Source organism: Amycolatopsis sp. NPDC031561 (assembly GCF_055580625.1).
This window is the reverse complement of record NZ_JBVILA010000001.1, coordinates 772,136-828,685: the sequence shown is the minus strand read 5'-3', so window position 1 is coordinate 828,685 and position 56,550 is coordinate 772,136. Positions and strand designations below refer to the sequence as shown.

Annotated in this window: 56 protein-coding genes, 1 tRNA gene and 1 pseudogene (2 of these 58 only partly in view); 13 read left to right on the top strand and 45 right to left on the bottom strand. The window is 68.1% G+C overall.

Features of this window, described 5'->3' with window-relative positions; translation table 11 throughout:
• Positions 1 to 120: the 3' end of a cell division protein DivIVA gene (locus ACZ5IK_RS04045; RefSeq protein WP_465486457.1), read on the top strand. 981 nt of this gene lie to the left of the window's left edge; the window shows 120 of its 1,101 coding nt (coding positions 982-1,101); its start codon lies beyond the left edge, outside the window; its stop codon occupies positions 118 to 120.
• 81 nt (positions 121 to 201) lie between these two features.
• Here ACZ5IK_RS04045 and ACZ5IK_RS04040 read toward each other — a convergent pair whose 3' ends face one another.
• Positions 202 to 1,527 carry an amidase gene (locus ACZ5IK_RS04040; protein WP_465486456.1) on the bottom strand — a complete coding sequence of 442 codons (1,326 nt, stop codon included), beginning with the start codon at positions 1,525 to 1,527 and terminating at the stop codon, positions 202 to 204.
• Positions 1,528 to 1,555: 28 nt separating this feature from the next.
• A complete protein-coding gene (locus tag ACZ5IK_RS04035) occupies positions 1,556 to 2,650 on the bottom strand; it encodes an alkene reductase (protein WP_465486455.1) in 1,095 nt (364 codons plus the stop codon).
• On the opposite strand from ACZ5IK_RS04035, the gene ACZ5IK_RS04030 reads away from it, so the two are divergent.
• A complete protein-coding gene (locus ACZ5IK_RS04030; protein ID WP_465486454.1) occupies positions 2,649 to 3,131 on the top strand; it encodes a MerR family transcriptional regulator in 483 nt (160 codons plus the stop codon). The genes ACZ5IK_RS04035 and ACZ5IK_RS04030 overlap by 2 nt on opposite strands.
• Before the next feature lie 6 nt (positions 3,132 to 3,137).
• Here the strand turns inward: ACZ5IK_RS04030 and ACZ5IK_RS04025 are convergent, their stop codons facing one another.
• The 3 genes from ACZ5IK_RS04025 to ACZ5IK_RS04015 are packed head-to-tail and all read right to left on the bottom strand — an operon-like array spanning position 3,138 to position 4,584.
• A complete protein-coding gene (locus ACZ5IK_RS04025; protein ID WP_465486453.1) occupies positions 3,138 to 3,713 on the bottom strand; it encodes a TIGR03086 family metal-binding protein in 576 nt (191 codons plus the stop codon).
• 5 nt (positions 3,714 to 3,718) lie between these two features.
• Positions 3,719 to 4,204, bottom strand: coding sequence for an SRPBCC family protein (locus tag ACZ5IK_RS04020; protein ID WP_465486452.1), 486 nt, complete (start codon positions 4,202 to 4,204; stop codon positions 3,719 to 3,721).
• A 29-nt stretch (positions 4,205 to 4,233) separates the two neighbouring features.
• Positions 4,234 to 4,584, bottom strand: a complete 351-nt coding sequence (locus tag ACZ5IK_RS04015) for an ArsR/SmtB family transcription factor (protein WP_101610550.1) — start codon at positions 4,582 to 4,584, stop codon at positions 4,234 to 4,236.
• A gap of 291 nt (positions 4,585 to 4,875) precedes the next feature.
• Between ACZ5IK_RS04015 and ACZ5IK_RS04010 the strand changes: the two genes are divergently transcribed.
• The 4 genes from ACZ5IK_RS04010 to ACZ5IK_RS03995 all read left to right on the top strand — a co-directional run bounded on the left by ACZ5IK_RS04010 (position 4,876) and on the right by ACZ5IK_RS03995 (position 9,245).
• Positions 4,876 to 6,114, top strand: a complete 1,239-nt coding sequence (locus ACZ5IK_RS04010; RefSeq protein ID WP_465486451.1) for a glycoside hydrolase family 3 N-terminal domain-containing protein — start codon at positions 4,876 to 4,878, stop codon at positions 6,112 to 6,114.
• A 138-nt stretch (positions 6,115 to 6,252) separates the two neighbouring features.
• On the top strand, positions 6,253 to 7,191 hold the full coding sequence (locus ACZ5IK_RS04005; RefSeq protein ID WP_465486450.1) for a CE1 family esterase: 939 nt from the start codon (positions 6,253 to 6,255) through the stop codon (positions 7,189 to 7,191).
• Between the two features lie 106 nt (positions 7,192 to 7,297).
• A complete protein-coding gene (locus ACZ5IK_RS04000; RefSeq protein WP_465486449.1) occupies positions 7,298 to 8,002 on the top strand; it encodes a TetR/AcrR family transcriptional regulator in 705 nt (234 codons plus the stop codon).
• Positions 8,003 to 8,039: 37 nt separating this feature from the next.
• Positions 8,040 to 9,245: a cytochrome P450 gene (locus ACZ5IK_RS03995; protein WP_465486448.1), complete on the top strand. Its 1,206-nt coding sequence runs from the start codon at positions 8,040 to 8,042 to the stop codon at positions 9,243 to 9,245.
• On the opposite strand, the gene ACZ5IK_RS03990 is transcribed toward ACZ5IK_RS03995, so the two are convergent.
• Complete coding sequence (locus ACZ5IK_RS03990) at positions 9,242 to 9,883, bottom strand: histidine phosphatase family protein (protein ID WP_465486447.1); 642 nt, start codon at positions 9,881 to 9,883, stop codon at positions 9,242 to 9,244. The genes ACZ5IK_RS03995 and ACZ5IK_RS03990 overlap by 4 nt on opposite strands.
• A gap of 98 nt (positions 9,884 to 9,981) precedes the next feature.
• The gene (locus ACZ5IK_RS03985) at positions 9,982 to 10,779 is read right to left on the bottom strand and encodes a TIGR03084 family metal-binding protein (RefSeq protein WP_465486446.1); all 798 of its coding nucleotides are present in this window, start codon (positions 10,777 to 10,779) and stop codon (positions 9,982 to 9,984) included.
• 129 nt (positions 10,780 to 10,908) lie between these two features.
• On the opposite strand from ACZ5IK_RS03985, the gene ACZ5IK_RS03980 reads away from it, so the two are divergent.
• Positions 10,909 to 11,355 (top strand): MerR family DNA-binding protein, encoded by a 447-nt coding sequence (locus ACZ5IK_RS03980; protein WP_465486445.1) that lies wholly within the window; start codon positions 10,909 to 10,911, stop codon positions 11,353 to 11,355.
• Positions 11,356 to 11,466: 111 nt separating this feature from the next.
• Here the strand turns inward: ACZ5IK_RS03980 and ACZ5IK_RS03975 are convergent, their stop codons facing one another.
• Entirely contained in the window at positions 11,467 to 12,594 is a 1,128-nt protein-coding gene (locus tag ACZ5IK_RS03975) for an acyl-CoA dehydrogenase family protein (protein WP_465486444.1), read from the bottom strand.
• A 5-nt stretch (positions 12,595 to 12,599) separates the two neighbouring features.
• Between ACZ5IK_RS03975 and ACZ5IK_RS03970 the strand changes: the two are divergent.
• Positions 12,600 to 12,689, top strand: a pseudogene (locus ACZ5IK_RS03970) (DNA-binding response regulator); the annotation flags it as partial.
• Here the strand turns inward: ACZ5IK_RS03970 and ACZ5IK_RS03965 are convergent.
• The 20 genes from ACZ5IK_RS03965 to ACZ5IK_RS03870 all read right to left on the bottom strand — a co-directional run bounded on the left by ACZ5IK_RS03965 (position 12,662) and on the right by ACZ5IK_RS03870 (position 35,787).
• A complete protein-coding gene (locus tag ACZ5IK_RS03965; protein ID WP_465486443.1) occupies positions 12,662 to 13,246 on the bottom strand; it encodes a DUF7010 family protein in 585 nt (194 codons plus the stop codon). The pseudogene ACZ5IK_RS03970 and the gene ACZ5IK_RS03965 overlap by 28 nt on opposite strands.
• Positions 13,247 to 13,291: 45 nt before the next feature.
• A complete protein-coding gene (locus ACZ5IK_RS03960; RefSeq protein ID WP_465486442.1) occupies positions 13,292 to 14,128 on the bottom strand; it encodes an alpha/beta fold hydrolase in 837 nt (278 codons plus the stop codon).
• Between the two features lie 28 nt (positions 14,129 to 14,156).
• Positions 14,157 to 14,681 carry a winged helix-turn-helix domain-containing protein gene (locus ACZ5IK_RS03955; protein ID WP_410600494.1) on the bottom strand — a complete coding sequence of 175 codons (525 nt, stop codon included), beginning with the start codon at positions 14,679 to 14,681 and terminating at the stop codon, positions 14,157 to 14,159.
• A 1-nt stretch (position 14,682) separates the two neighbouring features.
• Entirely contained in the window at positions 14,683 to 15,945 is a 1,263-nt protein-coding gene (locus ACZ5IK_RS03950) for a sulfite oxidase (RefSeq protein WP_465486441.1), read from the bottom strand.
• A gap of 68 nt (positions 15,946 to 16,013) precedes the next feature.
• Positions 16,014 to 16,772 carry a 4'-phosphopantetheinyl transferase family protein gene (locus ACZ5IK_RS03945; RefSeq protein ID WP_465486440.1) on the bottom strand — a complete coding sequence of 253 codons (759 nt, stop codon included), beginning with the start codon at positions 16,770 to 16,772 and terminating at the stop codon, positions 16,014 to 16,016.
• Complete coding sequence (locus tag ACZ5IK_RS03940) at positions 16,769 to 17,041, bottom strand: acyl carrier protein (protein WP_199192894.1); 273 nt, start codon at positions 17,039 to 17,041, stop codon at positions 16,769 to 16,771. Before ACZ5IK_RS03940 ends, ACZ5IK_RS03945 begins: the two co-directional genes overlap by 4 nt.
• Entirely contained in the window at positions 17,038 to 17,937 is a 900-nt protein-coding gene (locus ACZ5IK_RS03935; protein WP_465486439.1) for a 3-hydroxyacyl-CoA dehydrogenase family protein, read from the bottom strand. Before ACZ5IK_RS03935 ends, ACZ5IK_RS03940 begins: the two co-directional genes overlap by 4 nt.
• Entirely contained in the window at positions 17,934 to 19,151 is a 1,218-nt protein-coding gene (locus tag ACZ5IK_RS03930; RefSeq protein ID WP_465486438.1) for a class-II aminoacyl-tRNA synthetase family protein, read from the bottom strand. Before ACZ5IK_RS03930 ends, ACZ5IK_RS03935 begins: the two co-directional genes overlap by 4 nt.
• 9 nt (positions 19,152 to 19,160) lie before the next feature.
• Entirely contained in the window at positions 19,161 to 20,318 is a 1,158-nt protein-coding gene (locus tag ACZ5IK_RS03925) for an acyl-CoA dehydrogenase family protein (protein WP_465486437.1), read from the bottom strand.
• 78 nt (positions 20,319 to 20,396) lie between these two features.
• Entirely contained in the window at positions 20,397 to 21,251 is an 855-nt protein-coding gene (locus ACZ5IK_RS03920) for an O-methyltransferase (protein ID WP_465486436.1), read from the bottom strand.
• Positions 21,248 to 21,814, bottom strand: a complete 567-nt coding sequence (locus ACZ5IK_RS03915; protein WP_465486435.1) for a flavin reductase family protein — start codon at positions 21,812 to 21,814, stop codon at positions 21,248 to 21,250. The genes ACZ5IK_RS03920 and ACZ5IK_RS03915 overlap by 4 nt, the downstream gene beginning before the upstream one ends.
• Positions 21,811 to 22,872 carry a MupA/Atu3671 family FMN-dependent luciferase-like monooxygenase gene (locus ACZ5IK_RS03910; protein WP_465486434.1) on the bottom strand — a complete coding sequence of 354 codons (1,062 nt, stop codon included), beginning with the start codon at positions 22,870 to 22,872 and terminating at the stop codon, positions 21,811 to 21,813. The genes ACZ5IK_RS03915 and ACZ5IK_RS03910 overlap by 4 nt, the downstream gene beginning before the upstream one ends.
• A gap of 1 nt (position 22,873) precedes the next feature.
• Entirely contained in the window at positions 22,874 to 24,115 is a 1,242-nt protein-coding gene (locus ACZ5IK_RS03905) for an MFS transporter (RefSeq protein ID WP_101610568.1), read from the bottom strand.
• A 43-nt stretch (positions 24,116 to 24,158) separates the two neighbouring features.
• Positions 24,159 to 25,727: an amino acid adenylation domain-containing protein gene (locus ACZ5IK_RS03900; RefSeq protein WP_465486433.1), complete on the bottom strand. Its 1,569-nt coding sequence runs from the start codon at positions 25,725 to 25,727 to the stop codon at positions 24,159 to 24,161.
• Entirely contained in the window at positions 25,715 to 26,698 is a 984-nt protein-coding gene (locus tag ACZ5IK_RS03895; protein WP_465486432.1) for a 3-oxoacyl-[acyl-carrier-protein] synthase III C-terminal domain-containing protein, read from the bottom strand. Before ACZ5IK_RS03895 ends, ACZ5IK_RS03900 begins: the two co-directional genes overlap by 13 nt.
• Positions 26,695 to 30,147 (bottom strand): thioester reductase domain-containing protein, encoded by a 3,453-nt coding sequence (locus ACZ5IK_RS03890; RefSeq protein ID WP_465486431.1) that lies wholly within the window; start codon positions 30,145 to 30,147, stop codon positions 26,695 to 26,697. Before ACZ5IK_RS03890 ends, ACZ5IK_RS03895 begins: the two co-directional genes overlap by 4 nt.
• Before the next feature lie 3 nt (positions 30,148 to 30,150).
• Entirely contained in the window at positions 30,151 to 30,489 is a 339-nt protein-coding gene (locus tag ACZ5IK_RS03885) for an acyl carrier protein (RefSeq protein ID WP_465486430.1), read from the bottom strand.
• A 1-nt stretch (position 30,490) separates the two neighbouring features.
• Positions 30,491 to 33,529 (bottom strand): condensation domain-containing protein, encoded by a 3,039-nt coding sequence (locus ACZ5IK_RS03880; protein WP_465486429.1) that lies wholly within the window; start codon positions 33,527 to 33,529, stop codon positions 30,491 to 30,493.
• 47 nt (positions 33,530 to 33,576) lie between these two features.
• Entirely contained in the window at positions 33,577 to 35,373 is a 1,797-nt protein-coding gene (locus ACZ5IK_RS03875) for a non-ribosomal peptide synthetase (protein ID WP_465486428.1), read from the bottom strand.
• 138 nt (positions 35,374 to 35,511) lie between these two features.
• Positions 35,512 to 35,787 carry a hypothetical protein gene (locus ACZ5IK_RS03870; protein WP_465486719.1) on the bottom strand — a complete coding sequence of 92 codons (276 nt, stop codon included), beginning with the start codon at positions 35,785 to 35,787 and terminating at the stop codon, positions 35,512 to 35,514.
• On the opposite strand from ACZ5IK_RS03870, the gene ACZ5IK_RS03865 reads away from it, so the two are divergent.
• The gene (locus tag ACZ5IK_RS03865; RefSeq protein ID WP_465486697.1) at positions 35,695 to 36,072 is read left to right on the top strand and encodes a cupin domain-containing protein; all 378 of its coding nucleotides are present in this window, start codon (positions 35,695 to 35,697) and stop codon (positions 36,070 to 36,072) included. The two genes, ACZ5IK_RS03870 and ACZ5IK_RS03865, sit on opposite strands and share 93 nt — an antisense overlap.
• A 130-nt stretch (positions 36,073 to 36,202) precedes the next feature.
• Entirely contained in the window at positions 36,203 to 36,769 is a 567-nt protein-coding gene (locus ACZ5IK_RS03860; RefSeq protein WP_465486427.1) for a GNAT family N-acetyltransferase, read from the top strand.
• Positions 36,770 to 36,802: 33 nt separating this feature from the next.
• Here the strand turns inward: ACZ5IK_RS03860 and ACZ5IK_RS03855 are convergent, their stop codons facing one another.
• Positions 36,803 to 37,759, bottom strand: a complete 957-nt coding sequence (locus tag ACZ5IK_RS03855) for a streptomycin biosynthesis protein (protein ID WP_465486426.1) — start codon at positions 37,757 to 37,759, stop codon at positions 36,803 to 36,805.
• A 344-nt stretch (positions 37,760 to 38,103) separates the two neighbouring features.
• Here ACZ5IK_RS03855 and ACZ5IK_RS03850 point away from each other — a divergent pair, with 344 nt between their 5' ends.
• Positions 38,104 to 39,072, top strand: a complete 969-nt coding sequence (locus tag ACZ5IK_RS03850) for a LysR family transcriptional regulator (RefSeq protein ID WP_465486425.1) — start codon at positions 38,104 to 38,106, stop codon at positions 39,070 to 39,072.
• On the opposite strand, the gene ACZ5IK_RS03845 is transcribed toward ACZ5IK_RS03850, so the two are convergent.
• The 6 genes from ACZ5IK_RS03845 to nfi form a co-directional block, all read right to left on the bottom strand.
• Complete coding sequence (locus ACZ5IK_RS03845) at positions 39,020 to 39,352, bottom strand: RidA family protein (protein ID WP_465486424.1); 333 nt, start codon at positions 39,350 to 39,352, stop codon at positions 39,020 to 39,022. The two genes, ACZ5IK_RS03850 and ACZ5IK_RS03845, sit on opposite strands and share 53 nt — an antisense overlap.
• 337 nt (positions 39,353 to 39,689) lie before the next feature.
• Positions 39,690 to 39,763 (bottom strand) — tRNA-Leu (locus ACZ5IK_RS03840).
• A 50-nt stretch (positions 39,764 to 39,813) separates the two neighbouring features.
• A complete protein-coding gene (locus ACZ5IK_RS03835; RefSeq protein WP_465486423.1) occupies positions 39,814 to 40,314 on the bottom strand; it encodes a DUF4231 domain-containing protein in 501 nt (166 codons plus the stop codon).
• 77 nt (positions 40,315 to 40,391) lie between these two features.
• Complete coding sequence (locus ACZ5IK_RS03830; protein WP_409490579.1) at positions 40,392 to 41,720, bottom strand: NAD(P)/FAD-dependent oxidoreductase; 1,329 nt, start codon at positions 41,718 to 41,720, stop codon at positions 40,392 to 40,394.
• Positions 41,721 to 41,804: 84 nt separating this feature from the next.
• A complete protein-coding gene (locus ACZ5IK_RS03825; protein WP_465486422.1) occupies positions 41,805 to 42,497 on the bottom strand; it encodes a uracil-DNA glycosylase in 693 nt (230 codons plus the stop codon).
• Positions 42,494 to 43,174, bottom strand: coding sequence for a deoxyribonuclease V (gene nfi, locus ACZ5IK_RS03820; RefSeq protein ID WP_465486421.1), 681 nt, complete (start codon positions 43,172 to 43,174; stop codon positions 42,494 to 42,496). The genes ACZ5IK_RS03825 and nfi overlap by 4 nt, the downstream gene beginning before the upstream one ends.
• Before the next feature lie 28 nt (positions 43,175 to 43,202).
• Between nfi and ACZ5IK_RS03815 the strand changes: the two genes are divergently transcribed.
• Both ACZ5IK_RS03815 and ACZ5IK_RS03810 read left to right on the top strand, forming a co-directional pair.
• Entirely contained in the window at positions 43,203 to 44,699 is a 1,497-nt protein-coding gene (locus tag ACZ5IK_RS03815; RefSeq protein WP_465486420.1) for a S10 family peptidase, read from the top strand.
• 134 nt (positions 44,700 to 44,833) lie between these two features.
• Positions 44,834 to 45,805, top strand: coding sequence for a hypothetical protein (locus ACZ5IK_RS03810; RefSeq protein WP_465486419.1), 972 nt, complete (start codon positions 44,834 to 44,836; stop codon positions 45,803 to 45,805).
• 114 nt (positions 45,806 to 45,919) lie between these two features.
• Here the strand turns inward: ACZ5IK_RS03810 and ACZ5IK_RS03805 are convergent, their stop codons facing one another.
• The 10 genes from ACZ5IK_RS03805 to ACZ5IK_RS03760 form a co-directional block, all read right to left on the bottom strand.
• Positions 45,920 to 47,641, bottom strand: coding sequence for a S8 family serine peptidase (locus tag ACZ5IK_RS03805; RefSeq protein WP_465486418.1), 1,722 nt, complete (start codon positions 47,639 to 47,641; stop codon positions 45,920 to 45,922).
• A gap of 76 nt (positions 47,642 to 47,717) precedes the next feature.
• Complete coding sequence (locus ACZ5IK_RS03800) at positions 47,718 to 48,716, bottom strand: ABC transporter ATP-binding protein (RefSeq protein WP_410600451.1); 999 nt, start codon at positions 48,714 to 48,716, stop codon at positions 47,718 to 47,720.
• Positions 48,709 to 49,701 carry an ABC transporter ATP-binding protein gene (locus ACZ5IK_RS03795; RefSeq protein WP_465486696.1) on the bottom strand — a complete coding sequence of 331 codons (993 nt, stop codon included), beginning with the start codon at positions 49,699 to 49,701 and terminating at the stop codon, positions 48,709 to 48,711. Before ACZ5IK_RS03795 ends, ACZ5IK_RS03800 begins: the two co-directional genes overlap by 8 nt.
• 14 nt (positions 49,702 to 49,715) lie before the next feature.
• Entirely contained in the window at positions 49,716 to 50,669 is a 954-nt protein-coding gene (locus tag ACZ5IK_RS03790) for an ABC transporter permease (protein ID WP_101610586.1), read from the bottom strand.
• Entirely contained in the window at positions 50,662 to 51,588 is a 927-nt protein-coding gene (locus ACZ5IK_RS03785) for an ABC transporter permease (protein ID WP_101610587.1), read from the bottom strand. Before ACZ5IK_RS03785 ends, ACZ5IK_RS03790 begins: the two co-directional genes overlap by 8 nt.
• A 93-nt stretch (positions 51,589 to 51,681) precedes the next feature.
• Positions 51,682 to 53,298, bottom strand: a complete 1,617-nt coding sequence (locus ACZ5IK_RS03780; RefSeq protein WP_465486417.1) for a peptide ABC transporter substrate-binding protein — start codon at positions 53,296 to 53,298, stop codon at positions 51,682 to 51,684.
• Between the two features lie 257 nt (positions 53,299 to 53,555).
• A complete protein-coding gene (locus ACZ5IK_RS03775; protein ID WP_465486416.1) occupies positions 53,556 to 54,509 on the bottom strand; it encodes a Ppx/GppA phosphatase family protein in 954 nt (317 codons plus the stop codon).
• A 28-nt stretch (positions 54,510 to 54,537) separates the two neighbouring features.
• The gene (locus ACZ5IK_RS03770) at positions 54,538 to 55,698 is read right to left on the bottom strand and encodes a lytic transglycosylase domain-containing protein (protein ID WP_465486415.1); all 1,161 of its coding nucleotides are present in this window, start codon (positions 55,696 to 55,698) and stop codon (positions 54,538 to 54,540) included.
• 184 nt (positions 55,699 to 55,882) lie between these two features.
• Positions 55,883 to 56,398: a DUF501 domain-containing protein gene (locus ACZ5IK_RS03765; protein ID WP_369862179.1), complete on the bottom strand. Its 516-nt coding sequence runs from the start codon at positions 56,396 to 56,398 to the stop codon at positions 55,883 to 55,885.
• 18 nt (positions 56,399 to 56,416) lie between these two features.
• Positions 56,417 to 56,550: the final stretch of an FtsB family cell division protein gene (locus ACZ5IK_RS03760; protein WP_101610591.1), read on the bottom strand. Its footprint extends 229 nt past the window's final position; only the last 134 of its 363 coding nucleotides appear in the window; its start codon lies beyond the right edge, outside the window — the gene reads right to left on this strand; it ends in the stop codon at positions 56,417 to 56,419.

Genomic DNA, 56,550 nt, shown 5'->3' with positions numbered 1-56,550 from the left:
GCCCCGGCCAAACCCGCTTCTTCGGCGCCTGCCGCCGCTGCGCCGAAGAACGGACAGGGCGAGCAGAACGGCCCGAAGGCGAACGGCCAGAAGCCGTCGCCCGCCAAAACCGGCTCCTGACCAGCGCGAAGTAGCAAGGGACCTTTGCTATCGCTCTCTTTCGGAGAGTGATAGCAAAGGTCCCTTGCTCTCTTTCCGGGGTCAGGAGGTGGTGGTGCGGGGCCAGGGATTGGCCGCTTCGAGCTGGGCCGCGAGGCCCAGGAGGAGTGCTTCCCCGCCAGGCGCGGCGACGAGCTGAACGCAGGCCGGGATACCCGAGGAATGCACGCCGACCGGCACCGAAATGGCCGGATAGCCCGCGAGATTCCACAGGCCGGCGAAGCCCGCGACGCGCACGGATGGCAGCACGTTGGCGATCCATCGGCTTTCGTGCCACCTGCGGGCCTTGAGCGGGAGGCTCGCGAGCATGGGCGTGACCAGGACATCGTGGTCGGCGAAGAATTCTTCGGCACGCTCCAGCCAGCGCTCGCGAGTGGTCTCGCGGACCCGTTTCGCCATCAGATGCCCGAGCCGCACGTGCGTGCGCGTCCGGGGCTGGAGTGCGCCGAGATCGAACCCGGCCGCTTGTTCGGCCGGGCCCGCGACCCAACGCGCGAGGAGGCCGCCGATGGCTCCGGCGCTGTAGCGGGGCGTTCCGGGCGCGACGGTGTGCCCTGCCGCGCGGAAAAGCTCTCCGGCCTGGGCGACGGCCCGGCTGAACGCGCGCGGCAACGGCGCCCTCGTCAACGGGACCTGAGTCGACAGGGCGATGCGAGACCGCTTCGGGTCGGCGAGGTCGGCCAGGCCGGGCTGTTCCGCGAGGACCGACATCAGCACGGCCGCGTCGGCCACGGTGGTCGTCATCGGACCGTGCGTGGACAGGCCGAACCAGCCGTCCTCATTCGGTACCCGGACCACCCCCTTGCCCGGCTTGAGGCCGACGATGCCGCACATCGCGGACGGCAGCCGGATCGAGCCCAGGCCGTCGGTGCCGTGCGCGATGGGCACCAACCCGGCCGCGACGGCCGCGGCACTCCCGCCCGACGAACCGCCCGCGGCGTAGGACGGATTGCGCGGATTGCGCGCCGTCCCGTCCGGATCGTCGCTCGACGGCCAGATGCACAGCTCCGGCACCCGGGTCAGGCCGACGATCACGGCCCCGGCCGCGCGGAGGCGTCGCGCGATCTCACCGTCCTCTGTGGACGCCACAGACGAGCCCGCACGCGATCCCCACGAGGCATACTCGCCCTCGACCGGCGCGACGTCCTTGACCGCGACCGGCACTCCGGCCAAGGGCAGGTCGGCCAGGTCCGCGCGTTCGGCGACGGCCGCGGCCTCGGCGAGCGCCTCCTCGGCCCGAACCCGGCGGAACGCACCGATCACCCCGTCTGCCGCCGCGATCCTGGCCAGCGCCTCACGGGTCACCTGGACCGGGTCGAGTTCCTTGGCACGCACAGCCGCCGCGATTTCCACTGCCGTCTTGACCATCCCCGCACTGTAGAACGGGCCGCGAAGATCAGCTGCGCGCCGAACAGGCGAACTTCGCCGAGTCCGGTTCGAAAGCCGGGAAATCGGTGTAGCCGTCGAGCCGGGCGCCGTAGTAGACGTCGTGGTCCGCTCGGGCGAGCGGGGCGTTGAGCGCGAATCGGGCGGGCAGGTCCGGGTTCGCGATGAACAGCCTGCCGAAGGCGACCACATCGGCCAGCCCGGCTTCGAGCAAGGACTCACCCTCGGCCCGGGACGTCGGCTCCTGAGAGCGAAGGTTCGCGACGAGCGCCCCCGGCCACAACGGCCGCAGGTAGGACAGCGCTTCGGCCTGCGGAGTGTCGATGACGTGCAGGTACGCGAGCTCGTACCGGCGTAGTTCCGTGAGCAGTCGTGAATACACCTCCTTCCAGTCGTCTTCCACGATGTCGTTCTCCGGGTTGCCCGGGGAAATCCGCAGCGCGACCCTGGCCGCGCCGATCTGTTCGGCCACGGCCGCCACCACCTCGAGCGGGAAACCGACCCGGGCGGCGGCCGAACCGCCGTAACGGTCTTCCCGGCGATTGGTGTTGCGCGCGAGGAACTCCTGGATGAGGTATCCGTTGGCACCGTGGAGTTCCACACCGTCGAACCCGGCGTCGACGGCCCGGCGTGCCGCCGCGGCGAAGTCCTGGACGACCTCGCCGATCTCGTCCTCGCCGAGCGCGCGGGGCTCGACCGTCTCCGTCCAGCCGCCTGCCACGAAGATCCGCCCGGCCTGCCGGACCGCCGACGGCGCCACCGGGGTCCGGCCCATCACACCGGGGTGCGAGACCCGGCCTGCGTGCCAGAGCTGCGCGAAGATGCGGCCGCCTTCCTCGTGCACGGCCTCCGTCACCTCACGCCAGGCCTCGGCCTGGCGGTCTGTCGCCAGTCCGGGGATACCCGGACCGCTCTTGCCCGTCTCGGTGACCCAGACACCTTCACTCACGATCAAGCCGGCGCTCGCACGTTGCGCGTAGTACTCGGCTGTCAGCGGATGTGGCGCGCCTGTCTTGTCGTCGGCACGCCCCCGGGTCATCGGGGCCATCGCGACGCGGTTCGGCAACCGCATCGCGGTACCGCGGAATTCTTCGAGCAGCCTCATGAACGCGAAGCTAAACCCTGACACCGGCGTCACGGTCAACCTCGGTTTCCCCGGTTACTGTGGCCTCATGCGGATCGGCGAACTGGCGGAGCGGACCGGCGTGAGCGTCCGCTCGTTGCGGTACTACGAAACGGAAGGCCTGCTGCGTCCCGACCGGAGCGGCAACGGCTACCGGACCTTCACCGAAGACGACATCGCCCGGGTTCTGCAGATCCAGCTCTTCTATTCGGCCGGGTTGTGCAGCGGCAAGATCGCGGAACTCCTTCCCTGTGTTTCCGGCGACGACACACATTTGGTGCCTTCACCGGAGATGACCGGCGAACTGGAGATCGCCAAGATCCGGATTCAGAACCAGATCTCTTTGCTCACCTCCTCTCTGTCGGTTCTGGAGCGTGTCTTGGCCGCGGCCAAGGGGACCGACGCCGCCGAGGTACCGGTTCCTTCCCGGCCCGCCCGGCGACACCGGGGCATTCACGTCTGACCGCCGTCAGGCGTTCGGGTCGCGGCCCAGCAGCCCGAGCAGCCTGTCCTGCAAAGGCGCGTCCTCGGGCACCTTCACTTCGGGACCGAAAACGACGATTCCCGGCCCGAAGGCACCGGGGATCCTCATCTGGTCGGGGATCTCCTGCACTCCGGGCCACATCCGGGCGACCTCCGCCGGGTCGATCGTGTCGTCCTGCCCGGTGGCACGGGCCAGATCCCAGCCGTGGACCACCATGTCGGCGCTGACGACCTGGTCGATGTGCTGTCCGGCGGTCATCTTCCCCGCCGGTGTCTCGTGCTCCGTGGCCTCGAGCACAGGATCGGTGAGGACGGCCTCGACATCGGCGCGGGCCGCCCGGAAGGCGCCGAGCGGGTCTTCCAGGAGTGACGGCGCCGGCCCGAGCTCACGTCCGAAGGGGCGCAGCATCGCGCCGTGCATGTCGACGATGTGCCCGACGACATCCCTGGCGTTCCACTCCGCGCACGGAGACCTGTTCTCCCACTGCCCGGCTCCGACGGCGGCGACCTTGCTCTCGAAGGCGTCGGCCCGGACGCGATAGCGCTCCGCGATGGCGTTCATCGTGTTCACGCCCTCGCCGGGACGGCCACGGCCTCGGCCAGCTTGTCGAAGCCTTGACCGACGCCCCGCTCCATCCCGGATTCGAGCACGGCGTCCCGGATCCGCTCCGAGCCGTACCGCAGCACCTGGGTCAGAGTGGTCACGCCGCCGTGTTCGACCAACGTCAGCGTCGCCAGCGCCTGCCCTTCCGAGGCGTCGCAGTCCTCGTTCGTCTCCAGGGATACGAGCCTTTCCGGACGGCTGATCTCCTGGTAGACGCCCTGCAGCAGCATCTCCATCCCATCGTCGTGACGCAGCCGGTAGCGCCATCTGCCGCCGACGCGCAGGTCGATCTCGCATTCGACGACCTCGCAGCCGTGCGGGCCGAACCAGCGGCGGACCAGCTCCGGTTTGGTCCACGCGTCGAACACCAGCGCCCTCGGCGCGTCGAACGACCTCGTCATGATGATCTCGAGATCGCCGGATTTCACCACGCTGAGAGTGCGTCCCATCGTGTCGTCCCTTTCCGCTCGTGCGATGGTCAGTCGGTCTCGTCCCGGCGCTCCGGGTGCCGCAACTCGTCTTCGAGGACGAGGTCCAGTTGCGAGAAGGCCTCGTCCCAGTAGCGGCGGTAGCCACCGAGCCATTCGTTCGCGTTCTTCAGCGGCTCGGCCACCAGGCGACAGGGGCGACGCTGTGCGTCACGCCCCCGTGCCACCAGCCCCGCCCGCTCCAGCACTTTCAGGTGCTTGGAGATGGCAGGCTGGCTCATCGCGAACGGCTCGGCCAGCTCCGTCACAGTGGCCTCGCCGCGCGCGAGCCGCGCGAGGATCGCGCGGCGGGTGGGGTCGGCGAGTGCCGCGAAGGTGGCATCGAGCAGATCCTGGGCCACGGTCGCCCGCCTTTCAGTTCTCACAAGCTCGAGCCGTTTCACAGGTTCGAGCAGTTCTCACGATCGGGCTCTCATGCCGCGGGGACGAGAGCCCCTAGATAACCTTGCGGTTCCATAACCATGTGGTAATCTACGGCGGAGCAGATCGAACTGTCAAGTCCCAACAGCGGTTTGACGAGGGAGAACACGAAAGAGGAGGGAGTGGAGCCGAGGCCCGAGGCCGCACGACCACGAACAAAAGGACACGCGAGCGCGTACTAAAGGGCAACTGGGGTTACCGTCGGTACCGGCATGGACGACGAACGAAACGAGCTGATGAACTCCGGGCGCCCGAAGACGACGAAGCGATGGACGGCCGTCATTCTGGGAGCCGCCACCGTTCTGGCCACCAGCGTGCAGTGCGGTACGGCGAACGAACAGGCCGGATCGGCACAACCGGCCGGGACGGTACCGCCGCGCAGCAGCACTGTTTCGAGTCCGTCCAGCGTCATCCCTCCCTCTTCCTCGCCGTCACCGAGGGCGGAGCAGGTGCCTGATCCGGGCTGCGAAGCCGTCATCGCCGGGATGAGCCCCCGGCAGCGGCTGGCGCAGCTGATGGTGGTCGGCGTGAACGCCGGCGATCCCCAGGCGGCGGTGAAGCTGGTGCGCGATCAGCAGGTCGGCGGGATCTTCCTCGGCGGCAACGAGACCGCCCTGCTGCAGAACCGCGCGCTGGACGAGGTGCAGCGGGCGGCGAAGGTCCCGGTGTCGGTGGCGATCGACGAGGAAGGCGGCCGCGTTCAGCGGATCGACGCCCTCGACGGCACCATGCCGAGTGCCCGGAAGATGGCCGCGACCCTGACGCCGGCACAGGTGCGGACGAAGGCGGCCGAGCGGGGCAAGCAGATGCGGGCCCGAGGCGTCACCGTCGACTACGCGCCCGACGCCGACATCACGGACCAGCCGGACCGCGACATCGTCGGCGACCGTTCGTTCGGCTCGGATCCCGAAGTCGCGCGTAAGTACGTCCTGGCGTTCGCGCAGGGCTTGCGGGACGCCGGGGTGCAACCGGTGCTGAAGCACTTCCCCGGGCACGGGCACGCCACCGGGGACTCCCACAAGGGACTGGTGCGGACGCCGCCGCTGGCCTCGCTGCGGAAGGTCGACCTGGTGCCGTACCGCGATATCGGTGAGTACGGCGAGGTCGGCGTCATGGTCGGGCATCTGGACGTGCCCGATCTGACCGGCGGCACCCCGTCGACCCTCTCGGCGCCGGCGTACCGGCTGCTGCGGAAGGACTACGCGTTCGACGGCCCGGTGATCACGGACGATCTCGGGGCGATGAAGGCGATCACGGCGCAGTACCCGTTGCCGACGGCGGTCCTCAAGGCCTTGCAGGCGGGGGCGGATCAGGCGTTGTGGTCCTCCGGCGGCAACGTCGGCACGGTGCTGACCACGCTGGAGCAAGCGCTTGCGTCCGGCGACCTCCCTGCCGCCCGGGTCGACGAGGCGCTGACCCGGGTGCTCGAGGCGAAAAAGGCCTGCGGCTGACCTGCCGTGGCCCCGGCATCGCGGCCATGACGGAGTGACAGGAAAAGCAGTCCGAAAACTCAATGAACACAATGCTGACCAGGCCGGTGCCGGGAGTGACCCTGATCACCGCCCCGCCGCCCGATCAAGGAGGATCGCGTGCCTGGTCCCACGAAGTATCTACGCCGTCTCGCGCTGACGGCGGCCGCCGCCGCCGGACTGAGCCTGCTCGCCGCACCGGTGGCGTCGGCCGCGCCGTCGCCGATCGATCGTCCGGTGCCGACCACCGGCTGCCACCGTCCGTCCCCGATGCCCGCGGGAGCGACGACGCTGCGGACTTTGACGTCCGGCGGTCTGGTCCGCGAGTACACGGTGCACGTGCCCGAGCGGTACCGGCCGTCGCGGTCGTACCCGCTGGTGTTGTCGTTCCACGGCCACAAGCGGACCTCGAAGTACCAGGAGGAACTCTCCGGTTTCTCCGCGTATGACGCGATTTCCGTCTACCCGCAAGGACTTCCGGGCACTGACGGCGAATCGGCCTGGACAGGCGCGCCGTATTCCGCGGCCGCCGACGACGTGCTCTTCACCAGCGACCTGCTGACCACACTCCAGCGGGAACTGTGCGTCGACTCCCGCCGGATCTACGCGACGGGCAAATCGAACGGCGGCGGTTTCGTCGGCGTGCTCGCCTGCCGGATGCCGGGCCGGATCGCGGCGTTCGCCCCCGTCGCCGGCGCGTTCTATCCGCAGGGCGGCGAATGCCACCCGTCGCGCCCGGCGCCGATCCTCGACTTCCACGGCACGGCCGACACGACGATCCCGTACACCGGGAATCCCGCCAAGGGCCTGCCGACGCTGCCGGACTGGCTCGCCGGATGGGCGGACCGGAACGGCTGCTTCCCCCGCCCGATCCAGTACTCGCCGAAGACCGACGTCACCGTCCAGCGCTGGCTCGGTTGCTCGCTCCAGCACTACCGCGTCGAAGGCGCGGGGCATGTTTGGCCGAGTACGGCGCCCAACAACGACTCCGCCACCCCGACCGTCATCAACGCGACCCCGGTCATCTGGAAGTTCCTGCTCGCCCACCGTCTGCGGTAAAAACCGCCGTTCTCCTTGCCGGACCCGTCCCCTCGGCGCTACCGTCTTACTGACCGGATGACCAGATAAGCAAATCTGGTCACGAAGTCAGAGATTGGGAGCGCACGTGGCAGAACGTCCGGACCGCACCGCCGGCCGCGCCGATCGCATCCTCGACGCGGCCGGCGTCCTGCTGATCCGGCTGGGCTATCGCAAGGTGACCATCGAGGACATCGCGAAGCAGGCCGACGTCGGGAAGGGCACGGTCTACCTGCACTGGCGCACCAAGGAAAACCTCTTCCACGCGTTGCTCCTGCGTGAATCGCTCCGGGCGGCCGAGAGTCTCCTCGGCCGGCTGGACGAAGATCCGGCGGAAGTCATCCCGCATCGGTTCCAGCGGACGGTCTTCCTTTACACCCAGCGGAGTCCGTTGCTCGGCGCGCTCATCACCGGCAACACCGAACTGCTGGGCCGGTTGAAGAAACATCCCTTGCAGGATCAGGACGCCGTCGTCACCGAGCGGTACCTGAAGACGATGACCGACCGCGGGCTGCTGCGCGACGACATCCCGGACCTGCTCTTCACCTTGCGCGCCTCTGCGCTGGGGTTCTACCTGATGGACAGCTTCACCACCGAGGGCACCGGCCTCACCGCCGAGGAAAAGGCCGATGCCCTCGCGCACGTCATCCGGAGGGCGTTCGAGCCGCCGGAGCCGCCGTCACCGGCGAACGTGGCCGCTACCGCGGCCGAAGTGATCCAAGCGTTCCGGGAGCTGATCTCGTCCTATCGCGCCTGGATCTACCGGCAGGACGGCACCGAGGAGCCCGCCTGATCCGAGCTCTTCCACCACGAGAAGAAGGGGGCAAGCCATGACCACCATCGCCGAAACCTGGGGTGTCCACGAAAGCCAGTTCTGGCTTCGGGACGAATTCCCGGCCGACCCGGTCCGTTTCGATCCCGACGCGGGCATGTGGCACGTCTACGGCCACGCCGAGGCACTGAAGACCCTGAGTGATCCCAAGGTGTTCTCCTCCGACACCGCCCGCCTGATCCCCGCGGAGATATCGCCGGAGAAGGACCAGTTCGTCGAAGGCAACCTGCTCCAGATGGACCCGCCGGACCACAAGAAGCTGCGCACGCTGGTGAGTCACGCCTTCACCCCGAAGGTCGTCGCCGATCTCGAACCGCGGATCGCCGAGTTGACGAACGAACTCCTCGACACCGTCGATGGCGCGGACTCGATGGAACTGGTGACCCACCTGGCTTATCCGCTACCGGTGATCGTCATCGCCGAACTGCTCGGTATCCCGGCCGGCGATCGCGACCTGTTCAAAAAATGGGTCGACAAGTTGCTGAACAACAGCCAGCAGCGGTCGCTGCTCAAGCAGACCGAGGAGGACAAGAAGGCCGCCGAGGAAACGCGCGAGCAAGTGAACAACCTGGTGAACTACCTCTCCGAGCACGTCGACGACAGGCGGCGGAACCCGCGCGAGGACCTGCTGACCAAACTCGTCGAAGCCGAGGTCGACGGCGAGAAACTGACTCAGAACGAAGTCGTCAACTTCGCGAACGTGCTGCTGCTCGCCGGGCACATCACCACCACGATGCTGCTCGGGAACACCGTGCTGTGCCTGGATTCCCATCCGGACGAGTACCGGCGTGTCCGAGAGGACCGTTCGCTGCTGCCCGCCACCATCGAGGAATCGCTGCGTTTCCTCAGCCCGTTCGCGCTCGTCGCGCGCGCCACCACAACCGAGGTCGAACTGGGCGGCCGGACCATCCCGGCGGACAGCATGCTCTTCGTCTGGGTCGCGGCGGCGAACCGGGATCCGCGCACGTTCACGGATCCGGGGACCTTCGATCCGGCCAGGGCGCACAACCCGCACCTGGCCTTCGGCCGCGGGATCCACTTCTGTATCGGCGCTCCGCTCGCCAGGCTGGAAGGCAAGACCGCGCTGAACATCCTGCTGGACCGGTTCCCTGATCTGCGCACCGATCCGGCCGCTCCGCCCGCGTTCATCCCCAGCCCGCACATGACCGGGGTGAACAAGCTCCAGCTGCTGCTGAAGCCCTAGCGGGCGGCGAACCGGGAGGCGAGCGGGACCACCACTCGCGGAGTCCGCTTCCCTGGTGTGTACCGCAGTTCGGTGATGTCGCCGTTCGGCACGAGATAGGTGTCGGCGAACGTGCGGAATCCGCGCATGGCCTCACTGTCCTGGGTGGTGGTCCCGGTAAGCAGCGACCACATGACGGCGCGGATGAAGAGCCCGTGCGTGAAGACGGCGATCGGCCCGGGTTCCCGCTCGCCCAGCCGCGCCAGGAACTCTTGGGTCCGGGTGAAGAGTGCGGCGAAGGACTCCGCGCCGTTCACCGCGTGGTGCGGATCGGCCCGGTTCCAGTACGCCTCCGTGTACGGCTTCCGGGTGGCCGTGGTGGTGACCTGTCCATGGAGTTCGCCGAGAAAGGTGAACTCCTGGACAGGCCACTCCTCGCACTCCACGCCGGGGAACCGTTCGATCGTCGGTTCCGCGGTCTGCCGCGCCCGCACGAACGGCGACGTCACGATCAACCGAGGCGGCTCGGCCAGCGATTTCGCGATTTCGCGGGCTTGCCGTCTGCCCAGTTCGGTCAGCACCGAAGCACCCGGCTCGCCGCCGGGAAGCCCCGCGTTCGTCTCGCTTTCCCCGTGCCTGATCAACCACACCCGTGCCACGATCGCCTCCTAGACCCCGTGTGCCTCGACGATCGCACCGAGTGGAGTTGATCGCGACTTCCAGGATGCCGTAAATCACCGTGGCCGTGGTGCGGTTCTCAGCGGTCGAACTGCCCCGACGCGCGTCCCTCGCCCGCGGGCCCGCGGTACGCCTGCGCGATGTCCAGCCAGTGGTCCGCCAGCGCGCCTTCGGCACGGACGTCGAGGTCGTCGCGGTGACGGCGCCGCGTGACCAGCAGGCAGAAGTCCTCCGCGCTGCCGGTGATCCGCTGCCGCGAGTCCTCGGGTCCGAACGTCCACAACTGGCCGGACGGCGAGGTGATCTCGAAGCGGAACTCCTGCTCCGGCGGTGTCAGGCCCCGTGCCTCGTAGCCGAAGTCCCGCACACGGACGGCGAAGCCGACGAGGTACGCGAGCCGGTCGGTCCGCTCCGGACGCACCCCTAACGCGTCCGCGACGTCCTGGCCGTGCGCGAACAGTTCCATCATCCCCGCGCAGGCGAGGATGGCCGGCGGCAGCGGGTTGACCAGCCACGGCACGACCTGGTCCGCAGGGACCGCGGCGAGCGCCTTGATACCGGCGTCGCGTTCGGCGCGCCAACGGCTCAGCAGGACCTCGTTGGGGTCACCGAGGTAGTCGTCGAGGGCCGCGTTGACGGCGGCGTCGAATCCGCGCGCCATCGAGCTCTTCATGAGTTCGCCGAACTTCCGCGGCTCGGCCGCGGCCAGTCCGGCGATCCTGAAGATGAAGGAGAGATGGGCGATCTGGTGCCTGACCGACCAGCCGCCCGCGGGGGTGGGCAGATCCCATCCCGCGTCGTCCAGATCGGACACCAGGGCGTCGACCTGTTCACCCTCCGTGGTGAGGTCCCTGATCACGTACCGGAAGTCAGTCACCGTGCCGTCCTCTCGCCGTTTCCACCCTTTCGAATGATGCGGACACGTCGCGCCGTCGTCTTCTCCTCGCGAGCCCGGTCGAATTCCGGACTTGATTCTGGAGCCGGGTCCAAGTTCTACCCTCGGGACATGCGAACCGAAGCGACGACGGCGCTGACGGCGTTGACCATGTCCCAGGTGACCTCCCGGGCCGGGGTGCGACCGGACACCGTGCGCTACTACGAGCGCATCGGCCTTCTGCCCGCACCGGCGCGGACCACCGGGGCACACCGGCGCTACGACGAGGGCGTCATCGACAGGCTGCGGTTCATCCGGGGCACCCAGCGGCTCGGGCTCACGCTGACGGAGATCGGCGACCTGCTGAGCGTGCGCGACACCGGGGTGTGCCCGTGCGAACCCGCCGAAACCATGCTCGAACGCCATCTCGCCGAAATCGACGCGGAGATGACCCGGCTCGGCGCGCTGCGCGCCGAACTCACTTCCATGCTGTCCGGGATGTCCGGTGAGAACTGCGCCGATCCCCTTCCCGGCGCGTGGTGCCCGCCTGACCGCGAACCCGGAAGAGGAGGTGGATGATCATGCGGAACGACGACTGGTGCGACTGTGACTGCGGCGGCACCGGCTGCTGCTGACCCGCTTCGGCGGGACCGGCCGGGCGTGACGTCACCCGGCCGGGTCCATCCGCGGTCAGTCCTGCGGCAGGAGCACCGTCTTCCCGATCAGGTCCTTGCAGACTTCGGCCGAATAGGCCATCAGCCCGCCCGCCTGCGCGTCCCGGAACAGCCGTTGGATCGGCGAAGTGCGCAGGAAACCCGAACCGCCGCCCGCCTTCAGCGCCAGCTGGGCGACATCGCGGGCGATGTCGTTCGCGAGCACCTTCGCCGTCATGGTCGCGGGCAGGAACTCCGGCGAGTTCTGATCCGCCAGCCACGCCATGTTCCGGGCGTACACGCGCGCGGCTTCGAGGCGGGTGTGGACATCCGCGACTTCGAACCGCAGCCACTGCATCTCGGCGAGCGGCTGTCCGGTCGCGGGAATGACGCGGCTTCGGGAGTGCGAGACGAGCGCGTCCTCCGCCGCGTCGGCTATCCCGAGTGACAGGAAGGCGAGTCCGGCCGAGATGTGGTTCGGGCGCCGTTCGGTCGAAGGCGGGCACCTGCGGTCTTCCCGCAGGACGGTCCCTTCGAAGGAGACGAGCTGGCTGCGGCTGGCGCGCAGTCCCATCGTGTCCCAGATGGGCACGAAGGTCATCGTGTCGTCCGGCGCTACGCCGAAGAAGGTGGGCACGCCGCCGACGAGCGCGTTGACCAGGAAGTGGTCGGCGGCCTCACAGCCGGAGACGAACCGCTTGGCGCCGGTGAGCCGGAACCCGCCGTCGACGGGCTCGGCGAGCTGCTGCGGCATCAGGAACATGTTGCCGCTGCTCGGTTCCGACAGCGCGTTGGCGAACCGCTTGCCGCCGATGAGTTCCCCGGCGTAGAAGCGGCCCGTCGCGGGATCGGACAGCTGGACCAGGCCGACCGCGGCGCCGATGTGCATCACCCAGATACACGCCGTCGAGGAACAGGCGGCGCTGAGGATCCGGACGATCTCGCCGTAGGCCCGATAGCTGAGGTCCTCGCCACCGAACTCCGCGGGCAACGCCGCCCTGTCGAGTCCTGTCCCGTGCAACGCGCGAAGGTTGGCGATGGGCAGTTCGGCCGTTTCGTCGAACTCGGCGGCCGTCGCGGCGAAGTCCTTCGCCAGTTCGGTGACGGTTTCGATCCAGTGGCGTTCGTGGGCGGGCGGGGCGAACGGATGGGCGGGCTCGGTCATGACCGCATCATGCCGGGATCTTCGCGAAACTCGACGCGACCAACCGGGTCCAGCTGACGATCTTCGCCTACGAAGCCGGGCTTGTCGCTCGCTGACGAGCCGTATCGAGCAGCCCGGCGACGACGGTCGCCCAGAGGATCACTGCCCCGCCGAAGCCCGGCACGAGCTGCCAGGCCGCCGTCCAGCCCGCGATCGCGAGCGCGGCCGCGAGCACGGCGACGACGCACAACAACACGCTCAGCACGAGGAAACGCCGCGACCCGAACAGTTTCGCGAACGGCAGGAAGTGCAAGCCGACCACGAAAAGCACCCACGCGGGCACGGCTTCGGGAACTTCGAAGACCGCCGAGAGCACCCTCGCCCCGGCGAAAATCCCCACCAGCATGAGCAGCACGGCGATCCCATACCGCTTGCCGAACGGGCTCTCCTCCCGGCCGCCGCCCGCGGGCAGCCCGGCACCGCGGCGGGCGGTCAGGACGAGCCAGCCCGCCAGGCCCAGTACCGCGAGGACACCCAGGACGACCAGCGGCGTCGATCCGCCGGAGACGGAAGCGGCACCGAAGAACCACCACCCGGCCCCGAATCCCACCCCGATCGCGGAACTGATCAGCAACGTGGTCAGGTGCCCCTTGGTGAATGGTCCGTCCGTCATCGTTCTCGGGTCTCCTCCTCCCCCCGGCGGCACAGTACCCCGGGCTCAGGCGAGCCCGGCGAGGATGGCGGCCGCCTCCTTCGGGTGGATGAGGAAGCGGACGTGGCTGCTTTCGAGCGAACGCACGTCGGTCGGGTTGTCCGGGGTGAGCGCGTCCGCCTCCTTGATGAAGCGGTCCTGCAGCGCGAGCGGGATCGACAGGTCTCCGGTGAGCCTGATGTAGGTGCGCGGGATCCGGCCCCAGGTGGCGGCGTCGGCCCTCTCGGTACCGGCGTCGAGGCTCTCGTCCGGCTCGAGAGTGTTGAGGTAGGCGAAGAACTCCTGCTCGGTGCCGTCTTCGAGCATCGCCGTCTTCAACGCGGCCAGCAGTGCGGGATCGGCGGTGCGCCAGTTCATCCGGAGCGCGCCGAGCGCGGCGGGGTCGGCGACGACGACACCGCCGACAGTGTTCAGCGCGCTGGTCGCGTACTCGGGCTCCTGCATGTACTCGCCCAGCGTCAGGTCGACGGCGCACCACGCGGAGACGTAGACGATCCGCTCGATCAGCTCCGGGACGGCGTTGCCCACCCCGGTGAGCACGACCCCGCCGCGACTGTGGCCGACCAGGATGACCGGCCCGTGCACGGCGACCTCGCGCACGACGTCCACCACGTGCTCGACGGCTTCGGCGGCGGTGGCGCCTGCCTGGTTCGACGGCGCCGTGGCCAGCGCTTCGAGGTCTTGCGGCGCCTGGTAGGCCGACTGGAAACCGGCGCTGAAGCCGTGCCCCGGCAGGTCGACGGCCAGCGTGCGGTGGCCGAGAAGGGCGAGCTCGCGCTGCAGCGGGCCCCAGGTGAACGAGGCGCTGTTGGAGCCGTGGACGAGAACGTAGGTCGGAGTCACGGTTCGTATCCTGACATTCCGGCTTTGCTCAGTCCGCGATGAGTACCTGGCCCGCGCCGTCGAACCGGTAGCCGACCCCGCGCACCGTGGTGATCGGCGTCAGCACGGGTTCCAGCTTCCCGCGGATCTTGCGGACGTGGACGTCCACGGTCCGCCCGTTGCCGCCGCTCAGTTCCCACACCCGTGCCATCAGGGTGCCGCGGTCGAAGACGCGGTCCGGGTTCCGGCTCAGGAACAGCAGGAGATCGAACTCCAGCCTGGTGAAGTCCAGGACCTCGCCGCACAGCAGCACTCGCCGCGAATCCGGCTCGATGCGCAGCGGTGGCGTGGAATCGCTGAGCCGCCGCCGCCGTCCGGCGAGTTCGACGACCTGACCGGAGTTCGTTTCGCCTTCGTGGAACGTCCGTGCCGTCAGCGTCACGCCGACAGTGTCCTCAAAGGACCGGAGCAGGCGCGCGGCGATCGCGGCCGCGTGCTCGGAGTCGGTGCTCACCCGCAACGCCAGGGTCAGCTCGACGGTCGGTTCCCCGTTCACCGCGACCGACTGCGTCATCTCACACCACCCGGACCGGATGGCGGACGACGGCGTCGAACAGGTAGCCCTGGGTGTTGTGCGGGGTGACGTCCGGCTGGGCGGCGCCGGTGATGTCCGTGGCCCGCGCCCGCAGGGTGTGCGTGCCGGAAGTCTTGGGGCGCCACGGGATCTCCCAGCGTTGCCAGCCGCGGTCCGCCGAGGTGCCCACGAACTTCGCCTGCCGCCAGCCGGTGCCGGCGTCGACTTCGACGCGCCGGATCCGGCCGTTGCCCGACCACGACCGGCCGCGCAGCACATGCCTGCCGTCCGCCGCGAATTCGGCGTTCCACGGCAGTTCGAACGCGCTCTTGACGACCTGCCGGGTCACCACCGTGCCCTCCGCCGGATAGCCCGGCCCGAGCAGCCGGTAGTACTGGGTGTTCCAAGGCGACACCAGTGGCGTTTCCGAGACTTCGACGCGCCCCAGCCATTTGATCGACGAAATGCCCACCCAGGACGGCACGACGAGCCGCACCGGGTGGCCGTGGTCCGGCGGGAGCGGCTGCCCGTTCATCTCGTAGGCCAGCAAGACGTCCTGCAACGCTTTCGCGATCGGCAAGGGACGCCGGACCTTCCCCAGGTTGACTCCGCCCGTCACGTAGTCGGCGTCCAGTCCTTCCGGGAGGACGTCCACCGCGTGCCGCGTCAGTCCCGCCTTGGCCAGCACGGTGGAAAGCCGGACGCCGCGCCAGCGCGCGACCCCGATCGCGCCGAGCTTCCACGCCGTGCCGGACACCGCCTGCCCTTGCTGGCTGCTGAAGAAGCTCCGGCCGTTGCCCGCGCATTCGATGGCGGAGGTGATCGTCTCCGAAGGCAACCGGAGCAGGTCTCGGTAGGTGAACTCGACGGGCCTGTCCGCCGTCGGCGCACCGCGCAGTCCCGTTCCGAACAGCTTCAGGCGCCAGTCACCGACGTCGATCGACGGGGTGGCGGTGTGGTTCCGCACGAAGAACCGGTCGATCGGCGTCAGGTAACCCTGACCGCTCAGAGCCTCCCAGCGCGTTTCCGCGTTGGTGCCGTAGACCTCGAAGAACTCCGGTGGCAACGGTTTCACGATCGGCGAGGCGGCCGACGCCATCCCCACCGGCAGCGTCCCGAACGCCGTCAGCGCGAGGGTGCCACCAGCCGCCAGGCGAAGCAGCCCGCGCCGGGACATCCCGTCACCTCGCGCTTGCCCGGCACGCCACTGCGCGAGCCGTGTGCGGTCGTAGGTGGCTTCGTCGGTCAGGCCGGTTCCGGTCATGCGGGTCATTGTCGGCAGCGACCGTCCGTGCGGACCAGCACGTCCACAGAGCGGAACCGGTTGCGCCTTCACGTCAAGAGCGTGCTCCCGTCCAGTTCGCGAACCTCGAGGAGCCGGGGCCCGAGCACCGCGACGGACGCGACATACCCGTGGCACGCCGTGAGATCTCTGATCGTGACCAGGTCGGCCAGATCGTCCCGGCCCTCCGCCGCCACCAGCCTCACCCTTTCTCCCGGCGGGGAAAGGGTGAGACCGGCCAACGGCATCCGCAAGCCGTCACCCGTCGCTTTGACGATGGCTTCCTTCCTGGTCCAGGACGTGTAGAAAGCCGCGAACTCGTCGACGCCGGGGGTGGCGGGCCGGGCCGATTCGGCGGGGGACAGCAGGTACGCGGCCATCCCCCGGACGTCGGCGTCGGCGCGGACCTCTTCGACGTCGACGCCGACGGCACCGGCACGCGACACCGCGACCGCGATCCGCCTGCCCGAATGCGACACCGAGACCTCGATGTCCCCGTCGAGGACGACAGGCTTGCCGTGCGGGAGGGCGCAGTCCGGACAGGACCGGGTGATCCGGACCCGCTCCGGCGCCACGCCGGTGTAGCCGCCCGCCGTCAGGCGAAGCAGCGCGCAGCCCACGGTGAACCGGTCCCGGTCCGCCTGTCCCGCGATCCCGGCACGGCGCGCCCGTTCGACCGGGTCCAGCAGTGCCAGGTGCCGATCGGACGCCTGCGCGGTACTCGCCCACCACACGTGGCAGGTCCCCGGTGGCAGCGCGCCGGGCAGGGGCGCCGCCACCGGGGAGACGGCCGAGGACGTCGTGGTCACGACGCCGTGGCGCCTTCCTTCTCGGCGACGGCGCCGAGCCTGGACTCGACGAACTTGGCCACGTGGTTGACCGTCCGGAAGTTGGCGATGTCGAGGTCGGCGGGGACCACGGCGACGCCGAACGTCCGCTCGACCCACATCACCAGCTGGACGGCGAACATCGAGCTGACACTGCTGGTGGCGAAGATGTCGTGATCGTCGGTGAGTTCGGTGTCACGGACGTTCTGCGCGATGAAAGCGCGGATGATCGAAATACGGTCCTCAGTCATTCGGCACCTGCCATCGTCCCGGCGTTGACCGGCTCGTAGGGGAAGAAACCATGGCCGCTCTTGCGGCCAAGCCGGCCTGCCGCGACCAGTTTGCGGAGCAGTGGGGCCGGCCGGAATTTGGGATCGTTGAAATTGTCGAGCAGCACTTCGAGGGAATAGAGAACGGTGTCCAGCCCGATGAGGTCCGCGGTCTCCAGCGGTCCCATCTGGTGCCCGAGGCACTGCCGGAAAAGCCGGTCGATGTCGCCTGCCGAGGCGATGTTGTCCTGGAGCAGGAGAATCGCCTCGTTGACCGAAAGCATCGCGACCCGGTTGGTCACGAAACCCGAGGAGTCCTCGACCACGACGCAGTCCTTGCCGATGCGGCGGAAGACCTCGCGGGTGAGTTCGATGGTCTCGGGCGAGGTGTGGAAACCGCGGATCACCTCGACCAGCGGCTTGAGCGGTACCGGGTTCATCAGATGGGTTCCGACGACCCTGTCCGGGCGTTCGGTCACCGAGGCCATCTTGGTGATGGGGATGGCCGAGGTGTTCACCCCGAAAACACACCGCGGCGAGCAGATCCGGTCGATCTCGCGGTATAGGCCCTGCTTCACCTCCCAGTTCTCGGTGACGTTCTCCACCACGAAATCGACGTCGGCGAGTTCGTCCGCCTCGGTGGTGAAAGTGATACGCGAGAGCACGTCCGCGGGCGTGCTTGCCGCGAGCGCGCGGTTGAGCATCCCGTAAAGCCTGGCGTTGTTGGCGATCTCGTCGCGTGCGCGGTCGAGGGCCGCACGGGAGGTGTCCACCAGCACCACGGGCAATCCGCCCGCGGCGAACGCGTGCGCGCCGCCGATGCCCATCGTGCCGGCGCCGAGTACGCCGACGCGCCTGACTGCAGTGGTGTCCGTCATCGATCTCCCCTGGTCGCTCGAAGAAGCCGCTCGGCCCGCTCCCGTAGCGGTTCCGGCCAGCCGGCCATGTCCCATCCGTACTGACACAGCACCGCGTAGGTCAGGCGCTCCAGCCCGAAGCCGACGCAGGCCGAATAGACCACCTCGTCGTCCGGGCCCTTGATGCCGAAGGCTTCTCCGAAATGTTGTTCATGAAGGTTGAACGAGCCGACCGCGATGCTCTCCCCCTGCGGGCCGACATCCAGGTGCAGCTCGTGCTTGAGTTCGAGCAGCCGTTGCGACGACGCTCGCGCCGCTCCTTCGACACTGGCGAAGAACGGGTCGTTGGCGACCTCGCACCGCCCGGCGAGCCCGAGTTCGGCGACCAGTTCGATCGCCCGGTCCCGGAACCGGTCCCTGGCGCTCCGGACGAACTCGGCCGAGCCGAGGAAGACCGTTTCCCTGATGGTGAAGTCCGCCAGCCGTTCCAGCGTCCGGTGGTATCGGGCCTCGTGCCGGAACGATCCGCCTTTCGCCGTCACCACCATGTTCGCCTTGTCCAATGTGGACCCGGAGAACTGGTCGAAGGTGTGGTAGCACATCGTCGGCGGCAGGCACCGGTCCACCGGACCGCATTTCCCGAGGATGTGTTCACCGATCTGGGCGCGCTCGGTGACTTCCTTCGCGAAGGCGCGATAGGTGTCGACGTCGCCGTCCAGCCGGGCGGCGAACATCATGTGCTGCGGGAACGACGACAGGTAGCCACTGCGATGCAGCGCGGTGACCGGCAGCAGCGTGGGATACCGGTACTCGCGTGCGTCGAACTCGTCGTCGATGATGCGGCGCAGCAATCCGTCCAGCGTGTTCAGCGCGGTGATCGCCGGTTCGCCGAGCGCCACCTGACCCGGGCCGATCTCGTGCACCACGCCATCGGCCAGCATTCCCTCGAAGACGTCGGACAGCGGCACCCGGGTGGAGTCGGATCGCCACACCACCTTCGGCGGCGTCGGCAGCTGGGTCCGCACGTCGTTCTCGACGACGAACTCCAGCTTCCTGGAGAGCTCGGCGGCATCCGCGGGCTCGTCGGTCGTCACCACCACGGCGACCACCTCGTCGCCGGAGAAGACCAGCTGGAAGTCGACGATGTCCTCCGACACGAAATAGACGCGGCGGCGCAACTCGTCGAGATGAGCGTCGATCAGCGGTTTTTCCAGATCGAGCCGATAGTCGTGCATTCGTCCTCCTCAGACCGACGTGGGAACACCGAGCAGGCCGGCGATGATGGACCGTTGGATCTCCGAGGTACCGCCGTAGATCGTGCCCGCCAGCACATCCCGCAGTTCCCGTTCGATGCCCAGTTCTTCGGTGTAGCCACGGGCACCGTGGATCTGCATCGCGTCCAGCGCGCTGACGCTCAGGCTTTCGCTGACGTACAACTTCAACATCGACGCCTCGTGCAGGGCGAGCCTGCCGCGCGAGCGCAGCCAGCCGACCTTGTAGAGCAACAGGCGCGCCAGCTCCAGCCGGACCCGCATGTCGGCGATCTTGTGCGAAACCGCCTGGAAAGCGCCGATCGCCCGGCCGAACTGCTGGCGGGTGCTCGCGTATTCGACACAGCGGTCGAGCAGCCGCGCCAGCACACCGACCCCGCTGGCGAACATGAACCCGCGTTCCCACTCCATGGTGGAGGTGAACAGCTGATATCCGGCACCTTCGGCGCCGAGCCGCTGATCCTCGCGGAGCGCGCAGCCGTCGAAGACGATCTCGCCCATCGGCGTGCCCCGCAACCCGGCCTTGGGGATCAATTCCGTGGAGAGACCGGGAGTGTCCCGCTCCACCACGAAGGCCGAGATCGACCGTTGCGGTGCTTCCGTTTCACTCGTCCTGGCGAACACGATGAACAGATCGGCGCGCGGACCGTTGCTGATGAACTTCTTGGTGCCGGTCAGGACATAGCCGTCCCCGGTCCGGACGGCCTTGGTGGTCAGGGAAAGCATGTCCGACCCGGTCTCCGGTTCGGACAGCGCGTGCGCCCCGACCATCGAGCCGTCGCACAGCGGCGGCAGCCACCGCCGCCGCTGCTCTTCCGTCCCGTGATCGGCGATGTAGACCGCGCACGCGAACACGTGGTTGTTGATCGCGAACACCAGGCCGTTGTCGGCACATCCGTAGCCGAGACCTTCGTAGGCCATGATCGCGGTGAGCGGATCGTAGCCGGAACCGCCGTACTCGCTCGCGATCGGCCACCCGAGCACGCCGAAGTCCGCGCACAGCTTCCAGCCGTCCTCGTCGAACGTGCCTTCCCGGTCGTGTTCCGCCGCCCGTGTACCGATCGTGGTCTTGGCGAACCGGATCACCCGGTCACGAAGTTCTTGTTGTTCCGCGGTAGGCGCGAAGTCCATTCCGTTCCCCTCCCCAGTGAATACCGGCCGTCCCCTGTCGGTACAAGCTTCCTCCCAGGTGAATCCCTTGCGTGGTCATCATTTCGCCAGCGGGGCCTTGTCCTGCCCGGCCTGTGCCGCGTGCTCGATCGCGCTCGACCGCAGTTCGTCGCTGAAATCGACGACCTGGGTGCCCGCCCGCGCGTATCGCCGCTTCACCGCGCCGCCGGTGCGACGGAGCACGGTCAGGCTGTTCTGCGCGAGTTTGTGCGGTTCGAGCAGGTTCACGATCTCCATCTCGCCGGGCCGCGACCGCTGGATTCCCGCCAGATAACGGAGAATCGCGTCCCCCTCGGGGTAGGTCATCAGGTAGTGCAGGATCACCAAGCCGCCGTCCGGGTTGATCAGCTCCCAGAAGTTGTCCACGAAGTACAGGCACTCCCACGCGTCGACCCACGCCAGGTCGATCGGCGTCAGCTCCGCGGGCAGGAGGTCCGCGCACTCGCGCAGGTCGGCGTTCACGACCGTCACCCGGTCTTCGAGGTCCAGTTCCCGCAGCACCGTCCGCACCCTGCCCGCGGACGATTCCTCGATGGACAGATCGTCCACCGCGACGAGGGTGGGCCGATACGGCTCTAGGTAGTAGTCGGGGCGCGCCAGCGGAGGCTCCTCGTTGAGCCAGGTTTCGTCCAGCTCGGCTTCTCCGTCGAGGTACGGCCGGGACTTCACCCCCAGCGCCTCCGACTCGGCGCGCACCAGCTCCTCGACTTCGGCGAGCGCGCCGGCCAGGAACGGCGTGGTGTAGCCCATTCCCACTTCGAGGACCCGGCGCGGACGGACCAGGTGGACGAGCGATTTCAGCAGCGGCCCGACGGATTCCGTGCCCATTCCTGGCACCCGCAGCCGCTCGACCGCGGCGCGGAACTCCGCACTGTCGGTCCTTTGTGGACTCATCGCTGTTTCCCTTTCGGACTCGGTCGGCCGGGTTCGGTGAACTCGCTGTGCAGGAACAGCAACGGAGGGCGTCCGGTCAGCACGTCGAACGCGCGTACCGCGCCGATCAGGACGGCGTGGTCGCCGACGGGATGGATCCGGTCCAGCACGCAGTCGAAGTAGCCGACCCCTTCGGGCAGGATCGGGCAGCCTGTGTACGGCGCGGCTCGCCATGGTATGTCCACAAAGGAGCGCGCACCGGACGGGCGTTTCGGGTCGGCGAAGGCACGGGCGACGCTCTCTTGGCCGGCACTGAGCATGGTCACCGCGAACACCGCCGAGGAGCTGATGTGCCGGTACGTCCGCGAATCGTGGTTCACCGACACCAGGATCATCAAGGGGTCGACCGAAACCGAGGTGAAGGCGTTCACGGTCATCCCGTGCGGCTGCCCGTCCACGACGGTGCTCAGGACCGTGACCCCGGTCGGGAACCGGCTCGCCGTGCGGCGGAACCGTTCCCCGGTCCGGTCCAGCCCGGATGCGGGCGGGGCCGCCTCCCGCGTGCCGCCGTCGCGAGGGTTCACGAGCCGGAGGGCGCGGTCGACAGCTCCCGCACCTGGTTGAGGTGTTCGAAACCGGCCAGCACGGTCTCGGCGGGTACCCCGAAGTCGATCAGGCAGGCGACCTCGTCGACCCCGGCGTCACGGAATCGCTCCACCATCTTCTGCGCTTTGCCGACCGTGCCGAGGAGCGCGCCGTCGTCGTAGTACCGGTCGAACGAGCGCCCCACCAGGAAGTCCACGTCCTCCTTGTGCAGCTTGGCCGGATCGAGCTTGCGCGCGCCGTTGAGCTGGGAACCCAGCAGCAGGCCGAGCGAGCTGCGCAGGTAGTCGTGCAGCGGCTCGCGGACCTGTTCGCGCACTTCGTCCTCGTCGTCGCCGAGGCAGGTGTGCACCATCAGCGCGACCCGCCCCGGCCAGCCGTCGGCGTCTTCGCGTTCGGCGACCGCGCGGCGGTATTCGGCGATCTTCTCGGCGAGCTCGTCGAGGTCCTGACCCAGCAGGTGGGTGAGCAGGCCCGCACCGGCCCGCCCGGCGGCGCGGAAGGTCTCGGCGTTGCCCGCGCTGGTGACCCAGACCGGCAGCTCCGGCTGGACCGGCGGCGGGAAGACCCGCACCTGCTGCTCGGTGCCGACACCGTCGACGACGGACATGGTCTCGCCACGCCACAGCCTGCGCACCTGGTCCACGTATTCCACCAGGATCTGCTTGCGGTCCCGATAGTTCTCCGGGCGCAGCGCGAAATCCACGGCGTGCCAACCGGACGCGAAGGAGAGGCCGACACGTCCTCCGGAGAGGTTGTCCACCACCGACCACTCTTCGGCGATCCGGATCGGATGGTGCAGCGGCGCGACCACGCTGCCGGCGCGGATCTGCACCCGCTCGGTGATCGCGGCCACCGCCGCGCCGGTCACCGACGGGTTGGGGTAGAGACCGCCGAAGGAATGGAAGTGCCGCTCCGGCGTCCACACGGCGGTGAAGCCGTTGGCGTCCGCGAACCGTGCCCCGTCCAGCAGAAGCTGATAGCGGTTGCGGTCACGTTCGTTGCTGTCGTTGGCGAAGTAGAACAGGCTGAAGTCCATGTCACGCCCCTGTCACGGATTCGGTCGCGGATGCGGACGGCTGTCGAGTGCGCAGGGCCCATCTGGTCGCCGACGGCGCGGCCACGCCCGCGGCGATCATCGCCACCCCGAAGATCAGCCAGCCGAGCTGGCCGACGCCGACGATCAACCCGGTCACCAGCACCGGGGTGACCATCGTGCCGAACTGCGTCGACATGCCGAAGAACCCTTGGTACTGGCCCTGTGCGTGTTCGGGCGCGAGGCCGAAGGACAGCGACCACGAACCCGCGCTCCACAGCATCTCGCCGAAGACGTGCGCCAGTGCGCCGGCGACGAGGATGAGCACCGCCAGCCACGTCGGCTGCCCGGCCGCGAGCGCGAACAGCGCGCAGCAGGCCGCCAGCAGGAAACCGGACCGGCGCAGGGCTTTCGCCCCGCCGGGGGGCAGGTCGCTCCCCTTGCTGGTCCGCACCTGGAGAAGCACGACGGTGACCGTGTTGAGCAACAGCAGCGCGGAGTACAGCCAGGCCGGCGCCTTCGTCTGCTGGATGATCCACAGCGGCAGCGCGACGGTGAGGATGACCGTGTTCATGGTGAGCACGGCGTTGAGCAAGGAAATCGTCGCGTACGGCTTGTCGCGCAGCACGACGAGCCGCGCGCCCTCGGACTGCGCGGGTACCGGGGGCACGGTCGGCAGCCTGAAGTACGCCAGACCCGCCGAGATGACCAGCAGACCGCCGCCGATCAACACCGAGATGTAGGCCGTGCGGGTGTCGAAGTGCAGTCCGATGCCGCCCGCCACCGCGCCGAGGGAGACCCCGAGATTGCTGATGGAACGCAGATAGGACCAGGCTCGCACCCGTTCCTCCGGTCGCGTGATCCCGGCGATGAGCGCGCCGCGCGCCGCGTCCGTCGCGGATTCCGCGATCAGCACCAGACTGGTCGCCACCAGAAGGGTGACGAACCCGCCGACGAAGGCGTAGCAGCACATCAGCGCGCCTTGCAGGCACATGAACACGATCGTGGTGTTGCGCGGACCGAGGAGGTCGGCCGCCTGCCCGGCGGGCACGCTCGCCGCCATCCCGAGGATCCCGCCGATCGTGAGCGCGAGCCCCACCTCACCGGCCGGGATCCCCGCCGTGCGGGTGAAGAACAGGATGCTCACCGCCATGAACACGCCGTTGCCCACGGTCTTCGCCAGGTTGCTCAGGCACAGCACGCGGACCGGCCCCGGCGGGGGGATCAGTTCTCGGAGGTAGGACATCAGCGAGCGATTCCTTTCTCTGCGCGGTTTCGGATGTCCATCGCTACGCCTTGACCGGACGGCGGGCGGGCAGCAGGTCTCGCAGCCCGTTCCGGTCGATCTTGCCGTTGGCGTTGAGGGGCAAGGAATCGAACTGTTCGAAGCGCCGCGGAACCATGTGGATGGGCACCTGGTCGCACAGCCAGTGCAGGAAACGCAGGGGTGCCTGCGGCTCGCCCGTGTAGCAGCCGACGAGTTCGGTTTCGTCCCCGTTCTTGATCGCGAGCACGACCGCGTCCCGGATTTCGGGGTGCCGCCGCATGGCCGCCTCGATCTCGCCGAGTTCGATCCGGTAGCCGCGGACCTTGACCTGGTTGTCCAACCGTCCTAAATGGACCAGGTTGCCGGACTCCCACCGCACCCTGTCCCCCGTGCGGTAGTAGTGCGCCTCGGTCAGCGGCCCCTTCCCGTCGTACACCGTCGTTCCGGCGTCGTCGTGGGTGAGGAACCGGCCGACGTCGTCCCGCGGGTCCAGGTAGCCGTCGAAACGCTGGGAGCCGCGGACGCAGAGTTCGCCCTCCTCCGCGGGAAGTCCGGCCTCGTCCAGGATCACGTGGTCGAGGAAGTCGTAGACCGGACCGATCGGCACCGTGTCGTTCGTGGTGACGGGCCAGTGCTCCGGCTCGTCCGGCAACCGGAATTCGGTGCAGGCGACGGTCAGCTCGGTCGGGCCGTAGACGTTTTCCAGTACCGCGTCCGGCGCGACGGCCCGCCACTCCCGCGCCTGCCTTCCCGTGAGCTGTTCGCCGATGAACAGGCTGTAGCGCAGCTCGCTCACCCGTCCCGTCGGCAGGTTGCCGAGGTCCGCGCTGACCGAAACCACCGAGGGCACCGAGAACCAGTGCGTGATCCGGCGCTCCGCCAGATAGTCCACCGGGGTCAGCAGTTCGGTGCGCCGCGGGACGACCAGGGTCGCGCCGCCGCCCCAGGTGACGAAGAGATCGAACACCGACGGATCGAAGGTCAGATCGAAGGCGTGCGACATCCGGCAGCCGGGCTTCACCTGGTAGCGCTCGATGTTGTGCGCCAGGTAGGGCGACAGATTGCGGTGCCGGATCGGCACGCCTTTGGGGCGGCCGGTGGAGCCCGACGTGAACAGGACGTACGCGACGTCGTCACCGGTCGTCTCGCGCGGCCGTGCTTCGCCGGTGGGGCTGGCCGCGAGCACGTCTTCGTCGGTGGGCGCGAGCACGGTGGCGGCGAGGTCGTCGCCGAGCTGCGCGGAGCCCGCTTCGTCGGCCAGCACCAGATCCACGTTCGCCAGCTCGCAGACCGTGCGGTTGCGGGCCGCCGGATACTCCGGATTGAGCGGGGTGAGGACAGAGCCGAGGTACAGACCGGCGAGATATCCGGCGTACGCGACCACGCTGCGGGAAGCGAGCAGCGCGATTCGCTCCGGCGCGCGGCCGTGCTCGGCGACGATCCGGCCGGCGAGCGCCAGCGCGCATTCGTGGAGGCGCGCGTAGGTCAGGCCGACCTCCCGCACCTCGACCGCGGTCTCGTCCGGCCACCTGGCCGCCGACGCGGCGAACCAGTCGTACAGCGTTTCCGGTGTGCCGTTCAGACTTCCCACAACGTCACCGCCCAGGCCGCCACCGGGCTGTTGTTCAGCACCAGCACGAGATCGCCCTCGGACAGCTCGCCGGTGGCGAGGAGCCGGTCGAGGTTGAGCACGACGTCCATCGCGCCGAGGTGCCCGTACTCGGTCAGCTGCGCCAGGCACACGTCGTGGATCGGCAGTTCGAGCAGCGACGTGTAGAAGCCGAACGCGCTCGCCGCGACGTTCTGCATCAGGGTGGTGGCGACGGCGTCCTTGCCGACTCCTGCTTCGGCGAGGACACGGTCGACGAGGCGGCTGAGCCGGAATTGGCTGTGCGTCGCGAGTTCGAAGCTGTACCTGGACGGGTCCAGGCACTCCTCGCGCCACTCGTACCAGGGCGTCTGCTTGTAGTCCACGCGGAACAGGTCGTTGAAGGAACCGTCGGTCTCCTGCCGGTGCCCGCGCAGCACCGGACGGCCGCCCCGGACCATCGTCATCGCGTACGCGCCGTCGCCGACCACGGTGACGGGGAACCGGATCCGGTCCGCCCCGGTCGGACGGCTGGTGTGCGTGATCATCACGCTCTCGCGGCCGGGATCGGCCACCAGCAGGTCACGCGCCAGCGCCCAGGCGGCGCTGGACCCGGTGCAGCCCAGCCCGTCCACGCTGAAGGCGAACGCCGAGTCCATCTTGTTCTCCGCCTGCACGCGGCACACGTCCGAGCCGAGCAGCACGTCCGGCGACCGCGGGCCGACCATCAGCAGGATGTCGGGGTCGACCGGATGCTCGGCCAGCAGTTCCCGGCAGGCCTGCGCGGCGAGGGCCGCCTGCGCGGTCTCGGTGAACACCCCGACGGTCCGCACGCCGCATTTCTCGACGAATTGGAGCTCTTCGTGGCCGAGCTGGGCGAATTCCGGCAGGTCCGTGACCGCCACCCGGTCTTCGGGCAGCAGGCAGTGCATCGCGCCGATACCGATCGCGCCGGAGCCGTCTTCCCTGGTCATGAGCGCGTTCCCCTTGTCCTCACGAGATTCGCCACCAGTTCGCCCGCCGCCGCCTTGCTCTCGGCCAGGTACTCCAGCCCGCCGCGCAGCAGCTCTCCGGTCGGTTCGGAACTCAGTCCGGAGCGGCTCAGCCAGTCCTGCCAGCCCTTGGCTTCCATGTCGTCCTCGCCGAGGTTCTCCTCGCCTTCGAGTTCGTAGAGGGTCATGTTCGACAGCACCTCGTCACCCGTCGCCAGTGCCGTTTCGGCCACCCGCCGCTTCCATTCCTCCGGCTCGACGGCCTCGGTCGGCAGGCCCGCTTCGGCCAGCAGCTCGAACATCTGCCGAGGGTTGATCAATTTCTCGTGCACCAGGTGATACGCGCGGCCGACCGAACCCGGGACGAACGAGAGTTCCGCGATGGCCTTGGCCACCACGTCGACGGGCGCCACCGGCCAGGCACGCTCGTCGAGCGGATGCGCCCCCACCGCGAGACCGCTGGCCAGCAGATGCCAGACCAGGTCCTTTTCGTTGCAGGCCCCCGTCGTCCGGGAGGAGACGATGACGCCCGGCCGGAACACCCGGACCCGCATGCCGTCGCGCTCGGCCCGTTCCAGCAGCCGTTCGCCGACCCATTTGCTGACGCCGTACCCGCCCTGCTCGGGATCCAGCGGTTGTTCCCTGGTCTCCAGGATCTTCCCGCCGGTACCCATCGCGATCCCGGTCGCCGCGACGGTGGAGACGAAGGAGAAGTCCCGGATTCCGTTGCCCCGCATCCACGACAGCAGGTCGACCATCGGCAGCAGGTTGCTCTCGCGCAGGACCCGGTACGGCTCGGTGAAGACCACCCGGGCCGCGCAGTGCAGCACCCGGCCCACCCGCGTGGCGAGCTCGCCGTCCCGGTACTCGCGGCAGACCCTGGCGATGTCGTGCAGGTCGCCGGGCACCACGTGCACGCGGTCCGAGTCCGTTTCGGGCAGCCCCAGCGCTTTCGCCGCGTTGCTCAGCCGCTCCCGGCCCTCGGCCTCGTCGGCGGCCCGCACCAGGCAGTAGATCCTGCCCTCGGTCGAGGCCAGCAACTCGTGCAGCAGGAACGCGCCGAGGAAGCCGGTCGCGCCGGTCAGCAGCACATCGGTACCCGGCGCTTCCGTTTCCGCCACATCGGCCAACGGCAGTCGCAGGTCGGCGTCCGTCAGGTCGCCGTCTCCGTCCGCGACCTGGTAGACGGCTTCGTTGCCTTCGGCGCCGAGTTTGCCCCGGACGATCTGGGCGACCCTGCGCACCGTGGTCCGGCTGCCGCCCGAGCGGTGCACGTTGATGAGGACCTGGTGGCGCTGCTGGACCTTCAGGGCCATCTGCACGTACAGCAGGGAAGTCCCGCCGAGCAGGCCGAATTCGTCGTCCACACCGATCGAGGAGACGCCGAACAGATCGCGCCACAGATCGAGCAGCTCCGCCTCGATCGATCCGGGCTCCTCCGGGTTCACCGCGCTCACGGTGTCCACAGTGGACTCGGCGGGCCGGGACCAGCTCGAAGGCGCGGCGATCGGCGGCATCCTGTCGAGCGCCCAATACCGGCGCCGGGAGAACGGATACGTCGGCAGCGCGACCCGGCGGCCGCGACCACCGGAGGCCGCCTCCCAAGTCACGTCGACGCCGTGCTGCCAGGCCGCCGTGAGCGCCTCCTCGACCCGGTCCGCGAGCACACCCGGATCGGTGTCCGGTTCGAGCGCCAGGACGTGGCGGGCCGGTCCCGCTTCGCCGGTGCCGACGAGCAGCACGAACTCGTCCGCCGACGGTCGTGCGGGCTCCTCCCGCAGCACCACGGGCTTGCCGGGCAGCGCGGCGAGCAACGCGCGCGGCACGTCCAGTCCTTCCGGCGCGACGACGATCGCGCGCCGAGCGGAGGTGGTGCGCACCGTGCGGGCGGCGGGCGGACGGGGCAGGCGCAGCACCGACGCGAGTTCGCCGGGGGCGGCGGTCACCACCCGGCGCTCGGTGAAAGACCGCCGTCCGACCCTCAGTGTGTGCGCCACGTCCGCGACGGCGGGCCCGCTGGTGTCCAGCTCGTCGGCGAGCCGCACGGACAGCGCGTCCAGTTCGGCGCGACTGCGCCCGGACAGCACCAGCCGGACGACCTCGGTCTCCGGTGCCGGGGGCCGCACGGGCGCGGGCGGCGGGGCGAGCACCGCGACGGCGTTCGTGCCGCCGACGCCCATCGAGTTGACCAGCACGTGCCGGTCCCGGTCGAGGTTCGAACTCGCGCTCGTCGGCACGAAGAACGGGCTTTCGGCGAGGATGCCGGGATCCCGCGGCCGGTCGAACATCGGCTGCGGCGGCAGGTTCCCGGTGCGCACGATGTGCACCGCCTTCAGGAAACCGGCGATACCGGCGGTGGCACCGGTGTGCCCGATGTTCGCCTTCACCGAGCCGAGCCCGCAGAATCCGCTGTCGGAGGTGGTGGCCCGCAGGCCGTCGGTGAGCCCCAGCAGTTCGATGTGATCGCCGAGGGCGGTGCCCGACCCGTGCGCCTCGACGTACCGCAGCAGCCGTGCCGGGACGTCGGCCACCCGCAGCGCGGCCGCGACCACGTCGGCGACCCCGGACGGCGTCGGCGCGGTGAAGCCCGGCCGGTTCGAGCCCTCGTTCCCGATGGCGCTGCCGCGAACCACCGCCAGGATGGGATCGCCGTCGGCGAGGGCGTCGGAAAGCCTGCGCAGCGCGACCACGCCGATCCCCGAGCTGAACGCGGTTCCGGTCGACGTGGCGTCGAAGGAACGGCAGTAGCCGTCCTCGGACGTCAGGCCGCCCGGCTGGTACCGGTACCCGGTGACCGGCTCGGCGATCGTCGTACCGCCGGCCAGCGCGATGTCGCATTCGCCGGAGAGCAGGCTCAGGGTCGCGTAGTGCACCGCGTACAGCGAGGACGAACAAGCCGTCTGCACGCCGACGGTCGGCCCGCGCAAGCCCAGCTTGTAGCCGATCCTCGACGTCATCAGGTCCCCGAGGCCGCCCAGTGTCAGCCCGAGGTCGTCGAACGCCTCGATCAGCCCGGACTCCATGGTCTTCGCCGCGAGCAACGCGGCCGAGTACCGGCTCGGCGCGCCTCCCGCGAAGATGCCGGTCACCGGCCCGTCCGCACGCGGCGGATGTCCCGCGGACTCCAGCGCCTCCCAGCAGCTTTCCAGGAGCAGCCGGTGCTGCGGGTCGATCGTCTCGGCCTCGGTGGGCGACACCCCGAAGAACTCGGCGGCGAAGTCTTCCGCTCCCGGCAGGGTCGCGGCCACCCGGACGAAGTCAGGCGCCTTCAGGTCCGCATCGGACACACCGGACGCCCGGAGCCGGTCTTCGTCCTGTTCCCGCATGGAAACCACACCGGCGTCGAGATTCCGCCAGAAGCGTTCCGGGGTCCAGGCGTCGGGGAAACGGCAACCGGCGCCCACGACCGCGATATCGGTCTCGTTCGTCATGGGTCAGTTGCCCGCTTCGGTCGACTGGGTGCGCCGTGCCATGCCGAGCAACCGGCCGCGTTCGCGACCGCCGAGCTCCGCGGGTCCGGCGGCCTCCTCGCTGCCGAGCAACGCGGCCTGTGCCACCACCGTGCTGTGCTCGAAGAGGTCGGCCGCCCTGAGGTCGCGTTCGGTCATGCCGTTGAGCTGCTCCCAGAGCAGCAGCAACAGCAGCGAGTTGCCACCGGCGTCGAAGAAGTTGACCTCCAGCGGAACGGTTTCGACGGCGATGTCGAGCGCGTCCGCCCACGCGCTTCGCACCTTGCCGACGATGTCGGGCTCAGCGATCACGGTCTCGTTCACTTCAGTTCCCCTTATTCGCTTTCGCATCCGGATCAGCCGTCAGGTTCATCGCCTTCGTCACGAGCGCGGCGAGAAGATCGGTGATGGTGTCTTCGTCGAACAGGTCGCTCAAATAGGAAGCGGACAGCAGCAGGTCGCCGGCGAGTTCGGTGACGGTGAGCTCGAACTCGTACTTGACGTGCAGCGGCCGCAGCGGGAGGTAGCGGGCTTCGATGCCGGGAGACAGCTCGGCGGGCGACGGCACACCGTCGGCCGAAGCGAGGTACACCGGCGTCACCGGCGGCCGGTCGAGGCCGCGGTCGGGATGCACCGCCGACGCGATCGCGTCGAACGGCACGTCCGCGTTGCGGTAGCAGGAAACGCTCGCCTCACGGACCCGGCCGAGCAGTTCCCGCCAAGTGGGTTCACCGCTCGAGTCCACCCGGAGCACCAGTGTGTTGACGAACATGCCCACCGCGTTCGCGGACTCCGGCGCGTCCCGGCCCACCCAGGGGATCGCGAACAGGAAGTCCCGTTGCCCGCTCCGGCCGCCGAGGGTGCTCGCGAGCAGCGCCGCTGTCGCCATGAAGGTGGTACAGCCGAGTTCGCCGCAGACCTCGCGCAGCCGGGCCGTCAGCTCTTCCCCGAGATTCACCCGGCGGGACGCGCCGAGGGTCGGCTGGGTGTTCGTCCGCTGCCGGTCGTACGGAAGGAGCACATCGGTCGGCGCACCGTCCAATTCGGACACTCGCGCGGCGGCCCGCTCTTCCCGCGACGAGGCCGCGGGAGAGTTCAAACCGTCCACTTGGGACGGATGGACGGGTGCCGGAAGCTCGGCGGGTCTGCCTTCCCGCTCGGCCCGATAGGCCTCGGCCAGCTGTTCGGACAGGATCTGCTGCGACCACCCGTCGTTGACGACGTGGTGCGCGCTGACCACGACCAGCGTCCGGTCTTTCCGCGTGATGACCTCGGCGCGCGCGAGCGGTCCCGTCGCCAGGTCGAACCCGTCCCAGCTCACCTTCGCCAACCGGGCCTCGAGCCGGGCGTCGTCCCACCGTTCACCGCCGCTCACCATGATCTCGGGAGGCGGCGCGTCCGTGCGGTAGAAGAGCCGCCGCAGCTTCCGGTCGAGCTCGAACCGGGAGCGCAACGCGGGATGGCGGCCGAGGACCTGCTGAAGCGCCCGGCGGAGCGCGTCCTGATCGATCGCGCCCCGCAGCTCGATCACCATGGGGAGCACGTAAGCCGACCGCAGCCCGGCGATCCGGTCGAGGAACCAGAATCGCTGCTGCACCGAGGTCGCCGGGTACCGGTCGGCCGGATCCGGCGCCGCGCCGCCGGACTTTTCGACCGGCGCTTCGGTACCCGCGGCGAGCAACCGGCCGAGCCCGGCGACCGTGGGGTCGGCCAGGAAGTCGGCCGGGGGCACCCAGATACCGTGGCGTCGCTGAGCCTCGGAAAGCATGTGGACCGCGAGCAGGGAATGACCGCTGAGGGAGAAGAAGTTCGTCTCTGGAACCAAGTCCGCGACGGCGAGCGTCAGATCTCCCTTGGCCACCTTGGGCAGCACGTCCACGAAGAGGTCCGCGGCCCACCGCTGCTCCTCGGTGAACTCGCCCCGCCACACCTCGGCCGGCCACTCGGGCTCTTCCTCGATGCCTTCCGGGGCCCGCTCCCAGTCCGCCAGCCTGTCGTCGACATCGTCGATATCGGCGAGCAGGTCGCGAACGGTACTGCCGGGTTCGGCCACCGCCTTCGTGAGGACGGCCAGGAAATCGTCGCCGACGAACCGGCCCATGCCGCCGGGGTGGCGATCGGTCGCGAACTCGACCATGCCGGTGATCTCGTCGTGGTTCTCCTCCAGCAACAGAAGGAGGTCGAACTTGGCCGTACCGGTCGGAAGCTGGACCGGCGGAGTCCACAGCTCCGGAGCGGGCGGCTTCGGCGCCGGGACGTTCTGCAGCGCGAATCCCACGTCCACCAGCCCGACGCGGGCACCCTTCGCCGCGGCGACCTCAGCGGTCAGCTGGTTGAACGGGATCCGTTGGTAGGTAAGGGAACGGAAGGCCTCTTTCCGGGTCTGCCCGCAGAGTTCGGCGAACGTCCAGTCCGATTCCGAACGGCATTTCAGCGGCACGGTGTTGACGAAGAACCCGGCCAGCTTCTCCAAATCCGGATGCGGGCGGTTGGCGGCGAGCGTCCCCACCAGGAATTCCGGCTGCCCGGACCACCGCCGCAACACCAGCTGAAACGCGGCGAAGAGCAGCACATACGGTGTCGCGCGCAGGGTCTTCGCCAGCTCTCGCAGGTTCGCGACCACCGGTCCGGGCACCGTGAAGGTGTGCTGAGCGCCGGGAACAGAACCTTCCGGGGAGCCCGTCCGGGGCCGTCGGCCGGTGAGACTCAATCCTCCGGGCACGGCCAGCAAGTCCGCCGCGCGGTCGGCGACCCGTTGCCGCAGCTCGGGATCGGCGCCCGCCGCCCGGTCCCACACCGCGAAATCGGCGTACTGGATGTCCAGCCCGGGCAACGACACCGGCCGGCCCTCGAGCGCCGCCTGGTACGCCTTGCCGAGATCTTCCAGCAGCACCGCGATCGACCAGCCGTCGACGGCGATGTGGTGGATCACCAGCAGGAGCGCGTCCCCGGGCGGAGCGCCGCGCCACAACGTACAGCGCAGGAGCGGCCCCGCGGCCAAGTCGAACGGCTTCGCGGCTCGTTCCTCGGCTTCCGCGCGGATCCGTTGTCCCGCGTCCCTGACGCCGTCGAGTTCGATCACCTCGACCTCGACTGCCTCAGGGTCCTCGACCACCTGCACCGGCTGTCCATTTCGGACCTGGTACGTCGTGCGCAGGATCTCGTGTTTCGCCACCACGGCGGTCAAAGCGGCGCGCAGCGCTTCGGCGTCCGCCCGGCCGCGCCAGTTCATCAGCATCGGAACGTTGTAGGTCACCGAACCCGGTGTCGTGGCGTCGATGAACCACAGCCGTTCCTGTGCGAACGACAGCGGCGCGACACGAGCGCCCGACCGGGTCAGCGCGGGCAAGGTCGAGTTGGTCAACAGTTCCCCCGGTGGATCGTTGCTCCGTGGACGCGGGTGGCCATCGGTTACGACGCCGACGTGCGGACGTGGACCGCCAGCGCGTCGAAGGATTCGGCGAGCAGTACGTCGGCCGGTTCCAGCGGAACCGCGTACCGCTGCTGGATCCGGGACGCGACCTGGACGGCGAGGACGGAGTTCCCGCCGATGTCGAGGAAGTTGTCGGCGGCGGAGAAGTTCGACCTGCCCAGCACGTCTCGCAGGATTCCCTTGACCTGGCTGAGGACCGGGTCGTCGGAAGAATCGTCTTCGGCCGGTTCGTCGCGGCCCGCTTCGGCGAACAACGCGACCATCCGGGCGCGGTCCGCTTTCCCGGTCGCGCCGACCGGCAGCTCGGGCAACACGTGCCAATGGGCGGGGATCATGTAGCCGGGCAGTTTCGCGGTCAGTTCCCCTGCCAGCGCGCTGGTCGGATCTTCGCCTGTTCCCTTGGCGGGCAACAGGAACGCGACCAGCTCGGCGGACGCCCCCTCACCCACCTTTTCCACGAACGCGGCATCGACGAGACCCGTGGAAACCGCGACCCGCTCGATCTCCTCCAGCTCGATCCGGAAGCCGCGCAGCTTGATCTGCCGGTCCTTCCTGCCGAGCATTTCCAAGGCACCACCGGCGACCTCGCGGACCAGGTCGCCGGTCCGGTACACCCGCTCACCGGTGGACGGCGCGATCACGAACCGTTCCGCGGTGAGTTCGGGGCGGTTCAGGTAGCCGGTGGCCACCCCGGGCCCACCGAGGCACAGCTCACCCGATTCCCCGGCGGGCACCGGGTTCAGGTCTTCGTCCAGTACGTGGACCGTCGTCTTCTGCAGGGCGTACCCGATGGGGATCCGTTCGGCACCGGCCAGGCTTTCGGCGGTGCATTCGAAGAAGGTGGCGAAAGCGGTGGCCTCGGTCGGCCCGTAACCGTTCACCAGCCGGGCGGGCGGCCGCGCGGCGAGCACCCGCCGGACCGCGGCGAGGTCCAGCTGTTCCCCGCCGACGACCAGGTTCTTCATCGAGCCGAAAGCGTCAGGACGCTCCCAGGCCACCGTATGGAACAGCGACGTGGTGAGGAACATCGTGGTGATTTCCTCGGTGCGCACCAAATCCGCCCAGGCGTTCATGGTGACGTCGGTGAGCAAGGGAAAGGGCACGATGGTCCCGCCGGAGGTGAGCGTGCTCCAAATCTCGCAGGTGGTCACGTCGAAGGCGGGATTGCACGTATTCGCGACGCGATCGCCCGGGTCGATCGTGCAGTAGTTCGGATCCACCACCAACCGGTTCACCGCGCGATGCGGGATGACGACGCCTTTCGGCCGTCCGGTGGAACCCGAGGTATACGTGACGTAGATCGGATCTTCGCCGGCCACGGCTTCGACCGGTGCCGTCGAATCCGTCTCGCCCGGCTCTTGCGGCACCGAAAGCACCCGCACGCCCGAAGGAAGACTCGCCCGGCGTCCGGCCTCGGCCTGTGGCGCGCAGATCAGCACCCGCGAGCCCGATTCCTCGACGATATCGGCGATTCGGTCCGCGGGAGCGTGGACGTCCAAGGGCAGGTAGGCGGCGCGGGCCCGGACGACACCGAGGAAGGCCACCACCAAGTCGAGGGAGCGTGGGAGATCGACCGCGACAAGATCGCCGGGGCGCACGTCTTGGCTCATGAGAACCTCGGCGAGCCGCCCGGCGTGCTGCCAGAGCTCACGGTAATTCATCGACCTTCCGGTGACCGGTTCGCGCACCGCGCAGGCTTCCGGTCGCAGCTTTACCCATTCCTCCACCAGGGTCGCTATTCCCTTGGCGGAGGCAGGCGCCGAGAAAGAATTCACCAGAGAAGGTTTTGTCCTTGTCGCGTGTTCGGCAGAGCCCATGAAGCAACATCCCCCAGAACATGATTGAACAGATCATGACCTTGCCAGGCAGTAGAAGCCCGCCTGTATGACCGCACCCCAGCCCCGATCGCCAAGCTAGGTGATGCGGGCGGTGCCATCAATACGCCAATCGAGGCAAGGATTCGCCCGCGTCGCGACCAAGGCGGTCACACCCTGCGGATCATGGATATCTTTTGCCGCATGACACTTCCCGCGATCTTTCTTCGCGCCTCGGACAAAGGTGAAGTACTCACCTACGGTGACGGCAATGTCTCTTTGGTGCTGGCTTCCGGTGACGCGACAGGCGGAGCGTTCTCCGTTGTCGAGCACCGGCTTCGGCCCGGCGCGAGCGGCCCGCCACTGCATCGCCATGAACGCCTATGCGATTCCTTCTACGTATTGGAAGGAACAGTGACGCTACGCATCGGAGAGCGCACAGTTTCCGCGGGCCCCGGCTCGTACGCCTGTTTTCCTCCCGGCGTCGCGCACTGCTACCGCAACGACACCGACGCCCCGGTGCGCATGCTCAACATCAACGCGCCGGGCGGCTGGGATCGGGTACTGCGCGCACTGATCTCCGCCGGGGGCGACCGGCCGCTCGACCAGACCGAGATCGGGCGCATCTCCGCCGAGCACGACATGATCGTCCTGGAATAGCGCGGGCCGGTGTTCGACCGGGAACTCTCCCCACTCGAACACGAACGGTCCGGGATTCCCCGCCTTTTTCTGCGGTAACGTCCAATCAACCGATCAAAACGAAGTCAACCGATCAAAACGGAGGATCGCCTTGCTGCGTCACCGCCTCGCCCCGGACGCGGATCTCCGCGCGCTCGAACCCTGGCTGGCGGCCGAATTCGCCGCCTACGTCCACCGGAACCGGGAGCATCTGGCGCCGTGGCTGCCCTGGGCCCGGACCATCGTCGACGATGAGACCGCCCGGCAGTTCCTCCAGCGGTACGCCGATCAGCAGGCCTCCGACGGCGGACGGATCTACGGGATCTGGCTGGACGGCGAACTCGCCGGCGGCACGCTGTTCCGCATCTTCGAACCCCGGACTTCGACCTGCGAGATCGGTGTCTGGCTCGCGCGGGAAGCGCAAGGACGCGGGCTGATCCAGCAAACGGCCAGGCTGATGATCGACTGGGCCGTCCACGAGCGTGGGATGAACCGCGTCGAATGGCGCACCTTTCCGGCGAACGACCGGAGCATCGCCGTGGCACGGCGGCTCGGGATGAAGCGCGAAGGCACACTTCGCGAGGCGTTCCCCATGGACGGCGTCGGTCAGGACATCGAGGTGTGGTCGATCCTCGCCGCCGAGTGGCGGGCGGCGAACCCGCCCGCCACGTCCGACTGAGCGAGCTCGATCAGCGGCCGCCGGGAAGCACGCTCACTCGGCGGCCGCCGGCCTTTCCGGCCGGTGCTGCTCCAGCTGACGGGCGAACTCGCGCCAGGATTCGGCGCAGCTGCGGGCGATGTCCGCCACCGCGACACTGCAGTGCTCGGGGATACCGTCGACCAGCCTGTCCCAGCCCTCCGTCCCGAGTACATGGACATCGAGCAACCGGAGCACGGTGCGTCCCGCTTCGGTGAACCGCAAGGACGGGTCCATGCGCAAGGCCTCCAAGGCCGCGACGGCGTCCTCGGCGAGCGAATCGGCCGTATACCTGTCGCCGGCCTCGGAGGCCGCCTGATCGCGATGTGGCGGAGCCGGGAACTTCTTGCCACGACGCTGCCGCAACGGAACCGGATCCTGGCCACGCCGCAACCGTTCGCGCACATCCCTCGCCGTGCTCACGGAGACGCCCGCGGACTGCGAGATCTGACGCAACGGAGCCTTCGGGTCACTGGCGATCAGGTCGCGTGCGCGGAGGCGGCCCTGTGCGGCGTTGAGCGGGCGGACGCGCCCGTCCAGGCCGACCCGCGTGTCCGGTTGCGGGACGTCCCCCGCCGAACGGGACCGGATGGCGGCCACGGTTTTGTGCGCGAGTCCCGTGGTTTCGGCGATCGCGCGGTCCGACAGATGCGGATGGGAGCGGATGATCCGTGCCGCCGCCGACGCGCGATCGATGGGGGACAACGGCAGCCCGTGCGTGGAATTGAGCCGGACCGCCAGCAAGAACGCGTCCAGGTCGGTACCGTCGAAGTAGCGCACCGCGATCAGTTCTTCACCACGGAGCACGGCCGCCCGCAACCGGTGCATCCCGTCGATCACCCGCATCGTCACGCGATGCACGACGATCGGCGGCAAGCTCGCGTCCAGCTCCGCCAGCTCACGCACATGCTCTCCGTCTTCGCCACCGATCCTGGGCGAATCGGAGGGCAGCAGTGTGGCGATCGAAGCCATGACGACAGGCCCCCGATCATCTTGATGCCCGTATTCCCCGGCATCTCCGGTATTCACGTCCAAGACCTGTCCCCCGTCGAATCCCACGCTGGAAACGTCCGACCCGGATACCGCCCCCAAGACGGCATCTGACCTATGACTATCGTTTGACGCACCGAAAAGGGAATCGGTTGCCCTCGCCGGAAAAAATCCCCGCCGGCGCGCGTTTCCCTTACATCCACCCAGATTCGCGTACTTCACCCTCCCACACCGGCCCCCGGCACCACGCTCGACTGCCCCCTCCTCCGCCCTTTCGTCGCCGAAGTCAAGCCGCCGCGTCCACGAACGGCGTAAGATCAAGCGCTGTGCCTTCAGAGCTACCGGACCCGGTTTTGCTGCGAACGTTCGTTTCCGTCGCCGAACGCGGATCGTTCACCGCGGCGGCCTCCGCGGGTGGATACACCCAGTCCGCGGTTTCCCGGCAAATGGCTTCCCTAGAAGATGTTTGGGGTGTGGAACTGTTCGCCCGGCGGGCTCGCGGCGTCCGGCTCACCCCCGCCGGAGAACACCTGCTGCCCCACGCGAAAGCGCTCCTCGAACGGTTCTCCGACACCATTCGCGCACTGGACGCCGTACGGCGGCTCGACGTCGGGCACTTGCGGATCGGCGCATTTCCCACCGCGAACCTGGCACTGGTTTCCGGCGCGCTGAAACGTTTCCAGTCCCGGCACGAGGGAATCTCGCTGGCTTTACGGGAAGGGACCACCGAGCGCCTGCTGCGCCTGTTAGGGGCGGGCGACCTGGACATCGCCGTGGTCAGCACCCACAAGAATCCCGATCTCACCGGCATCCACCTGGATCATCTCGTCGAGGACCGGATACACGTCGCCCTGCCCGGAGAACATCGGCTGGCGTCGCGGGACGAGGTCCCCATCGCCGAACTGGCCGACGAGCACTGGATCGTCGCGGACACGGTCGAGGCCGTGTCCGCGCTGCAGGCCACCTGCGCCACCGCCGGGTTCATCCCGCACACGCCGCTGCGCGCCGGCGAGTGGATGGTCAAACTCGAACTGGTGGCCGACGGGCTCGGCGTGGCCCTCGTCCCCGGCATGATGACTCCCCACATCCCGGCGAGGATCGCCGTGCGGCCGCTCGCCCCCGATCCGCCGAGACGGACCGTGTACGCGGCGGTTCCCCCGCACGCGCACCGATATCCGGCGGTGTCCGCGTTCCTCGAGGATCTGCGTTCCGTGGCCGCCGATCTGGCGAAGACCCCGGACCTCACGCCGGAAGCGAAACGACGAGATCGACTTCCAAAAGCGCGTCGGGATTGAACAGCCTGCTCACTTCGACGGTGGTGCTGGAGGGCGGCGTCCCGGTCAGATGTTGTTTGCGAATGGCCAAGTAGCCCTGCAATTGGTCCATGTCGGTCAAGAACGTCCGGATGTTGACCACGTCGTCGAAACCGGCGCCGTGCGCGGCGAGGATCTTGCCGAGAATGTCGAAAACCCGCTCCGTCTGCTTGCCGACGTCGCCCTTCCCCACCAGCGCGCCTTGGTCGTCGACGGCGATCTGCCCGGAAACGTACAGCAGGGCGCCGGAGTCTCCATTCACGCGAACGGCGTGAGAGAAGGCCCCCGGAGGCGGCGCGGGTACGCCGGGCGGGTCACTGTGCACAATACGAGGCATTGCCGGACTCGTTTCGATCGACGCGGGCTCGCGGGCGGGAATCCTTTATGACTACCGGAAATCCGCCGGCTGCTACGTTTCCGGCCGACGGGTCCAGGTCATCGCACGACCACCTTATGGTCGTCCGCGGCACGCGACCAACGAGCGTTTCTCATGGCAATCATGCGAGATCGGCATGGCTCGTCGGGGAATCGGTTCAGTTGAATTTTCACCCGACCGGCCACACCAGCCTGCCGAAGCGGCTTCGTGAGGATGTTGTTTGTGCCCCGGACGGGGATCGAACCCGCACTGGGTCGATTTTAAGTCGACTGCCTCTGCCAGTTGGGCTACCGGGGCACGGGCAAGCCTAGGCGATGCCCCGGGCGGGTGGTCACCGAGGCCGGGGCCTAGTTCGCCTTGTCCGCTTGGCGGTACTTCAGCCAGCTGTTGCCGACGAGGTCCCAGATCGCCTGGTACTCGTCGAACTTCTCGCGCAGGACGGTCCGGTCCAGCTCGTCCGGCGGCGTGGAGGCGATGTAGTAGGTCAGGTCGTCGCGCAGCCGGTAGAACTTGTACTGGCCTTCCTCCATCAGCACCCACAGCGAGCGCCAGGCGAAGAACGGCTCCAGCACGTTCACCACCGTGACGACGGCGACCAGTGCGAACGCTGTCCCCGTCCAGGGATTCAGGTTCTGCAGGCCGAGGATGATCGTGGAGGCCGCGGACAGCAGCAACGCCAGGATCCGCAGTACGACGGACCTGGTGCGGAACCGGCGTTTGCGGATCCGCGCGTACTTCGTCCCCTGCTCGATCCGGTCCACGAGGTCGTGGGCGAGTTCGAGCGGGGTCGATCCCGGCTTGGGGAGGGCCGACTGGACGGGCGGCTTCAGCTTCCGGAATGCCTGCACCGGCACACCCTAAACGCCGTGAAGGCCTCCTTCCCTACTCTCAAGGTAGGGAAGGAGGCCTTCACGGAGCTACGAGCTCAGGACTTCGACAGCCTGTCGAACTCTTCGCGCGGGTTGTTGATCTGGCCGAGCGAGATGACCTCGCGCCGGAACAGGCCACCGAGCATCCAGTCGAACAGGATGCGGATCTTGCGGTTCCACGTCGGCATCGCCTTGAGGTGGTACGCGCGGTGGAAGAGCCAGGCCGGGAAGCCCTTGATCTTCAGGTTCAGCGCGTCGGCGACACCCTTGTGCAGGCCGAGGCTGGCCACCGCGCCCAGGTTCTTGTGGTAGTAGTCCTTCGGCTTGCCGCCGCGGATCACCTTGATGATGTTCTTCGCCAGCAGGCGCGCCTGGCGAACGGCGTGCTGCGCGTTCGGCGGGCAGGTCGCCGTCGGATCCTGCTCGGTCCGCGAGAGGTCCGGCACGGCGGCGTTGTCACCGGCGGTCCAGACGTCGGGGTGCCCGACGACCTGCATCGCGGCGGTGGCCTCGACGCGGCCGCGCTTGTCCAGCGGCAGGTCCGAGCTCGCGAGCACCGGGTTCGCCTTCACGCCGGCGGTCCAGATGATCGTGTCGGTGTCGAATTCGGTGCCGTCCGAAAGCACGACATGGCCGTTTTCGAACGACTTCGCCGCTGTCGACAAATAGACTTCGATGCCGCGCTTCTCGAGCTGCTCGACGGTGTACACACCGAGCGTCTCGCGCACCTCGGGGAGGATCCGCCCGGCCGCCTCGACGAGCACCCAGCGGATGTCCTCGACCTTGAGGTTCGGGTAGTAGTTCTCCACCGCGAAGCGGGTCATGTCCTCGAGTTCGGCGAGCGCCTCGATACCGGCGAACCCGCCGCCGACGACGGTGAACGTCAACAGGCGCTTGCGCTGCTCGGGGTCGAGCGTGCTGGCGGCCTCGTCCAGCTTCGTCATGACGTGGTTGCGCAGGTAGATCGCCTCGCCGATGGTCTTGAAGGCGATGCCTTCTTCGACCAGGCCCGGGATCGGCAGGATGCGCGCGACGGCACCGAGCGCGACCACGAGGACGTCGTAGTTCAACTGCTCGACGTGCCCGTCGGCGGCTTCGACCGTCACGGCCTTGCGGTCGTGCTCGATCTTCGTCACGCGCGCGGTGAGCACGTGGCAGCGCTTGAGCACGCGCCTCAGCGGCACGACCACGTGCCGCGGTTCGATCGCACCGGCCGCCGCCTCGGGCAGGAAGGGGGCATAGGTCATGTGCGGCTGCGGATCAACGACCGTCACGGACGCTTCGTTGGCCCGGAGCATCTTCTGGAGCCCGTACGCCGTGTAGAGCCCGACGTACCCACCACCAAGGACGAGGATCCGTGTCGGTTCCGACTTAACACCAGCCATATTTCTATAGTCGCACCCATGCGCTGAGATCGCTCGTGTACCCCATCCCGCTGTGACCAGCGTCGCCACGGTTTCCGCACCGATTCAGTTCAGGCCCGCCGCCGAGGTCGCGGAGGCCATGACGTCGCACACCATGTCAAGGGTCAGCCTGCCGGTCTGGACATTGCGCTGCGACACGTGGTAGCAGCCGAAGAGGCGCAGGTCGCCGAGCCGCACCTCGGTCCCGTGACCGAATTTCGGGCGTGGCGCGGGCACCGGCCAGCCCGCCTCGGCGAGCACCGGCAACAGCGCCTGCCACCCGAAAGCGCCGAGGACCACGACGGCCTTGAGCGTCGGTTTCAGCAACGCGAGCTCGGCCGCGAGCCACGGACGGCAGTTGTCCCGTTCCTCAGGTTCGGGCTTGTTCGCGGGTGGCGCGCATCTCACCGGGGAGACCATCCGGGTGCCCCTCAGTACGAGACCGTCACCCGGATGGGTCGACGTCGGCTGCGAGGCGACACCGACCCGGTGAAGAGCCTTGAACAGGACGTCACCGGAGGGATCGCCGGTGAACATCCGGCCGGTCCGGTTCGCACCATGCGCCGAAGGGGCGAGGCCGACGATCGCCAGCGACGCGTCCGGCGGTCCGAAGCCGGGCACCGGCCGGGCCCAATAGGTCTCGTTCGCGAAGGCCGCGCGTTTGACCACGGCTATCTCCTCGCGCCACGCGACCAGCCGCGGGCAGGCGCGGCAGCCGACGACCTCGGCGTCGAGTTCGGCGATGGAGCGGAACCTCATAACGCCTCCTTCAACGCGTCTCGGGCGAGGCGGTCGGCGTGCCGGGTCGTCTCCGGCTGACGGAACGCGGGCGACAACCGCAACACCTGGCGGCACGCGTTGTCCAGGGAGATCTTGTGGCCGGTGGAGACGTAAACGGGCTTCACCCCGTCCTGGGTGCGCAGGACCATGCCGACGACCTCGCCGTCGTCCACGAGGGGTTCCTTGGCGCCGCGCTCCCGGCCCGGCTCGCCGTGCTCCCCTATGAAGCGGGTCTTGCCGACGCCGAGGGTGGGCAAGCCGGTCACGACGCCCAGGTGGCACGCCAGCCCGAACCGGCGCGGGTGGGCCAGGCCGTGCCCGTCGCAGACCAGGAGGTCCGGCGTGTGGTCGAGCGCGCGCAAGGCTTCGAGCAGCGGCGGCAGCTCACGGAAGGCGAAAAGGCCCGGTTCGTAGGGGAACGAGACCTCGGAGACGACGGTCCGCTGCTCCACGACGCGGAATCCGGAGGTCTCGAGCGTGACCGCCGCGGCGGCGATGAGGCCGCTGCCCTCGTCGTAGGCGACGTCCAGCCCGGTGACCGTGACGATCTCTTGTGGACAACGGTCCTCGGGATCGACCAGGCCACGCAGGGCTTCCTGGATCCCGACCGCTTCGGCGACCGTATTCGGCCGATCATGCGCAGAGACGATGTCCACCCGTACAGAGTGCCAGTAGGTTGGAGGCATGCCGGACACCAATCCCGAGGAAAAGGCCACCGACGAGAAGGACACCCCGTCGGTGGAAGCCAAGGTCGAACCGATCGACGACCTGGTCACCACGAAGCACACCCTGACGCTCAAGCGCAAGAAGCTCGCGTACACGGCCCAGACCGGGCGAATCGTGCTGCGGAAGGAGGTCATCACCGACGGCAAGTCCGAAGGCCACCAGGCCAAGGCCGAAGTGTTCGTGACCTCGTACACGCTCGACGACGCCGAGTCCGGCTCGCGCCCGGTCACGTTCGCCTTCAACGGCGGCCCCGGCTCCGCGAGCATCTGGCTCCACCTGGGCCTCCTCGGCCCGCGCCGCGTGCTGTCCGGCGACGTCGACGACCCGGCGGCGCCCCCGTACGGGCTGACCGACAACCAGGAAACCCTGCTCGCGCACAGCGACCTGGTGTTCATCGATCCGGTGTCGACCGGCTACTCGCGCGCCGTGGACGGCGAGAAGGCCAAGGACTACCACGGGTACACGGCCGACATCGAGTCCATCGGCGAGGTCATCCGGCTGTGGGTCTCGCGCAAGCAGCGCTGGCTCTCGCCGAAGTTCCTCGCGGGCGAGTCGTACGGCACGCTCCGCGCGGCCGGGCTGGCGGCGCACCTGCAGGAACGCCACGGGATGTACCTGAACGGGCTCCTGCTGATCTCGTCCGTCCTGGACCTGGGCACCCTGCGGTTCACCGAAGGCAACGACCTGCCGTACTCGCTCTACGTGCCGACGTACGCGGCGATCGCGCACTACCACGGCCTGCACGGCGAACGCCCGCTCGACGACGTCCTCGCGGACGCCGAGGACTTCGCGGCCAAGGAGCTCCCCTGGGCCCTCGCCCGCGGCGCCCGTCTGTCCACACAGGACCGCGCCGAAGCCGTCGCGACACTCGCCTCGCTGACCGGGCTGAGCGAGTCCTATGTGGACCGGGTGAACCTGCGGATCGAGCACGTCCGCTACTTCACCGAACTGCTGCGGAACAAGGGGCTCGTCGTCGGCAGGATGGACGGCCGGTTCACCACCTGGGAGCCGGACGGCGGCCGCGAGCACATGAGCGACGACCCGTCGATCTCGCGGATCATCGGCGCCTACTCGGCAGGACTCAACCACTACGTGCGCGCCGAACTCGGCTACGAGAACGACCTGCCGTACGAGGTCCTTTCGACGGACGTCTTCAAGGCCTGGTCGTACTCCGACTTCGAGGGCCGCTCTGTGTCCTCTGTGGACTCTCTCGCCACGGCCATGCGGACGAATCCGCACCTTCGCGTGCACGTCGCCTTCGGTCACTACGATGGCGCGACTCCTTACTTCGCTTCGGAGCACGTCCTCGCGCAACTGCAGATCCCTGAGGAACTGCGGGAGAACATCGACACGGCCTACTACCCGGCCGGGCACATGATGTACGTGCACGAGGCCTCACGGGTCCAGCAGTCGAAGGACCTGGCTAAGTTCGTGAAGGCCGCCTCGGCCCGCTAACCCCTCCCCACGCGCGCGTGTGGGGCCCAAAGAGTGTCATGAAAGGGGCTTTCAGGACGTTTTTAGTCCTGAAAGCCCCTTTCATGACACCTTCGGGTCGGTTTCTGTCGGGGCACAGGGCGACGATCCTGGACGTGAACACCACAAAGCTCGTACAGACCCGATCCCTACTACTCGAGAACAGCAGCCACGGCGTAATAGCCGCAGGGCGGCTCGAACAACTGGGCGTACCCCAGCGAACCACCTATCGCAGATGTCAACCAGGCGGACCCTGGACTCACCTGCTGCCGGGCATCGTGCTCTTGTCCCGCACCCCTCCGACGACACGCCAGCGCATCGAAGCGGCACTGCTGCATTGCGATCGTCGCGGCGTGGTGACCGGATTCGAGGCACTCCGTCTCTACGGACTGTCCACGGCGCTCAAGAGCAGAGCGGTTCATGTGCTCGTCCCGGAAGAACACAAGTTCACCAACGCGAACTTCACCATCGTCGAGCGGACCAAGCACTTCCCTGACTCGGTCATCCTCGATGGCGTTCCTCTCGCTCCGCCCCATCGGGCGGTACTGGACGGGCTCCGCCGGGTGCGGGATTTCGATCTGGTGAGCGCCACTCTGCTCGAAGCCCTCGAGTCAGGCCTGTGCACTCATCAGGACCTGGTGGCCGAACTGGACTCTGGCAGTCGCAGAGGTACCGCTCTACCGAGATCCGTGTTGCACAGACTCGAAGACGACGTTCGATCCGTGCCGGAACTCGACGCGGTCGCCCTGTGGCGGAGCGCAGGATTTCCCGAGCCCCTGTGCAATGTCAAGATCTTCGATCACGAAGGCCGATTCGTCGCTATGGCCGATCTCTGGGACGACGGGGTCGCCATGGCCTGGGAGATCGATTCCTGGGAGTTCCACCAGAAGGGTGCGCTCTTCGCGAAGACCGTCGAGCGGAACAATCGCTACGCGGCGAGCGGAATTGTCGTGGTGCAGACATTGCCGAGCAAGCTACGTTCCGACCCCAAAGCAGTCATCCGCGAGTTGAGAGCGGCGCGCAAATGGGCGGCGTCTCGACCGAGGCCGGCGGTGACGATCGCCTTGCCCCGGAAACGCTCCGCATAACGTCCCCCAGATGTCATGAAAGGGGCTTTCAGGACGAATTTCGTCCTGAAAGCCCCTTTCATGACATACCCAAACACCGCCCCATTCACTGAAGCGGCACCCAGGAGCGAGAGGTCAGCCTCGCAGGTACTGGGAACCTCGGGTCACGGCCGACCAGGCGTCAACCGCGCCATGGCCGTAGAAGCCGTTGAACGAAGCGTCACCCGTGCAGGTGGCGGTGAACGACGCGTCCCGGCCTTCCTTCAGGTAGTCGACGGTCCGCGGCACCGGGCAGGCGATGTCCGAAGCCGTGCCCTCGAGCACCCGCTGCACCGCGTCCGGGTTCATCCCGAAGTCGCGGGAACCCTTGCCGTACTGCGAAACGATGAGCGCCGCGACACCGGTCGCGTGCGGCGACGCCATCGACGTCCCCTGCAGCCACTGGTAGTAGCCGACGCGGCCGTCGGCGGCGGTCGCCTTCTGGACTCCGGCGGTGACGCCGTCGGGCGTGATGTTCCCGGCCGCGTCGATGTTGCCTTCCGCGACGCCGACGTTGCGCGGGTAGGTCGAGAGGATCTGGTTCTCGACCGTGCGGTACCACGGGGTGCCGAAGTAGTCACGGAAGTATCCGCCGGGTGCGGAGACCGAGATCTGCTCGACGCCGTAGTTCGAGTAGTCCGCCTTCGCCTGCGACGGGCCGAAGGACGAGACGCCGATCGTGTGCGGGCCTTCGATGGGCAGCGAGAGGCAGCTCGCGTTGTCGATCTGCCGCGAGTGCGTGCTGCCCGACGGGTAGCCCGGGCTCGACGCGTCCGGCTGCGGGGCGGCGAGGTCGCTGTGCTGGTTGCCCAGCGAGACGACCTGCGTGACGCCCTTGCGGTGCGCGTAGTTCAGCGCGCGGGTCGTCGCCTCGATGATGGTGCGCTGTTCGGCCTGCTGCGCGGGGGTGTCCGCGGCGTTCGCGGAGCAGTTGTACAGCCACGGATCCGTGTAGAAGCTCATGTTGACGACGTCCACACCGGCGTCGCCCGCGTAGGTGATCGCGTCCACGGTCGACTGCAGGAAGAAGAAGCCCGAGTCCTGGCCGGCGCGGATGTTCACCAGCGTCACGTTCGGCGCGACGCCCGAGACGCCGAAGCCGTTCGCGGCGGCGCCGATGGTTCCGGCGACGTGCGTGCCGTGCCCGTTGTCGTCGTGGTCCGCCGGGTCCTTGCAGCTGCGGAACTCACACGGACCGTCGACGACGGCGCCATTCACGTCGGCGACGATGTCCTTCGTGAAGTTCCGCGACGCGGCGAGGTCGAAGTTCGGCGCGATGTCCGGGTGGCTCGCGTCGACACCGGTGTCGATGATGCCGACCTTCACTCGCTTGTCACCCGGCTGCTTGGTGCGCGAGAGGTCGGAACGGACGGACTGGAGACCCCAGAGCTGATCGTCGAGGGGGTCCATGCCGACGGCCTTCGGCTTCGCCGGCTTCTTGGCCGACGCGGCGCCGCGGCTCTCCTTCTCGACGACGTTCGGCTTGACCTTCGCCTTGCCGTTCTTCGGCGCGGTGCCGATCGGCTTCGCTTTGGCCGCACCGAAAACGGAGCGGTCGGCGGAGACCCGCTCGGCGAAACCGTTGGCGGGCGCCGACGCGGTGATCAAGCCGACGGCGGCGTTGCTGGTCACGACGGTGCCACCGGCGGCGCGGATCGCCCTTTCCACCGACGCGACACTCTGGCCTTCACGGGCCAGAACGGAGAATTCGGTCGCCGCGCCGGAAAGCTGCGGCTGCGCGGACGCCACCGGGGCCGCGACGATCGCGCCGAACAGCGGCACCGCGAGCGCGACGACAAGAGATCTGGATCTTTTCATTTCCTGCCTCCTGAAGAAAACGATTCATGAAAACTACGTCAGTGATCCCACGCGATCAACGAAGTCCCTACCAAAGTCAGGGGACGACAGTTTTTTCCTCCGCGAAATGACAGGCGGACAAATGCCCACCGGTCCGCGTGATCAATTCGGGTTCCTGATCCGCGCAAAGGTCCTGCGCCTTCCAGCACCGGGTGCGGAACCGGCAGCCCGACGGCGGGTCAAGCGGGCTCGGCACGTCACCCTCCAGGCGGATCACCTGCCGCTGCCCGCGCAACGCGGGATCCGCGACCGGCACCGCGGACAACAGCGCCTGCGTATAGGGATGTGACGGATGCTCGTAGATCTCCTCTTCCGTCCCCATTTCCACGATCTTGCCCAAGTACATCACCGCGACCCGCGTGGAAAGGTGACGCACCACGGACAGGTCGTGTGCGATGAACACATAGGAAAGGCCGAATTCCTTCTGCAATTCACCGAGCAGGTTCATCACCTGCGCCTGGATCGAAACGTCCAGCGCGGAAACCGGCTCGTCACAGATGATGACCTTCGGCCGCAAGGCCAGCGCCCGCGCGATCCCGATGCGCTGACGCTGCCCACCGGAGAATTGGTGCGGATAGCGGTTGATGTGCTCGGGATTCAGCCCGACGACGTCGAGCAGCTCCCGCACCTTAGCCGCCCGCGAACCCTTCGGCGCCACCTCGGTGTGGATCTCGAAAGGCTCGCCGATGATGTCGCCGACGGTCATCCTCGGGTTCAGTGAGGTGTACGGATCCTGCAGCACGATCTGGATCTCACGCCGCAGCTTCCTGAGTTCGGCTCCCCGCAACGCGAAGATGTCACGGCCCTCGAAGGTCGCGAGCCCGCCCGTGGGTTCCTCCAGCCGCATCAGCACCTGGGCCAAAGTGGACTTACCGCAGCCGGATTCTCCGACCACGCCAAGGGTTTCCCCCGGCATGAGATCGAAAGACACCCCGTCGACCGCCTTCACGTGGCCGATCGTGCGTTTGAAGAGAACCCCGGCTCGCACCGGGAAGTACTTCACCAGGTTTTCGACGCGCAGAATGGGCTCAGACACGGCCGCTCACCACCTCGTCGGCGAAGTGGCAGGCGCTGACCCTGCCGAAACCGAGGCTGTGCAGCGCGGGTCGTTCGGACTCGCACCGGCTTTCCGCCCGGGGGCAGCGTGGATGGAACGGGCAGCCGGGCGGGACGTTCAGCAGGCTCGGCGGCAGGCCCTTGATGGTCTCCAGCGTCTGTCCTTTGAGGTCGAGCCGCGGCAGCGAGGCCATCAGCGCCTCGGTGTAGGGATGCCCCGGCGAGCGGAACAGTTCGGCGACGTCGGCCTGTTCGACGATCCGGCCCGCGTACATCACCGCGATCCGGTCAGCGACCTCGGCGACCACCGCCAGGTCGTGGGTGATCAGGATCAGCCCCATCCGCCGTTCGGCCTGGATCTCCGCCAGCAGGTCCATGATCTGGGCCTGCACGGTGACGTCGAGCGCGGTCGTCGGCTCGTCCGCGATCAGCAGATCGGGGTCGAGCGCGAGCGACATGGCGATCATCGCGCGCTGCCGCATCCCACCCGAGAACTGGTGCGGGTACTCGCGGATCCGCCGGGCGGCGGCCGGGATGCGCACGGTGTCGAGCAGTTCGATCGCCCGCCTGCGAGCGTCCTTTTTGGACATACCGAGCCGGACCCGCAGCTGTTCCTCGATCTGGAATCCCACGGTGAAGACGGGATTCAGCGCGGAGAGCGCGTCCTGGAAGATCATCGCGATCTCCCCGCCCCGCACTTCACGCCGCCGCTCTTCGGTGGCGGTGAGCAGATCCTCGCCTCGGTAGCGGACGGCGCCGCCGGTGACGACGGCGGGCGGGCTGTCGAGGATGCCCATCACCGTCTGGGCGGTGACACTCTTGCCCGAGCCCGATTCTCCCAGCACGGCAAGGGTTTCCCCGGCGTGCACGGAATAGTCGACGCCGTTGAGCACCGTCGCGACACCGTCCGAAGTCCGGAACTCGACGTGCAGGTCCTCGACTTCGAGGAGCAGTTCGTTTTCGATGGAGGACAAGCCGATCACCGGGCCTTCGGATCGAGCGCGTCGCGGATCCCGTCACCGAGCATGACGAACGCGAGCACGGTGACGGTGACGAACCCGGCGGGGAACAACAGCATGTGCGGATTCACCCGGAAGTAGTCCCGCGCGTCGCTGATCATCACACCCCACGAAACGACCGGTGGCCGCACGCCGACACCGAGGTAGGCCAGTGTCGCCTCCGCGCCGATGAACGCGCCGAGCGCGATGGTCCCGTAGACCAGCACCGGGGCGACCGTATTGGGCAGCAGGTGCCGGAACACGATGCGTGGTGTGCTCGCGCCGAGCCCGCGCGCCGCCTTGACGTAGTCGAGTTGCTTGGCCACCAGCGTCGCCGACCGCATGATGCGCATCGCGACCGGCCAGCTCAGCGCCGCGATCGAGACGACCACCTGCACGATGATGGTGACCGCGCCGGGGTTCGTGCCGGGGGCGTTGAAGGTCGTCAGGATGACGATCGCGCCGAGCACGAACGGCAACGCCGCGAAGATGTCGCCGATCCGGGAGAACAGGCTGTCGACGAGACGGCCGTAGTACCCGGCGACGATCCCGACGATCGAGCCGATCAGGATCGTCAGCACGGTCGCGAAGACACCGACCAGCAACGACGCCCGCGCACCGTGGATGGTCCGCGCGTAGACGTCGTAGCCCTGGTTGTCGTAACCGAACCAGGCGTCCGCGGACGGTCCTTCGTTGGCGTGGGTCAGATCGCTGAACCCGGCCGCACGCGAACTGAACAGGTCGGGGGCGATCGCGACGAGCACGACGAACGCGATGATGACGGCGGAAATGACGAAGGACGGCTTGCGGCGCAGCGACCGCCAGGCGTCGCCGCCGAGACTGCGTGGCTTGTGCGCCACCGCGGAATCGTCGGCGACACCGGCGGCGGCGACGTCCACGGAGGACACGCCGCCGGCCACGTTCGGGTCAGTCATAACGGATCCTCGGGTCGAGAACGGCATAGAGCAGGTCGACGGTGAGACTCACCAGCAGATAGACCATCACCAGCAGGACGACGACGCCGGTGACGGTGGCGCCCTCCCGGTTTTGGATACCGCGGAAGATGAGCCCGCCGATGCCGTTGATGTTGAACACGCCTTCGGTGACGATGGCCCCGCCCATGAGCGCGCCGATGTCGGTGCCGATGAAGGTCAGCACCGGGATCACCGAGTTCCGGAGCAGGTGAACGCCGACGACGCGGCTGCGCGGCTGTCCTTTCGCGACGGCCGTGCGGACGTAGTCGGCATGCCGGTTCTCCGCGATACTCGTTCTCATCAGCCGGGCGATGTAGGCCATGGAAAGACTGCCCAGCGCGATTCCCGGCACGATCAGCTCGCCGACCGTGGCGTCCTCGGACACGCTCGCCTCGATGAGGCCCAGTTCCGAACCCAGGATGATCTGCAGCACGATCGCGGTGACGAACACCGGGATCGAGATCAGGAACGTGGTGGACATCAGCACGAGGTTGTCGAGGAAACCCTTACCGCGCAGGCCGGTCAGGATGCCGGCGGAGAGCCCGATGATCGCCTCGATGGCCACCGCGATCAGCGCGAGCCGCACGGTCACCGGATAGGCGTTCCCGATCAGCTCGCCGACCGAGACGCCGTTGAAGGTCTCTCCCCAGTCGCCGGTGAACAGGTTCCCGAGGTATTTGAAGTACTGGACGAAGATCGAATCGTCGAGGTTGAACTTGGCGGTCATCATCTCGATGTAGGCGGGCGGGCAGGCGACCTGACCGCATTTGCCGGCGAACGGGTCACCGGGTACCGCCCACACGAGCGCGTAGATGAGGAAAGTGGTGCCGAAGAAGACGGGGATGAGCTGGAGCAGTCGTCGGAGGATGTACTGGGACATGGGCGTGCCGTCCTGGAGATCGCGTGGTGGGAGCTGGGGTTCCGGCCGGCCGGGAGCGGTGATCCGCCACTCCCGGCCGGCACGACCACACGGTTACTTCGCGGCGACCTCGATGGACGAGTAGTCCGCGAGACGGCCGTAGTCGAGCTTCGCGACCTTGAGCCGGTTCGACTTGCCGCCGACGCCCTTCTCCTCCCACACGGGGATCTGCGGCAGATCCTTCGCGATCTGGTCCTCCGCCTGCTGGTACAGCTTGATCGCGGCCGCCTTGTCGGCGGTCTGGTCCGCCTGCTTGAGCAGCGCGTCGACGGCCGGGCTGTTGTACGTCGAGTCGTTCGACGAACCGGTGCTCTTGTAGCGCGGGTTCAGGTAGTTCTCGATCGACGGGTAGTCGGCCGACCAGTCGGAGCGGCCCATCCCGGTCAGCTTCCTGCCGTTGACGATGCTGCGCCACTGGCCGAAGTCGGTCGCCGGGACGAAGTCGCATTCGACGCCGAGCGCGTTCTTGATGCTGTTGCACGCCGCGACCAGCGGTTCCTTACGGCCACCGTCGGCGTTCGACGCGATGGTCAGCTTGCCGGTGTACCCGGACTTCGCCCAGTACTCCTTGGCCTTCACCGGGTCGAACTTGCAGAACTCGCAGACGCCCGGCCGGTAACCCTCGATGCCACGCGACACGTAGCCGTCGGCCGCCGTGTAGGTGTCGTTCATGACGGTCTTGACGATCTGCTCGCGGTCGATCGCGAGCGCGATCGCCTTGCGCAGGTCGAGGTTGTCGTAACCCGGGACGTAGTACGGGATGGCGAGCGCGGCGATGCCGAGCAGTTTGCCTTCCACCAGGCGATCACCGAGGTCGGTCTTGTACTTCCCGCCTGCCTTCGCCGCGGGCGGGAGCGCCTCCATGAAGTCGAGGCGGTTGCTCAGCAGGTCCTGGTACGCGGTTTCCTGGCTGGTGTATATGCGGACTTCGAGGTCCTTGAACTTGACCTTGTCCTCGCCCTGGTACTCGTCGTACCGCGTGAGCTTCATGTTCTGGTTCGGTGTGCGCGAAACGAACTTCAGCGGTCCGTTCCCGATCGGGGCTTTGGCGAACGCCTCCGGGTCGGCGAAGAACTTGTCCGGCAGGGGCGCGAAGGCGAGGTAGCCGATCTTGGTGGAGAACACCGAGAACGGGCCCTTCAGGGTGACCTGGAACTCGTAGTCGTTCACGATCTTGAGCCCGGACATCTCCTTGACGGCGGGCTCTTTCGCGCTGATCTCGTCGTAGCCCTGGATCTGCTCGAAGAAGGACGCGTTCTGCATGCCGTTCTTGCCGTTCGCGCTGTAGTTCCACGCGTCGACGAAGTTCTTGGCCTTGACCTCGGTCCCGTCGTGGAACTTCCAGCCCTTTTTGATCTTGATGTCGAAGACCTTGGAATCGGTCGTGGTGATCGATTCGGCCATCAGGTTGTACGGTTCGGCGGTGTCGGATTTGTAGCCGACCAGCGCCGAGAAGACCGGCTTGAGGGCTTTGGACCCGCCGAGTTCGTTGGTGTTGGCGGGGATCAGCGAGTTCTCCGGCTCGGTGCCGTAGACCGAAACCGCCGCGTTGGCGTCGGTGGCACCGGATCCCTTGTCTTCCTTGGATCCACCACCTCCACAGGCCGTCAGCAGCAGGGCCGCCGTGGCCACCACCGCCGTCGCTCCCCAGAACCCGCGTGAAGCCCGCATGTCCCCTCCAACTCTCGTCGTCGGATAGTCCGGCGAGCGCTGGTCGCGCCCTACCGCCCAGAAGGTGAGACGACGCTATGGGACAGGTGAAGCCGATCACAGTGCGTTGGCGTTGCAAATGTGTGACGGTGTGCCGGACCACCCGGTTAGAGCACAACGTTGGTAGGAACGGGGTTGCGCCGAACGGCCTAATCCGGACTGGAGGTCACCACGTGATCACCGAAAGAAATGGCTTCACGTAAGAGAAAACCGGGCGATCAGGCGAGCGACAGGGCGATCCCGTCGAGGATGTCGTGCTCGGAGATCACCAGTTCGCCGGGACCACTGCGCGTGGCGAACTGCTCGGCCAGCACCTGCACGATCACCGAGCCGCCGCCGATCACGTCGACCCGGCCGGGGTGGATCACCGGGTTCGCTGCGCGGGTCGCATGGTCGGCTGTGAGGAGCGACTGGGCGACGCGGTCGATGTCGGCGCGGGAAAGCTTCGAAAGGTGGGTGCGCTCGGAGTCGTACTCCGAAAGACCCTGCGCCACGGCCGTCAGGGTCGTGACCGTCCCGGCGACACCGATCCACGTCTTGGCGGTGGACACGTCCACGACGTCGAAGGCATCGGCGAGCACCTTGGCGGCCAGCTGACGGGCTTCGGCGATCTCGTCCGCGGTCGGCGGGTCGGACTTCAGCGCGCGTTCGGTGATCCGCACGCACCCGATGTCGACCGACTTCGCCGCGATGACCTCCGCCTTGCGGCCGTCCCAGGTGCCGACCACGAGTTCGGTCGAGCCGCCGCCGACGTCGACCACCACGAAGGGGCCGTCGTCGGGATCCTGCTCGCCGACAGCGCCGGTGAAGGACAGCCGCGCCTCTTCGTCACCGCTGATCACTTCGGCTTCGGTACCGAGCACCTCGCGCGTCATCGCGAAGAACTCGTCGCGGTTGCTCGCGTCGCGAGTCGCCGACGTCGCGACCATGCGGACCTTTTCCACACCCTTGCGGCGCGCGGCGATCGCGTAGTCGGCCAGCGCCTTGCGGGTGCGCTCGAGCGCCTCGGGGGCCAGCTTGCCGGTGGCGTCGACACCCTGGCCGAGGCGGACGATCCGCATCTCGCGGTGCAGGTCGCGCAGGTCGACCGTCCCGTCGTGACGCGGGGTCAGCTCGGCAACGAGCAGGCGGATGGAGTTGGTCCCACAGTCGATCGCGGCAACACGAGGCATGCCCCGGAGATTACCGCGCCCCTTGCCGTCAGGTGGTTCCGGCGGCGCCGGTGCTCGTTGGCGTCACCGTCGTCGTCGTTGTGGTCGTCGTCGGCGAGGAACAGGTCGTCGGCGGCGTAGTCGGGGCCGTGGTCGTCGCGCTCGTGGTCGGACTCGGGACCGTCTCCGTCACGGTGGACGTCGGACACTGCGGCGGCTTCGAGCTTGTCGGCGGTTTCGACGACGACGAAGAAGTACTCGTCCCCGGCAAGGTCGAAGACGGCGGCGGCGTCACCGAGCCGGGCGGTGTCGACGGCACCGGAGGCGGCGGCACCGAGGCGGGCGGCGGGGCGGCCCCGGCGTTCGGCGCGCCGATCGGCACCCTGCTGTCCGGCGTCGGCAGCACACCCGTGCGGTAGGCCTCGGCCCAGATCAGCACGGTGTTCACATAGGTGTCGGAGTTGTTGTAGCGGAAGACAGCCGCGCGCAACTGGTCCGGTTTGGACAGATCGAGCCCGCCGGAGCACAGGTACCGGCCGGTGCCCAGCGCCGCGTCGAAGATGTTGTTCGGATTGGACTCGCCGTCGCCGTTGCCGTCGGAGGCGTAGCCCTTCCAGGTGGAGGGGATGAACTGCGTCGGGCCGACGGCGCGGTCCCAGACCGTGTCGCCGTCGTACTTGCCGCCATCGGTGTCCGGGATGGCCGCGAACGGGCCGGCGCCGTTGAGCTGCGGGCCGAGGATCGGTTCGAGGGTGTTGCCCTTGGCGTCGACGTAGCCGCCGCGCGCGTGGTTGGACTCGATCCGGCCGATACTCGCGATCAGCGCCCAGTCGATGTGACAGCCGGGCTGTTCGGCGATGAGGACGTCGGCGGCGTTGCGGTACGCGGCGAGCGCGGTGACCGGGATGCCGAGCGGTCCGTTGGGGAGTTCGTCCGCGGGGAGCGGGAGCGGAGTCGGCGCGTTCGGCAAGCTGCCGTCGACGCCGATCTGGTGGACGAGCGGGTTCTTCGGGTCATAGCCGCCGACGAGGGCGACGTTGTCCGAATGGATCGTGCTCGCCGTCGCGGCCCAGCTGCCGGCACCGACGACCGCGGCACAGGCCGGGACGATGGCGAGGACACCTCCGGTCACCGCGGCGATCGTGCGGTGCCGGAGACAGAGTCTCCGGACATGACCGGTCACCGCGCCTGGCACGTGCCTCACGCGCATACCTCAGAACCCTCCCGGCGGATCACGACTCGGCGATCCGTTACTTGCCCACCCCGATAACCCGCAACTGGTGCACAGCCTGCCGCATGCGGTGACCGGTTTCACCCCATAGGGGAGGACCAGTTGGTCGACAACGGGTGAATTAACCCACCTGGAGGAACTATCTGTACAGCAGGGGCAGGCGTTACCCCTGGCAGTCACCCGACGGCCAGCCGTTCGCTTTGAGCAGCGCGAGGGTTTCGTCCCCGAACGGGTTCACCCCGGGGCCGACGGCGAGCGTGTGCGCCAGGTGGACGTGCAGGCATTTGACGCGGCCGGGCATCCCGCCCGCGCTGACCTCGTGGCCGAGCGAATCGATGGCGTCGCGTTCGGCGAGGTAGCTCTCGTGGGTCCGCTGGTAGGCGGCCGCCAGCTCGGGGTCCTCCGCGAGCCGGTCGGTCATCTCCTTCATCAGCCCGGACGCCTCGAGCGTGCCGACCATCGAAGTCAGCTTCGGGCAGGTCAAGTAGTAGAGCGTCGGGAAGGGGGTGCCGTCGTCGAGGCGGGGGCTCGTCTGCACGACCGACGGGTGACCGCTCGGGCAGCGCGCGGCTACGGCACGCAGCGCACGGGGTACCCGGCCGAGCTGTTCCGCGATGATCTCGCGGTCGGCGTCGGTCACAGGGTCGTATGAAGACTTTTCCGTGCTGTTCACGCCCATAAGGCTAAAGGGAGAGCTTCAGTCGCCCGCGACCTGATCCCACAGCTTCTCGTACCAGGAGCCCGCGGGCACCGGCTGCTGGCCTTGCGGCTGCCCTTGCTCGGGCGCCTTGTCCTCGGGGAGCTGCACGATGTACGGCGTCTCGCCGGGCT

Coding starts and splice junctions, on each gene's coding strand:
- ACZ5IK_RS03770 (WP_465486415.1), bottom strand. CDS start 55,698: ATGCGCGTGAGGCACGTGCCAGGCGCGGTGACCGGTCATGTCCGGAGA.
- ACZ5IK_RS03940 (WP_199192894.1), bottom strand. CDS start 17,041: ATGACTGAGGACCGTATTTCGATCATCCGCGCTTTCATCGCGCAGAAC.
- ACZ5IK_RS03830 (WP_409490579.1), bottom strand. CDS start 41,720: ATGGCTGGTGTTAAGTCGGAACCGACACGGATCCTCGTCCTTGGTGGT.
- ACZ5IK_RS03780 (WP_465486417.1), bottom strand. CDS start 53,298: ATGCGGGCTTCACGCGGGTTCTGGGGAGCGACGGCGGTGGTGGCCACG.
- ACZ5IK_RS04010 (WP_465486451.1), top strand. CDS start 4,876: ATGGACGACGAACGAAACGAGCTGATGAACTCCGGGCGCCCGAAGACG.
- ACZ5IK_RS03920 (WP_465486436.1), bottom strand. CDS start 21,251: ATGAGTCCACAAAGGACCGACAGTGCGGAGTTCCGCGCCGCGGTCGAG.
- ACZ5IK_RS03965 (WP_465486443.1), bottom strand. CDS start 13,246: ATGACGGACGGACCATTCACCAAGGGGCACCTGACCACGTTGCTGATC.
- ACZ5IK_RS03890 (WP_465486431.1), bottom strand. CDS start 30,147: ATGACGAACGAGACCGATATCGCGGTCGTGGGCGCCGGTTGCCGTTTC.
- ACZ5IK_RS03955 (WP_410600494.1), bottom strand. CDS start 14,681: ATGACGCAGTCGGTCGCGGTGAACGGGGAACCGACCGTCGAGCTGACC.
- ACZ5IK_RS03855 (WP_465486426.1), bottom strand. CDS start 37,759: ATGGCTTCGATCGCCACACTGCTGCCCTCCGATTCGCCCAGGATCGGT.
- ACZ5IK_RS03910 (WP_465486434.1), bottom strand. CDS start 22,872: ATGGACTTCAGCCTGTTCTACTTCGCCAACGACAGCAACGAACGTGAC.
- ACZ5IK_RS04040 (WP_465486456.1), bottom strand. CDS start 1,527: ATGGTCAAGACGGCAGTGGAAATCGCGGCGGCTGTGCGTGCCAAGGAA.
- ACZ5IK_RS03765 (WP_369862179.1), bottom strand. CDS start 56,398: ATGGGCGTGAACAGCACGGAAAAGTCTTCATACGACCCTGTGACCGAC.
- ACZ5IK_RS03825 (WP_465486422.1), bottom strand. CDS start 42,497: ATGAGGTTCCGCTCCATCGCCGAACTCGACGCCGAGGTCGTCGGCTGC.
- ACZ5IK_RS03790 (WP_101610586.1), bottom strand. CDS start 50,669: ATGACTGACCCGAACGTGGCCGGCGGCGTGTCCTCCGTGGACGTCGCC.
- ACZ5IK_RS03975 (WP_465486444.1), bottom strand. CDS start 12,594: ATGACCGAGCCCGCCCATCCGTTCGCCCCGCCCGCCCACGAACGCCAC.
- ACZ5IK_RS03805 (WP_465486418.1), bottom strand. CDS start 47,641: ATGAAAAGATCCAGATCTCTTGTCGTCGCGCTCGCGGTGCCGCTGTTC.
- ACZ5IK_RS04035 (WP_465486455.1), bottom strand. CDS start 2,650: ATGAGGCTGCTCGAAGAATTCCGCGGTACCGCGATGCGGTTGCCGAAC.
- ACZ5IK_RS03925 (WP_465486437.1), bottom strand. CDS start 20,318: ATGGACTTCGCGCCTACCGCGGAACAACAAGAACTTCGTGACCGGGTG.
- ACZ5IK_RS03870 (WP_465486719.1), bottom strand. CDS start 35,787: ATGGCGATGCAGTGGCGGGCCGCTCGCGCCGGGCCGAAGCCGGTGCTC.
- ACZ5IK_RS03905 (WP_101610568.1), bottom strand. CDS start 24,115: ATGTCCTACCTCCGAGAACTGATCCCCCCGCCGGGGCCGGTCCGCGTG.
- ACZ5IK_RS03815 (WP_465486420.1), top strand. CDS start 43,203: ATGCCGGACACCAATCCCGAGGAAAAGGCCACCGACGAGAAGGACACC.
- ACZ5IK_RS03785 (WP_101610587.1), bottom strand. CDS start 51,588: ATGTCCCAGTACATCCTCCGACGACTGCTCCAGCTCATCCCCGTCTTC.
- ACZ5IK_RS04020 (WP_465486452.1), bottom strand. CDS start 4,204: ATGGGACGCACTCTCAGCGTGGTGAAATCCGGCGATCTCGAGATCATC.
- ACZ5IK_RS03930 (WP_465486438.1), bottom strand. CDS start 19,151: ATGCACGACTATCGGCTCGATCTGGAAAAACCGCTGATCGACGCTCAT.
- ACZ5IK_RS03980 (WP_465486445.1), top strand. CDS start 10,909: ATGCGAACCGAAGCGACGACGGCGCTGACGGCGTTGACCATGTCCCAG.
- ACZ5IK_RS04025 (WP_465486453.1), bottom strand. CDS start 3,713: ATGAACGCCATCGCGGAGCGCTATCGCGTCCGGGCCGACGCCTTCGAG.
- ACZ5IK_RS03950 (WP_465486441.1), bottom strand. CDS start 15,945: ATGACCGGAACCGGCCTGACCGACGAAGCCACCTACGACCGCACACGG.
- ACZ5IK_RS03895 (WP_465486432.1), bottom strand. CDS start 26,698: ATGACCAGGGAAGACGGCTCCGGCGCGATCGGTATCGGCGCGATGCAC.
- ACZ5IK_RS04030 (WP_465486454.1), top strand. CDS start 2,649: ATGAACGCGAAGCTAAACCCTGACACCGGCGTCACGGTCAACCTCGGT.
- ACZ5IK_RS03935 (WP_465486439.1), bottom strand. CDS start 17,937: ATGACGGACACCACTGCAGTCAGGCGCGTCGGCGTACTCGGCGCCGGC.
- ACZ5IK_RS03995 (WP_465486448.1), top strand. CDS start 8,040: ATGACCACCATCGCCGAAACCTGGGGTGTCCACGAAAGCCAGTTCTGG.
- ACZ5IK_RS03775 (WP_465486416.1), bottom strand. CDS start 54,509: ATGCCTCGTGTTGCCGCGATCGACTGTGGGACCAACTCCATCCGCCTG.